General features: G+C 60.3%; 57 protein-coding genes (1 of these 57 cut by a window edge). 36 read left to right on the forward strand and 21 right to left on the reverse strand.

Annotated features, from left to right (window positions below):
* Window positions 1–657: NADH-quinone oxidoreductase subunit N (locus ACJO2E_RS14600; RefSeq protein WP_406964791.1), on the forward strand; the 657-nt coding region annotated here is incomplete at its 5' end.
* Window positions 658–731: 74 nt separating this feature from the next.
* On the opposite strand, the gene ACJO2E_RS14605 is transcribed toward ACJO2E_RS14600, so the two are convergent.
* The 5 genes from ACJO2E_RS14605 to ACJO2E_RS14625 all read right to left on the reverse strand — a co-directional run bounded on the left by ACJO2E_RS14605 (window position 732) and on the right by ACJO2E_RS14625 (window position 3,708).
* Window positions 732–1,307: a hypothetical protein gene (locus tag ACJO2E_RS14605; RefSeq protein WP_406964792.1), complete on the reverse strand. Its 576-nt coding sequence runs from the start codon at window positions 1,305–1,307 to the stop codon at window positions 732–734.
* Entirely contained in the window at window positions 1,304–1,795 is a 492-nt protein-coding gene (locus ACJO2E_RS14610) for a hypothetical protein (protein WP_406964793.1), read from the reverse strand. Before ACJO2E_RS14610 ends, ACJO2E_RS14605 begins: the two co-directional genes overlap by 4 nt.
* A gap of 355 nt (window positions 1,796–2,150) precedes the next feature.
* The gene (locus ACJO2E_RS14615) at window positions 2,151–2,567 is read right to left on the reverse strand and encodes a PaaI family thioesterase (RefSeq protein WP_406964794.1); all 417 of its coding nucleotides are present in this window, start codon (window positions 2,565–2,567) and stop codon (window positions 2,151–2,153) included.
* On the reverse strand, window positions 2,564–3,004 hold the full coding sequence (locus tag ACJO2E_RS14620) for a PaaI family thioesterase (RefSeq protein WP_406964795.1): 441 nt from the start codon (window positions 3,002–3,004) through the stop codon (window positions 2,564–2,566). Before ACJO2E_RS14620 ends, ACJO2E_RS14615 begins: the two co-directional genes overlap by 4 nt.
* 119 nt (window positions 3,005–3,123) lie before the next feature.
* On the reverse strand, window positions 3,124–3,708 hold the full coding sequence (locus ACJO2E_RS14625; RefSeq protein WP_406964796.1) for a TetR/AcrR family transcriptional regulator: 585 nt from the start codon (window positions 3,706–3,708) through the stop codon (window positions 3,124–3,126).
* Window positions 3,709–4,112: 404 nt separating this feature from the next.
* Between ACJO2E_RS14625 and ACJO2E_RS14630 the strand changes: the two genes are divergently transcribed.
* The gene (locus tag ACJO2E_RS14630) at window positions 4,113–4,616 is read left to right on the forward strand and encodes a 6,7-dimethyl-8-ribityllumazine synthase (protein ID WP_406964797.1); all 504 of its coding nucleotides are present in this window, start codon (window positions 4,113–4,115) and stop codon (window positions 4,614–4,616) included.
* Window positions 4,617–4,725: 109 nt separating this feature from the next.
* On the opposite strand, the gene ACJO2E_RS14635 is transcribed toward ACJO2E_RS14630, so the two are convergent.
* Together ACJO2E_RS14635 and ACJO2E_RS14640 are read right to left on the reverse strand one after the other, a co-directional pair.
* Window positions 4,726–5,727, reverse strand: coding sequence for a fatty acid desaturase family protein (locus ACJO2E_RS14635; protein WP_406964798.1), 1,002 nt, complete (start codon window positions 5,725–5,727; stop codon window positions 4,726–4,728).
* 149 nt (window positions 5,728–5,876) lie between these two features.
* Window positions 5,877–6,800 carry a LysR family transcriptional regulator gene (locus tag ACJO2E_RS14640; protein WP_406964799.1) on the reverse strand — a complete coding sequence of 308 codons (924 nt, stop codon included), beginning with the start codon at window positions 6,798–6,800 and terminating at the stop codon, window positions 5,877–5,879.
* 109 nt (window positions 6,801–6,909) lie between these two features.
* Here ACJO2E_RS14640 and ACJO2E_RS14645 point away from each other — a divergent pair, with 109 nt between their 5' ends.
* The 5 genes from ACJO2E_RS14645 (at window position 6,910) to ACJO2E_RS14665 (ending at window position 13,473) form a co-directional block, all read left to right on the forward strand.
* On the forward strand, window positions 6,910–8,130 hold the full coding sequence (locus ACJO2E_RS14645; RefSeq protein WP_406964801.1) for an MFS transporter: 1,221 nt from the start codon (window positions 6,910–6,912) through the stop codon (window positions 8,128–8,130).
* A complete protein-coding gene (locus ACJO2E_RS14650; RefSeq protein ID WP_406964803.1) occupies window positions 8,130–9,161 on the forward strand; it encodes an aldo/keto reductase in 1,032 nt (343 codons plus the stop codon). Before ACJO2E_RS14645 ends, ACJO2E_RS14650 begins: the two co-directional genes overlap by 1 nt.
* 133 nt (window positions 9,162–9,294) lie before the next feature.
* Entirely contained in the window at window positions 9,295–9,969 is a 675-nt protein-coding gene (locus ACJO2E_RS14655) for a dihydrofolate reductase family protein (protein WP_406964804.1), read from the forward strand.
* Window positions 9,970–10,136: 167 nt separating this feature from the next.
* Complete coding sequence (locus ACJO2E_RS14660; RefSeq protein ID WP_406964805.1) at window positions 10,137–11,117, forward strand: helix-turn-helix domain-containing protein; 981 nt, start codon at window positions 10,137–10,139, stop codon at window positions 11,115–11,117.
* A gap of 154 nt (window positions 11,118–11,271) precedes the next feature.
* Complete coding sequence (locus ACJO2E_RS14665) at window positions 11,272–13,473, forward strand: lactonase family protein (RefSeq protein ID WP_406964806.1); 2,202 nt, start codon at window positions 11,272–11,274, stop codon at window positions 13,471–13,473.
* Between the two features lie 44 nt (window positions 13,474–13,517).
* On the opposite strand, the gene ACJO2E_RS14670 is transcribed toward ACJO2E_RS14665, so the two are convergent.
* Window positions 13,518–15,563, reverse strand: a complete 2,046-nt coding sequence (locus ACJO2E_RS14670; RefSeq protein WP_406964807.1) for a tetratricopeptide repeat protein — start codon at window positions 15,561–15,563, stop codon at window positions 13,518–13,520.
* Window positions 15,564–15,664: 101 nt separating this feature from the next.
* On the opposite strand from ACJO2E_RS14670, the gene ACJO2E_RS14675 reads away from it, so the two are divergent.
* Complete coding sequence (locus ACJO2E_RS14675; RefSeq protein ID WP_406964808.1) at window positions 15,665–16,033, forward strand: truncated hemoglobin; 369 nt, start codon at window positions 15,665–15,667, stop codon at window positions 16,031–16,033.
* Window positions 16,034–16,281: 248 nt separating this feature from the next.
* Here ACJO2E_RS14675 and ACJO2E_RS14680 read toward each other — a convergent pair whose 3' ends face one another.
* On the reverse strand, window positions 16,282–16,890 hold the full coding sequence (locus tag ACJO2E_RS14680) for a TetR/AcrR family transcriptional regulator (protein ID WP_406964809.1): 609 nt from the start codon (window positions 16,888–16,890) through the stop codon (window positions 16,282–16,284).
* Window positions 16,891–16,973: 83 nt separating this feature from the next.
* On the opposite strand from ACJO2E_RS14680, the gene ACJO2E_RS14685 reads away from it, so the two are divergent.
* Both ACJO2E_RS14685 and ACJO2E_RS14690 read left to right on the forward strand, forming a co-directional pair.
* Complete coding sequence (locus tag ACJO2E_RS14685; RefSeq protein ID WP_406964810.1) at window positions 16,974–18,449, forward strand: flavin-containing monooxygenase; 1,476 nt, start codon at window positions 16,974–16,976, stop codon at window positions 18,447–18,449.
* Between the two features lie 42 nt (window positions 18,450–18,491).
* A complete protein-coding gene (locus ACJO2E_RS14690; RefSeq protein WP_406964811.1) occupies window positions 18,492–19,415 on the forward strand; it encodes an alpha/beta fold hydrolase in 924 nt (307 codons plus the stop codon).
* 101 nt (window positions 19,416–19,516) lie between these two features.
* On the opposite strand, the gene ACJO2E_RS14695 is transcribed toward ACJO2E_RS14690, so the two are convergent.
* The gene (locus tag ACJO2E_RS14695; protein WP_406964812.1) at window positions 19,517–20,524 is read right to left on the reverse strand and encodes an alpha/beta hydrolase; all 1,008 of its coding nucleotides are present in this window, start codon (window positions 20,522–20,524) and stop codon (window positions 19,517–19,519) included.
* Window positions 20,525–20,935: 411 nt separating this feature from the next.
* On the opposite strand from ACJO2E_RS14695, the gene ACJO2E_RS14700 reads away from it, so the two are divergent.
* From ACJO2E_RS14700 to ACJO2E_RS14780, 17 genes are all read left to right on the forward strand, one after another.
* Window positions 20,936–21,505: a hypothetical protein gene (locus tag ACJO2E_RS14700; RefSeq protein ID WP_406964813.1), complete on the forward strand. Its 570-nt coding sequence runs from the start codon at window positions 20,936–20,938 to the stop codon at window positions 21,503–21,505.
* A 245-nt stretch (window positions 21,506–21,750) separates the two neighbouring features.
* Complete coding sequence (gene osmF / locus ACJO2E_RS14705; RefSeq protein WP_406964814.1) at window positions 21,751–22,674, forward strand: glycine betaine ABC transporter substrate-binding protein OsmF; 924 nt, start codon at window positions 21,751–21,753, stop codon at window positions 22,672–22,674.
* 3 nt (window positions 22,675–22,677) lie between these two features.
* Complete coding sequence (locus ACJO2E_RS14710; RefSeq protein ID WP_406964815.1) at window positions 22,678–23,865, forward strand: ABC transporter permease; 1,188 nt, start codon at window positions 22,678–22,680, stop codon at window positions 23,863–23,865.
* A gap of 21 nt (window positions 23,866–23,886) precedes the next feature.
* Complete coding sequence (locus ACJO2E_RS14715) at window positions 23,887–24,834, forward strand: ABC transporter ATP-binding protein (RefSeq protein WP_406964816.1); 948 nt, start codon at window positions 23,887–23,889, stop codon at window positions 24,832–24,834.
* Window positions 24,834–25,580, forward strand: coding sequence for an ABC transporter permease (locus ACJO2E_RS14720; RefSeq protein ID WP_406964818.1), 747 nt, complete (start codon window positions 24,834–24,836; stop codon window positions 25,578–25,580). Before ACJO2E_RS14715 ends, ACJO2E_RS14720 begins: the two co-directional genes overlap by 1 nt.
* 108 nt (window positions 25,581–25,688) lie before the next feature.
* Window positions 25,689–25,979 (forward strand): YkgJ family cysteine cluster protein, encoded by a 291-nt coding sequence (locus ACJO2E_RS14725; RefSeq protein WP_406964819.1) that lies wholly within the window; start codon window positions 25,689–25,691, stop codon window positions 25,977–25,979.
* 18 nt (window positions 25,980–25,997) lie between these two features.
* The gene (locus ACJO2E_RS14730; RefSeq protein WP_406964820.1) at window positions 25,998–26,246 is read left to right on the forward strand and encodes a DUF1272 domain-containing protein; all 249 of its coding nucleotides are present in this window, start codon (window positions 25,998–26,000) and stop codon (window positions 26,244–26,246) included.
* A gap of 48 nt (window positions 26,247–26,294) precedes the next feature.
* Window positions 26,295–26,576 (forward strand): putative quinol monooxygenase, encoded by a 282-nt coding sequence (locus ACJO2E_RS14735; RefSeq protein ID WP_406964821.1) that lies wholly within the window; start codon window positions 26,295–26,297, stop codon window positions 26,574–26,576.
* 59 nt (window positions 26,577–26,635) lie between these two features.
* Window positions 26,636–27,271, forward strand: a complete 636-nt coding sequence (locus ACJO2E_RS14740) for a LysE family translocator (RefSeq protein WP_406964823.1) — start codon at window positions 26,636–26,638, stop codon at window positions 27,269–27,271.
* 54 nt (window positions 27,272–27,325) lie between these two features.
* Window positions 27,326–27,790 (forward strand): GNAT family N-acetyltransferase, encoded by a 465-nt coding sequence (locus ACJO2E_RS14745; protein WP_406964824.1) that lies wholly within the window; start codon window positions 27,326–27,328, stop codon window positions 27,788–27,790.
* 52 nt (window positions 27,791–27,842) lie between these two features.
* On the forward strand, window positions 27,843–28,469 hold the full coding sequence (locus ACJO2E_RS14750; protein ID WP_406964825.1) for an FMN-binding negative transcriptional regulator: 627 nt from the start codon (window positions 27,843–27,845) through the stop codon (window positions 28,467–28,469).
* A gap of 90 nt (window positions 28,470–28,559) precedes the next feature.
* Window positions 28,560–29,192 (forward strand): SagB/ThcOx family dehydrogenase, encoded by a 633-nt coding sequence (locus ACJO2E_RS14755; RefSeq protein WP_406964827.1) that lies wholly within the window; start codon window positions 28,560–28,562, stop codon window positions 29,190–29,192.
* A gap of 57 nt (window positions 29,193–29,249) precedes the next feature.
* Entirely contained in the window at window positions 29,250–29,789 is a 540-nt protein-coding gene (locus ACJO2E_RS14760) for a pyridoxamine 5'-phosphate oxidase family protein (protein WP_406964828.1), read from the forward strand.
* Window positions 29,790–29,832: 43 nt separating this feature from the next.
* A complete protein-coding gene (locus ACJO2E_RS14765; RefSeq protein ID WP_406964829.1) occupies window positions 29,833–30,141 on the forward strand; it encodes a hypothetical protein in 309 nt (102 codons plus the stop codon).
* A 39-nt stretch (window positions 30,142–30,180) separates the two neighbouring features.
* Complete coding sequence (locus tag ACJO2E_RS14770; RefSeq protein WP_406964830.1) at window positions 30,181–30,684, forward strand: hypothetical protein; 504 nt, start codon at window positions 30,181–30,183, stop codon at window positions 30,682–30,684.
* Window positions 30,685–30,927: 243 nt separating this feature from the next.
* Entirely contained in the window at window positions 30,928–31,854 is a 927-nt protein-coding gene (locus tag ACJO2E_RS14775; protein ID WP_406964831.1) for a hypothetical protein, read from the forward strand.
* Window positions 31,851–33,047 carry a WD40 repeat domain-containing protein gene (locus tag ACJO2E_RS14780; RefSeq protein ID WP_406964832.1) on the forward strand — a complete coding sequence of 399 codons (1,197 nt, stop codon included), beginning with the start codon at window positions 31,851–31,853 and terminating at the stop codon, window positions 33,045–33,047. Before ACJO2E_RS14775 ends, ACJO2E_RS14780 begins: the two co-directional genes overlap by 4 nt.
* A gap of 9 nt (window positions 33,048–33,056) precedes the next feature.
* On the opposite strand, the gene ACJO2E_RS14785 is transcribed toward ACJO2E_RS14780, so the two are convergent.
* From ACJO2E_RS14785 to ACJO2E_RS14815, 7 genes are read right to left on the reverse strand one after another with little or no spacing between them, the layout of a single operon-like run.
* Window positions 33,057–33,848 (reverse strand): sulfite exporter TauE/SafE family protein, encoded by a 792-nt coding sequence (locus tag ACJO2E_RS14785; RefSeq protein ID WP_406964833.1) that lies wholly within the window; start codon window positions 33,846–33,848, stop codon window positions 33,057–33,059.
* A gap of 42 nt (window positions 33,849–33,890) precedes the next feature.
* Window positions 33,891–35,462: a gamma-glutamyltransferase family protein gene (locus tag ACJO2E_RS14790; protein ID WP_406964834.1), complete on the reverse strand. Its 1,572-nt coding sequence runs from the start codon at window positions 35,460–35,462 to the stop codon at window positions 33,891–33,893.
* Window positions 35,459–36,169: a GntR family transcriptional regulator gene (locus ACJO2E_RS14795; protein ID WP_406964835.1), complete on the reverse strand. Its 711-nt coding sequence runs from the start codon at window positions 36,167–36,169 to the stop codon at window positions 35,459–35,461. The genes ACJO2E_RS14790 and ACJO2E_RS14795 overlap by 4 nt, the downstream gene beginning before the upstream one ends.
* Window positions 36,166–37,854 carry a dipeptide ABC transporter ATP-binding protein gene (locus ACJO2E_RS14800; protein ID WP_406964837.1) on the reverse strand — a complete coding sequence of 563 codons (1,689 nt, stop codon included), beginning with the start codon at window positions 37,852–37,854 and terminating at the stop codon, window positions 36,166–36,168. Before ACJO2E_RS14800 ends, ACJO2E_RS14795 begins: the two co-directional genes overlap by 4 nt.
* A gap of 11 nt (window positions 37,855–37,865) precedes the next feature.
* Window positions 37,866–38,759 carry an ABC transporter permease gene (locus ACJO2E_RS14805; RefSeq protein WP_406964839.1) on the reverse strand — a complete coding sequence of 298 codons (894 nt, stop codon included), beginning with the start codon at window positions 38,757–38,759 and terminating at the stop codon, window positions 37,866–37,868.
* Between the two features lie 2 nt (window positions 38,760–38,761).
* On the reverse strand, window positions 38,762–39,793 hold the full coding sequence (locus ACJO2E_RS14810; protein ID WP_406964841.1) for an ABC transporter permease: 1,032 nt from the start codon (window positions 39,791–39,793) through the stop codon (window positions 38,762–38,764).
* 22 nt (window positions 39,794–39,815) lie between these two features.
* Entirely contained in the window at window positions 39,816–41,429 is a 1,614-nt protein-coding gene (locus ACJO2E_RS14815; protein WP_406964842.1) for an ABC transporter substrate-binding protein, read from the reverse strand.
* Window positions 41,430–41,755: 326 nt separating this feature from the next.
* On the opposite strand from ACJO2E_RS14815, the gene ACJO2E_RS14820 reads away from it, so the two are divergent.
* Complete coding sequence (locus ACJO2E_RS14820; protein ID WP_406964843.1) at window positions 41,756–42,451, forward strand: GntR family transcriptional regulator; 696 nt, start codon at window positions 41,756–41,758, stop codon at window positions 42,449–42,451.
* A gap of 30 nt (window positions 42,452–42,481) precedes the next feature.
* Here the strand turns inward: ACJO2E_RS14820 and ACJO2E_RS14825 are convergent, their stop codons facing one another.
* The 4 genes from ACJO2E_RS14825 to ACJO2E_RS14840 form a co-directional block, all read right to left on the reverse strand.
* Window positions 42,482–43,705, reverse strand: coding sequence for an amidohydrolase family protein (locus ACJO2E_RS14825; RefSeq protein ID WP_406964844.1), 1,224 nt, complete (start codon window positions 43,703–43,705; stop codon window positions 42,482–42,484).
* Window positions 43,702–46,194, reverse strand: coding sequence for a branched-chain amino acid ABC transporter ATP-binding protein/permease (locus ACJO2E_RS14830; protein WP_406964845.1), 2,493 nt, complete (start codon window positions 46,192–46,194; stop codon window positions 43,702–43,704). The genes ACJO2E_RS14825 and ACJO2E_RS14830 overlap by 4 nt, the downstream gene beginning before the upstream one ends.
* On the reverse strand, window positions 46,191–47,060 hold the full coding sequence (locus ACJO2E_RS14835) for a branched-chain amino acid ABC transporter permease (protein ID WP_406964846.1): 870 nt from the start codon (window positions 47,058–47,060) through the stop codon (window positions 46,191–46,193). The genes ACJO2E_RS14830 and ACJO2E_RS14835 overlap by 4 nt, the downstream gene beginning before the upstream one ends.
* Window positions 47,061–47,132: 72 nt before the next feature.
* The gene (locus ACJO2E_RS14840) at window positions 47,133–48,311 is read right to left on the reverse strand and encodes an ABC transporter substrate-binding protein (RefSeq protein ID WP_406964847.1); all 1,179 of its coding nucleotides are present in this window, start codon (window positions 48,309–48,311) and stop codon (window positions 47,133–47,135) included.
* Window positions 48,312–48,493: 182 nt separating this feature from the next.
* Between ACJO2E_RS14840 and ACJO2E_RS14845 the strand changes: the two genes are divergently transcribed.
* The 8 genes from ACJO2E_RS14845 to ACJO2E_RS14880 all read left to right on the forward strand — a co-directional run.
* On the forward strand, window positions 48,494–48,895 hold the full coding sequence (locus ACJO2E_RS14845) for a nuclear transport factor 2 family protein (protein WP_406964848.1): 402 nt from the start codon (window positions 48,494–48,496) through the stop codon (window positions 48,893–48,895).
* A gap of 134 nt (window positions 48,896–49,029) precedes the next feature.
* On the forward strand, window positions 49,030–49,764 hold the full coding sequence (locus ACJO2E_RS14850; RefSeq protein WP_406964850.1) for a VC0807 family protein: 735 nt from the start codon (window positions 49,030–49,032) through the stop codon (window positions 49,762–49,764).
* A gap of 306 nt (window positions 49,765–50,070) precedes the next feature.
* Window positions 50,071–51,684, forward strand: coding sequence for a long-chain-fatty-acid--CoA ligase (locus ACJO2E_RS14855; RefSeq protein WP_406964851.1), 1,614 nt, complete (start codon window positions 50,071–50,073; stop codon window positions 51,682–51,684).
* Window positions 51,685–51,805: 121 nt separating this feature from the next.
* Window positions 51,806–53,032, forward strand: a complete 1,227-nt coding sequence (locus ACJO2E_RS14860) for an ABC transporter substrate-binding protein (RefSeq protein WP_406964852.1) — start codon at window positions 51,806–51,808, stop codon at window positions 53,030–53,032.
* A gap of 75 nt (window positions 53,033–53,107) precedes the next feature.
* Complete coding sequence (locus ACJO2E_RS14865) at window positions 53,108–53,977, forward strand: branched-chain amino acid ABC transporter permease (RefSeq protein ID WP_406964853.1); 870 nt, start codon at window positions 53,108–53,110, stop codon at window positions 53,975–53,977.
* A complete protein-coding gene (locus ACJO2E_RS14870; RefSeq protein WP_406964854.1) occupies window positions 53,974–54,921 on the forward strand; it encodes a branched-chain amino acid ABC transporter permease in 948 nt (315 codons plus the stop codon). Before ACJO2E_RS14865 ends, ACJO2E_RS14870 begins: the two co-directional genes overlap by 4 nt.
* Window positions 54,914–55,687, forward strand: coding sequence for an ABC transporter ATP-binding protein (locus ACJO2E_RS14875; RefSeq protein WP_406964855.1), 774 nt, complete (start codon window positions 54,914–54,916; stop codon window positions 55,685–55,687). The genes ACJO2E_RS14870 and ACJO2E_RS14875 overlap by 8 nt, the downstream gene beginning before the upstream one ends.
* Window positions 55,684–56,266, forward strand: the 5' portion of a protein-coding gene (locus tag ACJO2E_RS14880; protein ID WP_406964856.1) for an ABC transporter ATP-binding protein. 122 nt of this gene lie beyond the right edge of the window; only the first 583 of its 705 coding nucleotides appear in the window; it begins with the start codon at window positions 55,684–55,686; the stop codon falls past the right edge of the window. The genes ACJO2E_RS14875 and ACJO2E_RS14880 overlap by 4 nt, the downstream gene beginning before the upstream one ends.

Consider the following 56,266-nt stretch of genomic DNA (forward strand, 5'->3'; position numbering starts at 1 on the left):
CTGGTGATGACCGCGCCCATCTTCGAAAGTGAGTGGTTACACACCCTGATCACCCTTCTGGCACTGATTACCATGCTCGGCGGTAACCTGCTGGCCCTGTTCCAGCCCAACCTGAAACGCCTGCTGGGCTACTCCTCCATCGCCCACTTCGGCTACCTGATGGTGGCGATCGTGGTGGGCGGCACCATGGCAATGGAAACCACCGGCGTCTACCTGATCACCTACCTGGTCACCACCCTAGCCGCTTTCGGCGTCGTCACCCAGGTTTCCAGCCCCTTCGGCGGCGAAGACGCCGCCGGCCTGCACCACTACCGCGGCCTGTTCTGGCGCCGCCCCTGGCTGGCAGCGGTGATGACCGTCAGCTTCCTGTCCCTGGCCGGCATTCCCCTGACCGCCGGCTTTATCGGCAAGTTCTACGTGATTGCACTGGGTGTGGCGGACAGCCAGTGGTGGCTGGTGGGCGGCATCGTCGCCGGTAGCGCCATCGGGCTGTTCTATTACCTGCGGGTGATGGTGACCCTGTACCTGCCGGAGCCTGGGATGCGTCGTCGGGATGCAACCAATGACTGGGGGAGTAGGGTTGGGGGGCTGACTCTGCTGGTTGTGGCGGTGCTGATTCTGGTGATTGGGGTTTATCCGGCGCCGGTTATTGATTGAGTTGTGGGGTTGTCCGGGGTTTAAGTTAGCGCCCTTAATGGGCGCACGGCGATGCCGAACACTCGACAACAAACTTACAGTGAGAAATAGGAATGGAGCACTTCCTCCCGGCTACTTTCGATAAACAGGTACTCTGCCACCTGTCTGGCAGACTCTGACTCCTGCTTTTCGATGTACTGCCAGACATGGGACTCGAAGTCCGGGTGATTGGCCAGCTTCATGGCCATCAGGTAGTTGGCATCGGCGTCAGCGGAACGCCCGTTCTCTTCCATTAGATCGATAACCCCTGAATAACAGGACTGTTGCCCCGGATAGCCTGCATTCGCAACTTCACGAGCCATGCAGACATACAACTGGTTCCCGGGAGTGTTATTGATCGAAGCAATGGCCTCAGCTTCCTGGACCACACGGTCCATATCGCCCAATTGCAGCAACGCGTTCACCCGAGTATTCCGCGCTGGCAGGAAATCCTTGTCTTTCTCGATGGCCTGACTGGTGAGTTCCAGAACCTGCTGTAACTCGCCCTGATCGGCCCCCGCCTGCATGATCTCCAGGGCTTCTGAGTTCAGTTCCGCTGGAGTCTGGTTCGCATGGGACCCGCAACTGGCAATAGCTAGCAGCATGGTCACAAACAAAAGCTGCTTTCTCATCGTTCCACCCCCATCAATTGGATGACAGTACGGGCGAACTGAGGCATGGGAACGGCTGAACCACTTGAGGAAGAGAAGGTGTAGCTGGCCTCAATCCTTACAGAGTAGGCTGAAGGATCATGGCTTGGCGGGATCATGAAAGAGGCGGATCCGATGGGCGAGTATTCGTCGTCGGCCCAAAGTTCGTTTGCCCCCATCTCGAGGGATCTCTTGATCAGAGTCTCGCCATCGCGAAGCAGCGTAACGTTGCCGTAAAAATTGAAGGCACCACTGTTCGCCGCCAGCTCCATGGGCGCGGAATAACCGGAAGCGCTTACGAAGAGATTGTTTCCCCGAACAGCAACCCATCCCCTGATAAAGAAAGTACCGTTGACCCCAATTCCCTCAACGGGCAGGTAGGAAGCTCGACGGATGGTGAATTCGTTCTTTTCTGGTCGAAACGAATGGAATTTCTGCAGATCGTTTGAGGCAATAATCCATGCTGTCATGGCTACATTCCTTGTCGCTGAGGTGTTGGTTCATTCCTTTTTTACCTGATTTACCGATAGTAGCATACGGATACTGGTCGAAAAGTGACGTCAGGCACGGCGTTACTGGCCGCCAATCGTCGTCGGTCCAGATGGGCTCTACGGTTGTCCTGATATCGGACTTCGAATTCCGTGGCATCCGCCAGCCACATCACATGGACAGACACTCCCGAAAGAAGCCTGAAATTTCTCGCATCGGACAAGGTACCAGAGCCTCGAAATGGGTCTATTGAAGCAACAACTGGATGCGCGGGGCTTTGCGGTGATGTTCGTGCAACACAAGTAAGTCCCCGGGCGTTCCGGAAGAGCCTTTGACTCAGGCCTGTACGGGCACCAGTAGCGTATCGCCTGTAGCAACGAGTTTTTCCACACCGTCGTTGGTCGCATAAAGCTCCGCTGTGCTGAATACCTGCTGGCGCCCCGGTTTGACCACGCGTGCGACCACCCTGAAGCTCTGCCCTTCCGCCGGGCGCAGGCAGCGCACGGTAAACTGGGACGCCAGGACATTCCCGCTGAGTGTGACGGCGGCAAAGCCGCACGCGGTATCGATCAATGCTCCCTGGATACCGGCATGCAGAAAGCCGTTGTATTGTCCGAGCTCTTTTTTCCACTGCAGTTGGAGCTCTACTTCCCCCGGAGTAGCCGAGGTTACTTCAAGAGCCAGCCATTGATTGAATTCTGCGAGACGGGATATGTTCCGGATCCTGCCAAGCAGGTCATCTGTATCGTTCATACCTGTTTCTCCTTGTTGCTATTGAGTAGCGAAACCTTGAATACCGCTTTTGCCGTCGCGCAGAGTGTGCCGTGAGACAGAATCCTTGCCTCGGCGAAACAGAGCGATTGTCCGATGCGTGAAGGCTCAGCTCTTATTTCCAGCCATTCGCCTTTGCGCGCGGTTCCCAGGTAATCGATACTCAGATTGACCGTTACCAGCCCGCCAACATTGTCTATCTGCCGGGCGCAGCTCAGCCCCATCGCGTTGTCCGCCAGTGCGGAGAGAAGACCTCCATGCACGAAGCCCCGGCTATTCACATGGGGTGTGTCGGCGTAGAGCCCCAGATTGAAGGTCCGGTCCGTGGTCGCTGCAAACAGCGGCTCCCAGGGATCGGTCAGGCCACTACGGCGGTCATGACGGGAAAATCCGGCAGGCACTGTCTTGTTGCTGTCCATGGAGTCACCTTCTGTCACTTGAAGTCGTCATTGCGTCTTATGTAGACCAGTCATTATAATTATCAAGATTCAGGGCTACACGCAATGGTGACGAAACCGGGCAGGCGGTTTTCCAGGTGTCAGGGGCGGTTCGAGCGAAGGCTCATCAGGGCAGCGATTTCTTCGGCGGACTCGATAATGGGACTGCAATCTTGCGCTACCCTGGCCTGGATCAGGGAGCCCTCCAGTACAGCTATTGCCAGATTGGCCAGGCGAAACGCGTCGTCTGGTTTTGCGCCGTCGCTGCGCAACATGTCTTCGAATATCCCTCGCCAGGCCGCGAACCCTTCCCGTGCCGCGAGGCTTAGCGCTGCGGACTGCGGCACGGTTTCCAGTATGGTCGTCGCCATCGGGCAGCCATCACGGAATGCAGACCGCTCCATCCATTCTGCCAGAAGCGCTGCGAAGGCCCGTAGCAGAGACGCTGCGGTGGGGTTTTCCCGGCGAAGTTGTTCCAGAGTGTCGACCGCCATCCGGGCAGAAAGCCGCAAGGCTTCCTCGCCCAACTGTTCCTTGCCCTGCGGGAAGTAGTAGTAAAGGGAACCCTTTGGCGCCTTGCTTTCAGCAAGGATCTCGTTCAGACCGGTTTTCGAATAACCATTCTTGCGAAACAGCTTTGCAGCTGCGCGCACGATGTTGAGGCGGTGAACGGAGCTTGCGGGCATACGTCTAATCCTGGGCCGAAAGGAATCGAAGGCTGCAACAGTCTATACGCAAACAGGAGTTCTGGTCGCGAAATGGGCCAAACAATCCGAAGCTGGACTAACCAAACCGGGATTGGGCTAAGCTTGCGACAGAGTAACTGGAACAGGCATTGGGGCGCGAGGATCGACACTCTCAAATGCTGTGTCTCGATGGTTACCGGGTCAGTAGTTGCTATGTCTATCTGTTTATAACAGAAGCCCACGAGCGCCCAAGTAATACTTGGGGTCAGCAGATCTGGTCAAAATCCAGAGCCGACGGTCATAGTCCGGATGAAAGAGATCGTGCATACACAACCCTTATCCTAGATAGAGTTGTTGCATACGCGTTCGCTCTGATTCACTAACTCTTCTTTCATGAGGAAATTATGAATCAGCCTGCTGCAACATTAAGTTATCAAAATCCAAGAGCTACAAAAATTTTGAGAATCGCGATCGTGTCCTCAAGCTGGCACAAGGCGATTGTTGATAATTCCGTGCAAGCAATAAAATCTCATTTTGCTCAAGAAGAAATTTCAGATACTGAAGTCGATACATTTGAAGTTCCTGGTGCATTTGAACTCCCGTTCCACGCTAAAATTCTGGCTCAATCAGGAAAATACAGGGCTATTATTGCTTGTGGCCTTATCACCAATGGTGGCATTTATCGTCATGACTTTGTTTCTTCGGCCGTTATAGATGGTCTTATGCAAGTACAGTTGACATCAGATATCCCAGTTTTTTCTTCTGCGCTTACGCACCATAATTTTCATGAACACGAAGACCATGTTGATTTTTTTGCTCAACACTTCATAGGAAAGGGGAAAGAAGTGGCTCGCGCTTGCCTGGAAACTGTTGCGAGCCTGGAAAAGGTTGCAGATAGCTGCGTTTAAGAAGTGACTGTAGAGGTTGCGAGATGTATTGATTTCCACAACTCCCCCGAGGGGCCTGAAATTTCCGTTAAATATGTCCCTGATTAACCAGCAGGTCCCAGGCGGAGACTCAACCGAGGGCCTCCCGATAGGACACCATTCGCTGTTTGTCTTCATCCCAGAGGGCGTACCGGAAGCAGTCGGCAATGTCCCCGGGTGCAAGGGTGGTCGTCAGCGGTGATTGCAGTTCAGGAATGGCCGCCATCGCTTCGGGAAGGCGGTAGAAGGGAATTCGAACGTTGAGATGGTGAATATGGTGGTAGCCGATATTGCCGGTAAACCACTGCATAACCCGGTTCATACGCATGTAGCTTGATGATTCCAGAGCCCCCCGGTAGTAGCTCCAGGCTTCGGGCGAGGCAATCTGCATGCGCCGGAAACTGTGCTGGGCAAAAAACAGGTAAGACCCCATTGCGGAGGCGAGGGCCATGGGGAGCAGAACGACAAAGAAAGCCAGGCTGAACCCGCCAACTCCCAAAAGCACGGCGATCAAACCGAAATGACTGAGCAGCGCAGTCAGCGAGTCGAGATGTTTGCGTGGGTTCTTCAGGAGGGGCAGCAGCGTGATGTTAATACCGAAAACAACCGGGTAACTGAACACCACCACCAGTGGATTGCGCTGCGCGCGATAAGTGAAACGCTGCCACCACGTTGCGTCCCGCCACATGCGGGCGGTGATCAGAGGAAAAGCCCCCACGGTGGCATCCGTAATCTGTCCCACATGGCCGTGGTGATAATTGTGACTGGCGCGCCAGGAGCGTGTTGGCGCCAGGGCCAGGGCGCCGTAGGCATGGAAGAGCCAGTAGGCAATCCGCGAATCCTTGAGAATCGCGCCGTGCAGGTAGTCGTGAAAGGTGATGAAGGCGCGAACCATCAGCAGGGCGCCCAGCACCGAGAACACCGCTCTGAGGGGCCACCACGGAATCATTCCGGCCAATGTCAGGGCGGCGATCATCAATGCAAAGGTAGAGCAGACATGCCACCAGCTTGTGGCAGCAGACTCCTCAACATAGGGTCTTGTAGCCTCAAGCAGTTCCCGGCCTACCCGGATACCTTCACTGTGCTCAGGCAAGCTGTTATCCGATAACGGAACATTATCCTGGTGCATGGCCTGTCCCTCCCTGTTTCCTATAATGAGATCTTTTGGCAGGTAATTCCAACGACCGAGGGCGGACGTGCCCGGGAGTAGCCAAGTGTCGTCTGGTGACTATCCGGTACTACTTACTGGTTTCCCACCTGCAACGCCCAGACCGGATGCTCAGCGAGCCGCTCTTCCAGAAACGCCACGAACGCCCGCACCCGAGGCGGCACCAGCCGCCGCTGGGGCATCACCGCGTGGATGCCGGTTTCCATTAGCCGGTAGTCCGGCAGCACCACGCTCAGTCGACCGCTGCTCAGGTGCTCGTGGATATGCCACACCGAGTGCTGGGCGATACCCAGACCACCGAGCACCGCCTCGGTGAGCATTTCGCCCTGATTGCTGCGTATGCGACCGCCTACCTGTACCGCCTCGCTTTGCCCCTGGTCGTCGGTGAGGTGCCAGACGTCCTGCCGCCGTCGGCTGCTGGAGAGCACCAGGCATTGGTGGTCAGCGAGGTTGGCGGGACGTTGCGGGGTGCCGTGGCGTTCCAGGTAGCCGGGGGCGGCGCACAACACCCGCCGGTCGTCGGCCAGGCGCCGGGCCACCAGGCTGGAATCCTCCAGAACACCGATACGAATGCCCAGGTCATAGCCTTCACCAACCAGATCCACTACCTGGTCGGTGAGGCTAACGTGTACATCGAGCCGGGGATAGCGGTTCAGGAAGTCCGGCAGCAATGGCGAGATGTACTGCCGCCCAAAGGAGTGGGGCATGGTGACACGCAGGGTGCCGGTGACGTTTTCGGCGCTGCCGCGCAGGTCCTGGGTGAGCGCTTCCAGGCCCTCTACAAGGTCGCGGCCCTGTTCCGCCAGTGCCAGGCCTTCCGGGGTCGGGTGCAGGCGCCGGGTGGTACGGTGCAGCAGCCGTACGTTGAGGCCCTTTTCAAGGCGCTGCAGGCGCTGGCTGGCAACCGCCACCGACAGATCAAGGCTGCGGGCGGCGGCGCTGATGGATCCCAGATCCACCACGCGCAGAAACAGGGCGATATCGCTCAGACGGTCCATGGCGGGCACATTATCAATGAAACCTTGAAAGTGATTGAAGATACTAAAGGTATCATGGAGACCACGCCGGGCCTAGTATGCGGGTCATCAATCTCTGATGGACGTTACGATGACTGCTTCAACCTCTTCGCGCCCCGTGCCTTGGGCGCTGTATGCGCTGACCGTCGGTGCCTTCGGCATCGGCACCACCGAATTCGTGATCATGGGTGTGCTGGAACAAGTGGCCGCTGACCTGAACGTGAGCATCGGCCGCGCCGGCCTGCTGATCTCCGGCTACGCCCTGGGCGTGTTCGTGGGCGCGCCGCTGCTCACCATCGCCAGCGCCCGCTGGCCGCGTAAGACGGTGCTGGTGGCGCTGATGGTTATTTTTACGCTGGGTAATCTGGCCTGCGCGTTGGCGCTGAACTATCCCATGCTGATGGCCGCCCGGGTAGCGACCTCCCTGGCGCACGGCACCTTTTTCGGTGTTGGCTCGGTGGTCGCCACCGGCCTGGTGGCGCCGGACAAGCGGGCCGGCGCCATTGCCATCATGTTCACCGGCATGACCGTGGCGACGCTGCTGGGTGTGCCCGCCGGCGCCTGGCTGGGGCACGAATACGGCTGGCGTGCCACTTTCTGGGCGGTCACTGGCGTGGGTGTGCTGGCGACCCTGGTGATCGCTCTCATGGTGCCCCGCGATAGTGGCGGCGGCGAAGAAACGGGCTGGCGCGACAGTCTGGCGGTGATCGGCCGACCGACAGTGCTGTTGGGGCTGCTGATGACGGTGCTCGGCTTCGCCGGGGTGTTCACCGTGTTCACCTATATCCAGCCGATCCTGACCAGCATCGCCGGCTTCTCCCAGGATGCAGTGTCGCTGATCCTGCTGGTGTTCGGGGTCGGCATGATCACAGGGAACCTGCTCGGCGGCCGTCTTGCCGACCGGGGGCTGGCGCCGGCTCTGCTGATCACCCTCGCGGGTCTGGCCGCGGTCCTCGGACTGTTCGCTTTCGCGCTCGGCCATCAATGGGCGACGGTAGCCTTCGTGGGTCTGTTGGGTGTAGCCAGCTTTGCCACGGTGGCGCCTTTGCAGCTGTGGGTACTGAACCGGGCAACGGGCGCAGCCAGCCTGGCGTCGAGCTTCAATATCGGGGCGTTCAACCTGGGCAACGCCCTGGGCGCCGGATTGGGCGGTGTGGTGATCGAGCAGGGTGGCGGCTTTACCGCAGTGCCCGGCGCCGCCGCCCTGGTGACTCTGACCGGGCTGGCAGTGGCCGCCTGGGCCATCAAGCGAGAGCGGGGCGAGGCCATGCGGCCCCTCCCGCCACTTGTCTGCGACCAGGAGCAAGTGTGATGGAATATCGTTATCTGGGACGGTCCGGTTTCAAAGTGCCGGCACTGGGCTTCGGGGCCGGCACCTTTGGTGGTAAGGGGCCGCTGTTCAGCGCCTGGGGCAATACCGACGTGGCGCAAGCGAAGCGGCTTATCGACATCTGCCTGGACGCTGGCGTCAATCTGTTCGATTCTGCGGATGTCTATTCCGACGGCGCCTCGGAGACGATTCTTGGCGAGGCGATCAAAGGCCGCCGCGACCGGGTGATTGTGTCCACCAAAATGTCGCTGCGCAGCGGAGAGGACGTCAACGACGCCGGCAGTTCCCGCCATCACCTGATCCGCGCCACCGAGCGGGCGCTGAAGCGGTTGGGAACAGACTATATCGATGTGCTGCAGCTGCATCATTTCGACGCCATGACGCCGGTGGAAGACGTCATGTCGGCCCTGGATGATCTGGTGCGGGCCGGCAAGGTACGCTACCTGGGGGCTTCCAATTTCTCTGGCTGGCAGCTGATGAAGTCCCAGAGCGTCGCGGAGCGTTATGGCTATGCGCGCTTCGTGGCGAACCAGACGTACTACTCCCTGGTGGGCAGGGATTACGAGTGGGAACTGATGCCGCTGGGGCAGGATCAGGGCCTGGGCGCCCTGGTGTGGAGCCCACTGGGCTGGGGCCGCCTGACCGGCAGGATCCGTCGTGACCAGCCGCTACCCGCCGGCAGCCGTCTTCACGAGACCGAAGGATTCGCGCCGCCGGTACCGAACGAACGACTCTATCGGGTGCTGGACGTACTTTTCGAGATCGCCGAAGAAGTCGGCAAGACCGTGCCACAGGTGGCGATTAACTGGTTGCTGCGACGTCCGACCGTGTCGTCGGTTCTGATTGGTGCACGGGATGAAACCCAGTTAAAGCAGAATCTCGGCGCGGTCGGCTGGTCGCTTGACGAATCCCAGGTCGCACGTCTGGACGTGGCGAGTGCAGTAACCCCGCCCTATCCCTACTATCCCTACTGGAACGGCCAGTTCGCCGAACGCAATCCGCCACCGGTATGACTCTTCGAATTCCATGGCTTCCGTCAGGTCCAGGATAGGGACAATCACATTCAACTGACACCTGGCACCCTGTCGATCAGGCAGCGCTCCATGCGACTACAGGGTGTAAGCAATGATTCAGGAGGATAAGCCCATGAGAAAAGTGATTGTCGGTGCCATGGTTTCACTGGATGGCGTTATGCAGGCACCCGGCGGCCCCCAGGAAGACCCGACAGGCGGTTTCAGCTACGGCGGCTGGGTGGCGCCGATGGTGGATGAGGTGTTCGGCGAGGAGATCGACAGGCTGTTCAGTCCGCCATTCGACCTGCTGCTCGGACGGAAGACGTATGAGATCTTTGCGGCGCACTGGCCATATGCCGAGGGTGGGCCGGATGATTCCATCGCCAGAGCCTTCAATTCCATCAACAAGTACGTTGCAACCCGGAAGGGGCGGGAGCTGACCTGGAAGGGCTCGGTGGCCCTCCGGGATGCGGCATCGGACGTTGCCAGGCTGAAGCAGGAGGATGGGCCGGCACTGGTCACACAGGGCAGCACTGACCTGATCCATACGCTGCTTGCGAGTGGTCTTGTCGACGAGATCAACCTGTTCATGTTTCCGGTGGTGCTCGGAGCGGGCAAGAAACTGTTTGATGATGGCGCGAAGGCGACGGAGTTCAGGCTTACCACCAGTCGGGTGTCGCCCAACGGTGTTGTGATCGCGCATTATGTGCGGGACGGCGCGGTGGCAACCGGCGACTTTGCCATGGATCCTCCCACGCCGGCGGAACTGGCTCGGCGTGAGAAGATGCAGCGGGAGGACGGAGAATAGGGGCAGTCACCCTCAGGAAAAGCATGAGCTCGCTCACGTCGTCCACTCTAACCGGGGGCGAGGCTCAAGGTACCGTGATAAAATGCACCATCTGCCCCTGACACAATAGTAGTCCGGCAATCAGCCGAGCCAGATATTATTCCATATGCCTGAATGGAGGAGGGTTTATGGTCCTGAGGTTTTCGGCAAAAGGCAAGCCCGCATCGGCTTTCAAGGAAGAGGTCCAGGCTTTTTACGAGGCCACTTCTACCCGAGTGGACTATGCGCCCCTTGGCGAGACGCTGCCGTTCGTGGATTTGCATATTCGCCCGCTATCGGGCGGCCTTTGTGTGCTTGAGGCAAAGTCATCACCTTATGTGAACCGTCTGCTCGGCGCTTCTGAGCGGGATGCCGATATGCTGAAGCTGGGCCTCACGCTCAAAGGCAGGGTGTGCTCCGGGCAGGCCGGTATCCGCTCTTATACCGATGCCAATGTCGGTAACGCTGTCATGCTTGCCGCTGATAAAACCGCTTTCATTAGCGCGGCAAAAAACAGCCATACCTTGGAGATTGCCGTTCCACGCGAGAGACTGGCCCCCCGGCTCGGCAAGCTTGACCGGGCATTGCGGTATGGCCTCGAAAACTCGCCCGAACTCCGATTGCTCCGGACTTACGTGGCCTCCTTGCTGCATGAGGAGGCTGACTATGAAGCCAGTACGGAAGCGAGCATCAGTTCACACCTGTACGACCTGCTGAACCTGCTGCTCAGTGGAGCAAAAGAAGAAACGGAACTTGCCCAACAGCGGGGCGGTCGTGCTGCCCGGCTTACCGCCATCAAATCCGATATCGCCACCAACCTGGGAAACCCCGCATTATCCATTGACTGGATTGCCAGACGACATGGTATTGGCAAGCGCTTTGTTCGTAATCTTTTCTATGGGGAAAACACCAACTTCACAGACTATGTCCTGGGTATGAGGCTCGACCTGGCATGCTCCCTGTTGACCTCTCCCTGCCACGACAGACGCTCCATCACCGCCATTGCACTGGAAGCAGGCTTTGGCGATATTTCCTGGTTCAACCGGACATTTCGCCGCCGTTTCTCCATAACGCCGAAAGAAATGCGTGAAAAGGCGAAATCGGACATGGGCCATTCGCAGGCTTTCTGACTCTCTTCTTCCAGGCGCCTTTTCCAGGGGCTTATAGTCCCACCCCATCCTCCAAGCCATGCGGCTGTGGCTTTCTTTACCCTGATCAGCGGTACGTACCAAACCAGGACAGCGGGACTCGCCCGCCTTTTACGATGGATTTATGGAGAGCGGTATGAATAACAGGACAACAATACTCTCACGCATTCTTCTGTTGGGCAGCGCCTTGCTATTGGCGCTGCAACTGACCGCGTGTGGGGGCAGCAGTAGCGGCGGATCAACCACATCGGGTACTGACACCGATAACAACGGTGATAACGGCGGCAGTGGCGGCAACACCAGCGATAGCAGTGATGAAAACGATAGCAGTGACGACACCCCTGCATCCCTTGGCAATGTGGAACGTTACGCGCTGGTGACTTCCTACAATAACCAATCCCTGTCGAGCTACGCGGTGCACGCCGACAGCGGCATGATGCGGCTGGCCGACAAGATCCCCAACAACTCGAGTGCCGTTTCCGTTGCCCTGCGCCCAGGCCATGACGAAACCCTGGTACTGTCGAGCGGTGCCGCCTACCATTACACGCTAGACGCACGCGGACAACTGACAAGCAAGAACAGCCTGCCACTGGGAAACGACCTGAGGGATGTGGTGATACATCCTTCCGGCCAGTCACTGTATATCGCCGACCATAATGATATGGGCCTTTACCAGCTCACCTTCGATGACGATGGTGAGCTGGAAGAAATGCCGAACAATTTTGTTGGTCCGGATTATCTGGGGGCCGGTTATGTGGATCTGGCCATGGGCAGCAATGGCCAACAGGTTTACGCAGCCGACAATGCCCAGGACAGCATCAGCCGCTTTGATGTGGCGTCCGATGGCTCACTCACCTATGTAGACAGCATTGCCGCCGGTGATGGCCCCTGGCGAATGGCGCTTCATGCCGATACACAAACCCTCTACGCCATCAATCGTCTTGACGGCACCCTGTCCCAATACCGCATTCAGGAGGGCGGCAGCCTCGAATTCCTGGGGCTGGCCGACGATGGCGGGGAGAATATTTTTGAAGTCGGGCAGCTTGAAGGAGTATCGCTGGATAACAGCGGTCAGTTTCTTTATGTCTCAGACAATACCAACGACAAAGTCTGGCAGTTCGGCATCACCGACGATGGCACTCTGGAACCGCTGCCCGGCTATGCCATTGACGTGGATAGCGCCGTATCTCCTGGTAATCTGATGGCCAGCCCAACCAGCGACCGAATGTATCTGGCAGACCATAACGCCGGTGCCATACTCACCTTTGACATCGGCGAAGATGGCACCCTGTCGCCTGCCACCCCGAACCGTCTGCCAGTGGATGGCTTCCCGACCGATATGGTGTTCACCACGGGCGAGGCGCTGACAGCCCACAACACCGCCGCCTATGTGGTCAATAGCGGTAACGACAATATCAGCCAGTTCCTGATGGACGACGACGGCACGATGACTGCGCTGGGAGACACCAACCCTCTGACCGGTGACAACCCCAGCGCCATCGCCACCCATCCCACCGGCAAGTATCTTTATGTGGCCAACACCAACGACAACACGGTATCCCAGTTCCGTCGCGCTACTGCCATCCATGTGGACAAGGAGGAGGATGAACTGGTGGCCATTGATGTTCCTGTCGCAACCGATCTTGAACCCGTAGCGCTGGCGGTACACCCCTCCGGTAACTTTCTCTATGTGATCAGCAAACACAACAACACCGTCAGTCTCCACAACATCAATAGTTATGGAGCCTTGAGTGAATACCAGCAGTATCCCGTGGGGCACATTGATCCGGTTGACCTGAGCATTGACCCCACCGGTCGTTACCTCTGGGCCGTCAATAACGATGACCCAGCCCTGATTGTGCCATTTGCAATTGACACTCTGGACGGCTCCCTGACCAAACTGGATGTCAAGCCGACAATAGCCAACGCCAGAGCCATTGCGGTCAGCGCCGATGGTCAGACGCTGTATACCGCAGGCAATGGGCTGGAAAAATTTCTGGTGGATGATGACGGCTCACTCGCTTCGGAGGGCACCATGGCCGGAAACGGCGGTATTCATCTTCTGATGTCCCCCGCCCATACTCTTTACGCCGTGAATGAAGTGGCACAGTCCATTGCCTGGCTCAGTGAGGAAGCAGGCTTTGACGGCCTTATAACCGATTCGGTACCTGCCGGGCCGGGTCTCGCCCCCAACGGCCAGCAGTTGTTGCTCGCCTTGAAGGGCAATCAGATGGTGTCTCGTTTCAACGTTGCCGGAGATGGCTCGCTCACTGCGGTGGAATCGATCGCCGTTGGCAACCTGCCTGTTGATGTATCCATCGTCGGCTACACCGAGTAGGACAGTGATTACCGGGTCCGGGCAACCCTGTTGCCCGGACCCGCTCACGTCGTCCACTTCAACGGAGCGCGGGGATCCGGCTCGTACGCGAAGTAGGTGCCGGTCCGTATGGTCCGTGTCAGGTGTTCGCCCAGACGGGGGTGGTGCCGGGCGATTCGGTCAAGGGCGTAGCGCAGCGAGCGGGTCGCGCCGGTGCGGGCCCGCTCCACGCCGTCGCCGACGGTCCGGGCCCGGTGGTTCAGGCCGACGCCGCGGCGCAGTTCGTCCACCAGAAACTCGCGATCGGCACGGGCGAGTTCAGCGCGGCGGAAATCGTTCTGGCTCTCGGCGTCCTCGATGTCCTCTTCCACCTCCGCCAGCCGCTGCCGGTAGGCCTCGCGGGCCTTTGAGTCGAACACTTCCAGGCCACACTGCGCCGCCATACGGGGCGCGTCCGATGTCGTATTGGAAGGAAGGGCGCCGCGTTCCACCGCCACCAGGTCCAGCACGTGGAACTCCCGCCCCGGCTCCGCCAGCAGCCGTTCCAGGTAACGCATGCCCTTGAGGTCTTTCAGGCGCACGGTGCCGCCGCCGAAAGTCACCGTCCGCATCTCTCCCTCGCAACGGAAGACGCCATGCTTGGTGTCGGTGGACGCTTGTTTCGATATCGATGGTTCCTGTTGGCGGGCCAGTTCCGCCCAGGGTTTTGCGTTGAGATCCTCAAGCGTCCGGCAGGCGGCCTCCAGCTCCATGTCCGCTGTCTGCTCGTCGCCCGCGAGCCGGTGCGCCGCAGCCAGCACAAAACGCAGGCTTGCGGCATCGTAGGGCATTCGCAGTTCGGCCCACTCCATGACGGCTTCGGTGAGCAGCCGGATGGCGTCGTTCGCCCGACCGTCGCTGAGCGCCAGTCGACCCAATGCGGCCAGCGAGGAGTTCTGAAATGTGCGGCTTTGGTATTTCCCGGCGATGTCGGCCAGCTCGGTGGCGGCGGCGCGAGCGTCGTCATCCTTGCCGGCCGCCAGCGCGATAACCACCTGGGCTTCAAGCAGGGGGGCCCGCTGGAGGCTGCCCGAGGGGGGGCGTTCCTTGGAGGGGATATCGAAGGGGTGCTCAAGCGCCGTGTCGATCATCGAGGCGGCTTCGTCGACCCGTCCCTGTGCCAACCGGAGTAGGGCGAGCCCGGGCTGCGGCAGCCAGGCGTTCTGGTGGGCTGCCAGGAAAGCTTCTTCGGCGCCAGCGAAATCGCCCTTGCGCAGCCGTGCATTGCCCAGCTCGGTCAGCGGCCAACCGAATTCCCGCCGCATCCAGGGGCGCAGCTCCTCACAGGCCTGCAGCGCCTCTTCCTCCGCGGCGTCGCAAGGCCCCCGCAACCGCATGATTTCCGCCCGGTGTACCCGGCAGCGGCCATTGAGCCCCCCGAATGCGGCCCCCTGGCGCCAGCGCTCCATGGCTTCGGTCCATTCCTCGGCGCGGTCATGGTGACCGATCCACTGCATCGCGCAGATCACCTCGCACCACATCTGCCCGGCGGTCAGGGGATCGAGATGACCAGCGCTCAGTTCCACAGCGACATCATCGAGCGAGCTCAGGCCTTCATCGACGTCGCCGTTGTAGATGCTAACCCTTGCCAGGGCCACCTGGCCGATAATGGCAGGCGGTGCCACACCGTGCCGGTGCCCTTCATCCATGGCCCGCCGGGCCCACTGTCCAGTGCCTGGCATATCGCCACACATCAGGCGTTCGTAGGTCCGCACGGCGGCGAGCCATGCCCACACCGGGCTGTCAGGCGCATCATCCACCAGGCGTTCCGCCCGCGACAGCCAGGCACGTACGGTGGCCATCAACCCGGTATCCATCATCAGGTACATGCCCACCATAACCGCGGCAAACGCCGCCGCGTGGGTGTCGCCCCCATCCAGGTGAAAGCGGTAGAGCTCACCATACGCGGTCAGCGTGCCTTCCAGGTCGCCGCTCCCGTAGGCCGCCTGGGCCCGCAGCTCCAACAGCTCGGCGGATGGCGCAACGGACAGAGCGGCGAGCCTGTCCCTTGCCCCGGCGAAGTCGCCGGCGTCAAGCGCGGCCTGTATCGGAGAAAGGTCCGCATCCTCCATCACTCAACCCTCCCTGTTCCAATGTAACAAGGATTGTTACGCCCATAAGGGTAGGTGCCCGGAGCACCTGTCCAACCCCCCAAGGAAAAGGAGCAACTGCCATGAGCGAAACCCTTTATGACAGACTCGGCGGCCAAGCCGGTATCGACAAGCTTGTAAACCGCATTGTCGACCTGCACCTCCAGAATAACGTTGCCGGCCCCAGGTACCGGGCCCTGACCGAGGAGGCAACGGACCATGCCCGCGAAAAGGTCAAGGAGTTTCTCGCGGCCGGTTCCGGCGGCCCCGTGGAGTACACGGGCCGGTCAATGCTGGAGACGCATACCGGAATGAACGTCAGTGCGGCCGAATTTGTGGCCGTGGTCGACGATATCATGCAGGCCATGAACGAGATGGACTACCCGGGCCCGGTCTGCGATGAAGTCCTGGGTATTGCCTATTCCCTGAAGGACGAAATCATTCACAAGTAGGGAACGGCGCTTGTCCGTTTGCAGCACAGGCGGGAGTGGGCACGGGGTGTTGCGTTGTCCCCCGGAGTCCCATTCCCGTTTCCAACACTCATCCCGGCACAATCATCATAGTCGACATTCCGTAGGGGCAAAAGGTATGGGGGAGGCGAGCCAGTTCCCACGTGCTCGCCCGACGTCCGATAGACAGATAATGACTGTCTTAAACGTCACTTGCGGTTTTTACGTTCTCCGCTCCTGTCCCAGGTCTATCACTCCAGCAACGACACCCCAAGCTTCATCGCCGTTTCCGTCACCACCTCCACCGGCTGTGCATAGCCGCTCTCCATCCAGTACAGGGCAATGTGGATAACGCCTCCGAGTATGCCGGCCTGCAGCATTTCGTCGAAGTGCTGGCCGGGCTGGGCGAGGGCCCTGGTCATGTCTTTGCTGCTGGCGTGGAGGGCGCGCTCGATGGCCCGGTCGACTTCGGGGCTGATGCCGCGGATGTCGATCAGCATCAGGCGCGCCAGGTTGGGTTCGTCCTTCAGGAACTGGAAGTAGGCGCGCAGCATTGCCCGGCTGCGTTCCAGCGGGTCACTGCCGGCGGCTTCCGCAGCCGCCATGTTGAGGTCACGCACCCGTTGGGCGGCCTGCTCGTAGCAGGCGATCAGCAGCTCGTCGCTGTGGTTGAAGGATTCGTAGAAGTACCGCTGGGTCAGCCCCGCCGCGTCACATACCTGCTTGACCCCGGAATGCCGGTAGCCGTTGCAGCCATATACCCTGGTGGCGGCATCAATCAGCAGGCGACGGCGCTCTGCGCGGCGCTCCTCCACATCGGCACCACGATATCGTCTTCTGGTACTGGTCGGCGTAGTCATGGGCACCATTCTGACAACAGGGATTGCCAAATCCTACCTGACAATCTAGATTGTCACCATTGCCCCATTCACGGGATAACAACATGAACAGCACACAAGAACAATTCCAACCCTCACCGCTGGACGTCCTGATCATTGGTGCCGGCCTGTCCGGAATTGGCGCCGCCCATGCCCTGACAGACCAGTGCCCCGACAAGCGCTACCTCATCCTTGAGCGCCGCCGGGCCATTGGCGGTACCTGGGACCTGTTCCGTTACCCGGGCATCCGCTCCGACTCGGACATGTACACCCTGAGCTACAGCTACAAACCCTGGACGGGACGCAAGGCCATTGCCGACGGCCCGGACATCAAGCGCTATATCGAGGAGCTGGCCGAAGAGTCCGGCGCCATCCACAATATCCGTTTCCAGCGCCGCGTGGTGTCTGCCAGCTGGTCCAGCGAGGACGCGTTGTGGACCGTCACCGCCATGGCCACCGACGAGGCCGGCCACGAGCACGAGGAGCAGTACAAGGCCCGCTTCCTGTCCTCCTGCTCCGGTTACTACAGCTATGACGAAGGTCATCGGCCTGCTTTCCCGGAAGAAGATGCGTTCGAGGGGCAGATCATCCACCCGCAGTTCTGGCCGGAAGATCTCGATTACACCGGCAAGCGTGTGGTGGTCATCGGCAGCGGCGCCACCGCCGTCACCCTGGTGCCGGCCATGACAGAGAAAGCGGCCCATGTGACCATGCTGCAGCGTTCACCCAGCTACGTGGTGTCCCGCCCGCAGACCGATGGCATTGCCCAGTCCCTGCAGACCGTGCTGCCCCTGCCACTCGCCCACCGGGCCACTCGCTGGAAAAACGTGCTGTTAGGCTCGTTCTTCTATGGCATTGCCCGCAAAAAGCCGGAAATGTTCAAACAACGGCTGATCCACATGGCGCAGACCCAGGTGGGCAATGACGTCGACATGAAGCACTTCTCCCCCAGCTACAAGCCCTGGGATCAGCGCCTGTGCGCGGTGCCGGACGGAGACCTGTTCCACAACCTGCGGGCCAGGCGGGCGTCCATGGTGACCGATACCATCGAGCGCTTTACCCCCAAGGGCATCCTGCTCAGCTCCGGGGAGGAGCTGGAAGCCGACATCATCGTGACTGCCACTGGCCTGAAGCTCAATGCCCTGGGCGACGTGACGCTGACGGTGGATGGTGAACCAATCGCCTTTGGCGACTGCATGTCCTACAAGGGCATGATGCTCAGCGACATTCCCAACATGATCGTAACCTTCGGGTATACCAACGCCTCCTGGACCCTCAAAGCAGAACTGACCTCCGACTATACCTGTCGGCTGCTGCGTTACATGGACCGCAAGGGCCACCGCGTGGCCGTGCCGCGACGGGATCCAACGGTGGGCGACCGGCCGTTCCTGGATTTCACGTCGGGCTATGTGATGAGGGCCGCTGATATCCTGCCAAGGCAGGGCGACCGTGCACCCTGGCAGGTACATCAGAATTACCTGAAGGACAAGCTCACCATCCAGTACAGCCGTATCGACGACGGCGTCCTGCAGTTCAAATAAGGCCCCATCGTGAGTTATCTGTTCAGTATTGTACTGATCGTCATGTTAACCCTTGTGATCGGTCTGTCTCTCTACACGTTATTCATCGCCAAGCGTGTGGAACTCGGTATGCCGCCGGAGGGTCGGTTCGTCACCATCATGGGCAATCGCATCCACTACATCGAACAGGGCAGCGGGGAGCAGACCATCCTGCTCATCCACGGCCTCAGTGGCGTGGCCCAGCACTTCGGCTACAGCGTTATGGGCCAGCTGGCCCGCCGTTATCGGGTAGTGGCCATTGACCGGCCGGGCAGCGGTTACTCGGTACGCCCCGATCGCTCATCCGCCTCGCTGGCGGTGCAGGCGGATGTGGTCGCCGGCGTCATTGACTCACTTGACCTCGACAGACCGATGTTGGTGGGGCATTCACTGGGGGGTGCCGTCTCCCTGGCCACTGCCCTGCGCCACCCGGACAAGGTCAGCCGCCTGGCCCTGATTGCGCCACTGACGCATCTGCCGGAGAGCCCATCCGAGGCCTTTGCCGCGCTGAACATCCGCCTACCCTGGCTGCGCAAGCTGGCCGGCTGGACACTGGCAACCCCGCTGTCCGTCCGGCGCAGCGACCAGGTGCTGGATATCGTGTTCGGGCCGGAAGACGTGCCCGACGACTTTGCCGTGCGCGGTGGAGGCTACCTGAGTGTGCGCCCCAGCCACTTCATTGCGGCATCATCGGACATGCACGCGCTGGAAGACATCCTGCCTGCCATGCAGCAGCGTTATGGCGATCTGGAGCTGCCCATCGGCATCCTTTATGGCTGTGATGACCGCATCCTGGATCCAAAGGAACAGGGGCAGGCGATGGCCGACCGGGTGCCGGGTGTTGAGCTGGAGATGATTGAGGGTGGCCACATGCTGCCGATTACCCAGCCGGATATCACTGCCGCGTTCATTGAGCGGCAGATGCAGAGGGGAGGCCGTCCGGATTAGCCCACTGCGTACTGCACCAAGAAACAAGCAGAGTCTTTCGTGCAGTACCCAGCGCCCGTGTCAGGCAACCGTCCCTACCAACTTCTGCCCCCCTGGTCAGGTCAGCGAGTCAGTTCATTGAGCCAGGTCAGGACATCCTCCTGCACCTGCTCACGGTTGGTTTCGTTGAGCAGCTCATGGCGGGCATCGTCATAGAAGTGGTGTTCCATCCGGGTCAGTCCCAGCGCTTTGTATCGCTCCAGCAGGGCGTTGGTGGCCTCCAGGTTGGCGCCAACCGGGTCCAGCTCCCCCTGGATAACCAGAACAGGCAGGTCCTCGGGAATCTCCTGTTCCCGGGCGGGATCCCGCAGATCCGCCATACCGTGGAAGAAATCCTTTACCAGATCGTTGCTGAACGCAAACCCGGACTGGGGATCGTCCACGTATTTCTGGACTTCGGCCTCATCACGACTCAGCCATTGAAAGCCGGGCTCATCACTGAACGGTTTGTTGAAGTCCATAAAAATGCCGGCCCAGATCTGCGAGTCCGCCAGGGGGGCCTCTTCGGCTGCCGCATCAACGGCGACCAGCAGGTCCTGGGGCGGGGGCGGGCCATAGGCGGTGCCGGATAGCACCAGACCGTCGATCAACCCCGGCTGCCGGGTGGTGTAATCCTGCGCGATGAACGATCCCATGCTGTGACCGAACAGCACCAGGTCCGCATCGGGATGTTCCCCCTGGATCATGGTGCTCAGTTGCATCTCGTCCTTCACAAAATGATTCCAGGCATCGGGGCCCGCATCCCCCAGTTCCCCGGAGCGCACCCGGGTGCGGCCGTGCCCACGGTGGTCCGTGGCATACACCGCATAACCATGCTGATTCAGGAATTGGGCAAAACGATCATAGCGCCCGCTATGCTCCGCTGCCCCATGAATCACCTGCACCACGGCATGGGGGTCGGAATCTGCCGCCCAGTACCGGTAGTGAACCTCCGCACCATCAGAGGCTTCCATCACACGCCATTCACTGGCATCCGCCATTACCATCCCTCCCGACAGCACTACGCCGATGACCGCCATGAAACCCTTGCCAGCGAGGCTGTTGCCCCTGGGAAATTCTGTACCTTGCATCTTCGTTCTCCGGTTATTGTTGTTAGCGTTACCGAGCCGAATGCTTTCGATTATTTTCGTTTTTCTTTATTAATATTCGATATCGAATATAGCAGGGGGTGCCATGAAATCAACAAGCATTAGGTACAGGACTCCAAACCCGGAGGTTGGCCAGTGCCATGGCCACAGGGAAAACAACGGGTGGCAGGGCTTGCCCACAGATTTATTGAGCGGCATCTCTGTGGCGAATGATGGTCAACAACGAGCCTTCCTGAGTTCTGCCACTAACGTCGATTTTCTTTACAGCTTGATCTGAAAGAGCAGAAGGTCACCCTGCATCATCCTCACCAAAAAGACTTTTGAATTGTTGGTCTCAATGTTGCTGACACCAGGATTCAAATTCTTTTTGAAATCGATCAAGGAATTATTGTCATGGATTTCATGAACCGGGCTTTCGCGGTAACCGCGTTTCTGGTGCTGGTACTGGTCTCTCAGCCGTCAAATGCGATCATTATCGACAACTACACCGCTTTTTTCGATGACGGTTCAAAGTTGGTGGTTGACCTCAAAGGCTATGATTATGGCAAAGGTTCGTACTGGGCCTCGCCAATCGCCTGGGACGAGAGTGGTCACCCCCCTGTCGAACGATTTGACACCTTTTTCTATCCGTCCCTGGCCTTGCAGGAGGCCAGCAGGGGCATCGCCAGGTCAGGAGTCGTGGAAAGCGCTATCATCAGTGGCCTGTACTTCGCTGTCGACGACTATTACGGCGTTTCAATGACCGAGTTTGGGTATACCTTTTCAGCGCCTGACTGGTCCATTTCAGATGGTGGCGTACACATATCGTATTTTGATCATTATGTAGGCTTTTCGGGCGGTTTCTTTGAAACCCATATTTCCCCCTATCCGGTCAGCGGGCCCGGTAGTCTGGCTCTGCTGGCAGCAGGACTTGCCGGCCTCGTCTGGGCGCGACGTTTCTCTGTGAGAAAGAAAAGCGGTTAACGATAAAACCCACCACCGGTTCTGACCTGATTGCTTGATCCAGCGTCCCGGGCATCATGCCAGGCGACGATTTCCTTCAGGTCCGCGCACTTCAATCGTCGGCAGAACGGGCAATCTCGCGAAGGCAAGCCAATTCCTCCTTGCCTTCGTACAGACGTCCAATAGACTGAGAATAACTGTCGTCAAAGTCACTTACGGTTTTGCGACAACACAAAAACCGCGAAATTCCCCAACGACCAAGAGGAATGGCCGTGTCCCCACTCTCCCGCATACGCCGCACTGCGGCTGTTATCCTTATGCTGATTACCGCACCGGCCATGGCCGCGGATCCGGTGGTAGTGTCGTCCAAGATAGATACAGAAGGTGCCGTGCTGGGCCAGATGATCCTTCAGAGCCTGGAAGAGGCCGGCATTCCGGTGGAGAACCGCCTGCAATTGGGCGGTACCAGCATTGTGCGAAATGCCATCAAGGCCGGGGAGATCGACCTCTACCCGGAATACACCGGCAACGCGGCCTTCTTCCATGACCAGGCCGACCGGGATATCTGGAAGGACGCCGACAAGGCCTACCAGCAGGCCGCCAGCCTGGATAAGGAAGCGCACAACATCATCTGGCTGACGCCCGCCGAGGCCAACAATACCTGGGCCATGAGTGTGCGTGGGGATCTGGCGCGGGATAACGACCTGAAGACCCTGGAAGACCTGGCGACCTATATCAATGACGGTGGCGCCTTCAGGTTTGCGGCCAGTGCCGAGTTTGTCGAATCCGAGAGTGCCTTGCCCGCCTTCCAGGAGGCCTACGGCTTCACGCTGGGGTCCGACCAGTTGCTGATCCTCTCCGGTGGCAATACCGCCGCGACACTGCGGGCCGCGGCGCTGAATGATAACGACGTTAACGGCGCCATGACCTACGGCACCGATGGCGGCCTTGATGCCCTGGATCTGAAAGTGATGGAGGACACCCTGGGGGTACAACCGGTCTACCAGCCGGCACCCATTGTGCGCGCCGAGGTGCTGGAGACCTACCCGGAGATTCGTGAGGTCCTGGCACCTATCTTTGAATCCCTGGACCTGGAAACCCTCCAGCGCCTGAACGGGCAGGTAGCAGTGAACGGAGTGCCCGCCAAAACCGTGGCCCGCGATTATCTGGATTCCCTGGCTCAGGACTGAGGTTTGTCCTTTACCCGGCCTGATTCAATCCGGACGTTGCCCAACCGGGTCATTCCGGCACTCGGCCTACTGGCGCTGGCACTCGTGTGGCTTCTGGACTTCGGCACCATCCAGCCGAACCGTATTGTCCCGGGCACCGGTCATGGGCTGCTGTCGGCGGTGGGCTGGAACGGTGCGGGGCTGGTGACCCTGGTCCTGACCGCCTGCATTGCGCTCTCCGTCCTGCCGTTACGGCGACGTTACGAAGTCCTTCTTGCCCTGGTGACCCTGTCACTGGCGATGATGCCGTTGCTGCTGGACGTCTTCGCTGCCCGCCATCTGCCCGAAGACAGCCCCTATGCACGCTCCTCTGTCGGGGCGGGATTCTGGTGCCTGCTATTCCTGCTGTCCCTGACGCTGATCGAGATCCTGGGCCGCCTGAGCGCAAGGCGGTGGCGGCAACTCCTGCTGCTGTTGGTGATCGTGGGTAGCTGGCTGGTGCTTTTCAGTGGCGATGGTCTGGAGAGCCTGTCTCTGGTGCGGGAATACAACGCCCGGCCCGATGCGTTTGCGCAGGCCCTCTGGGCGCACCTGGCGCTGGCGTTCGGTGCCGTGGGCATCGGTGCGGGGCTGGCCTTCGTGCTGGCCCTGAAGATGATCCGCAGCCCGGCCTGGCAACGCCCCATCCTCGGGGCCGTGAGCTTTCTGCAGACCATTCCCAGTCTGGCGGTATTCGGGCTACTCATTGCTCCGCTGAGCGCGCTGTCCTCGGCGTTCCCACTGCTGCAATCGCTGGGTATCCGTGGCATCGGCTGGGCACCGGCCCTTCTGGCACTGATCGCCTACAGCCTGCTGCCCATGGTGCGCAACACCTTCGTGGCGATTACCGACGTGCCGGAGCACCTGGTGGATGCTGGCCGGGGCATGGGCATGACGGAACGCCAGCTGTTCTTCCAGGTCAAGCTGCCTCTGGCGCTGCCGGTGATGATTGAGGGTGTGCGTATCACCACCATCCAGGCCATCGGCCTGACGGCGGTTGCAGCCCTGATCGGTGCCGGCGGGTTCGGGAGCTTTATCTTCCAGGGGCTGGGGCAGGCGGCAATGGATCTGGTGTTGCTCGGCGCCCTGCCCACCATTGCCCTCGCGCTGCTGGTCGATGCCTTGCTGACGATGCTGGCGGCGAGCTTCAGACCGACTGCGGCAACGGCCTGATATGGAAAAGGAAACATCCGGATGATCGAACTGAAGAATGTCACTCGACGCTTTGGCGATGCCGTCGCGGTGGATAGCATCGACCTGACCATCGAGACGGGTGAGGTCTGCGTGCTGGTGGGCAGCTCCGGCTGTGGCAAGTCCACCACACTGCGCATGATCAACCGCCTGTTGCCCCGCACCTCCGGTGAGATCCTGGTGGACGGTGAGGACATCGCCACCATGAATCCACAGCAGTTACGCCTGAACATGGGGTACGTTATCCAGGGTACCGGGCTGTTCCCCCACTGGACCGTGGCCCGCAACATCGCCATGGTACCCCGGTTGCTGAAGTGGCCGAAGGAACGGATCGATGCACGGGTTGATGAGCTAATGACCCTGCTGGACCTGGATCCGGCCACCCACGCCCACAAATATCCCCAGCAACTGTCCGGCGGCCAGGCCCAGCGGGTGGGCGTTGCCCGGGCCCTGGCGGCAGACCCCAACATCCTGCTGATGGACGAACCCTTTGGCGCGCTGGATGCGATTACCCGGGAGAACCTCCAGCAGGAGATGCTGCGCATCCAGAGACAGGTCCGCAAGACCACCGTGTTCGTCACCCACGATATCGATGAAGCCCTGAAACTGGCCACCCGGATTGCGGTGATGGATCAGGGGCGCATTATCCAGCACGACACCCCGGAGAATATCCTCCGCCGACCCGCGTCCGGGTTCGTGGAAAACCTCGTCGGCAAGCAGGATCGCGGCCTGAAGCTGATGAGCCTGCGGCCAGTACGCGACCTGATGACCCGCCATGGCTCACCAAAGTCGTCGGAAACCGGAGCCGAGGGGGTCAAGGAGGACGACAACCTGCGACTGGCCCTGTCCATCATGCTCTGGCAGGACCTGCCGCAGGTGGCGGTGTTCAACGCACAGGGTCAGGAGACCGGTGTGATCAGCCGCGAACGCATTATTCAGGAAGGCGCCTGATGCGCGCCTGGTTGCCTCCCATACTGTTCGCCCTCGTGCTGTGCGGGCTTAGCGCCGCCATGCCGGTTCTGGAACCGCTGTTTCATTGGGTGGAGCCGGGCAAACAGCGGGTGATCTACGACCGGGAGAGCTTCCTGTTCCTGCTGCAGAACCACCTGATGCTGGTCGCCATCTCGGCAGCCGTTGGCACTGTCGCTGCCGTCGCCGGCGGCATCTTCGTCACCCGCCACTCAGGTCGGGACTTCCTGCCCCTGGTCAGCCAGGTGGCGTCCATCGGTCAGACCTTCCCGCCGGTGGCCGTGCTGGCACTGGCGGTACCCGTGCTCGGCTTTGGCGAGGCACCGATCCTGGTCGCGCTGATCCTCTATGGCCTGCTGCCCATCCTGCGCAATACCCTGGCGGGCCTGGAAGGCATCAATCCGGCGGTACGGGAGGCGGCAAAAGGTATGGGCATGTCGCCGATGCAGGTCCTGGTCCGGGTGGAACTGCCACTGGCCGGCCGGGTGATCCTGGCGGGCATCCGCACCTCGGTGACCATCAATATAGCCACCGCCGCCATCGGCTCCACCATCGGTGCACGCACACTGGGCGATCCGGTCATTGCCGGGCTGGTGAATGACAATACCGCCTACGTACTTCAGGGCGCGATCCTGATCGGGTTGCTGGCGCTGACCACCGACAGCCTGTTCGAGGCACTGGAGCGGACCTGGGACCGTCGGTTTTCGCCACAACCCGCCATGACTTGAGTCCCCGCCGAGGTTCAACTGTTACAGTGTCCAATCAAAGGCCCAGGCACTTCGCTAGACTGGCCAGATGGATACTCGTAAGCTGAAGGCACGCACGGCGGTAGATTCATGACGATTCCCCTTAACGATGTAAGCATGCCGGAAATCTCCTGCTCCAATTGCCGGGCCTGTTGCTGCCGCCTGGAAGTCATGCTGATTACCGACACTGGCGTTCCCGAGCGGCATATCGCCCGGGATGAATGGGGCGGTGAGACCATGCGGCGCCTGTCGGATGGCTGGTGCTCCGCCCTGGATAGGGACACGTTCCTGTGCACCATCTATGAGAATCGCCCCTGGATCTGTCGGGAGTTCGAGATGGGCTCCGATGAATGCCTGGATGAAAGGGCGGAGATGATGTGAGTCAGCAAGGAGAGCCAAATGCTTGAACTAAGACCCAACTGTGAGTGCTGCGACAAGGATTTGCCGCCCGAGTCCACAGAGGCCGTCATCTGCACCTTCGAGTGCACCTTTTGCCGGTCCTGTGCATCCGGTGTTCTGAACGATCAGTGCCCGAATTGCGGTGGTAACTTTGTCCCTAGACCTATTCGCCCCGCCGGGCTGATGGAAAAGTTTCCGGCTTCAACGAAACGTGTTCTCAAGGCCGGCGGTTGTGAAGCGAATTCCTGAACAGTGGCAGCAGAAAGATAGTCATGGCAGCGGACTGTGGTTCTGGTAATGCCCAGGGTCATTCTGAGCGGACACATTGTTGTTCCAGGTCGAGATCTGGATCTTGTTCTCCAGGAACTGCCAAACCACATTGAGCAGACTCGGAAAGAGTCAGGTTGCCTGATCTTTAACGTAAATCAGGACCCTGAGAATCCGAATGTATTCCATGTTTACGAGGAATTTCTTGACCAAGGCGCTTTTGAAGCTCACCAACTACGGGTAACGAACTCGAACTGGGGGCGAATTGCGGCTGGTGTTCAGAGACACTACGAAATCAGTCATCGCAGCTGAGCAGTATAAAATCCGGGACACAGAAGGGCGCCTTCGTACCGACCGACGGGAACACCAACATGTTTGATTACACAGTCGTTCACTGGATCACTTTTTTGTCTGCAGCGGTTCTCCTCAACCTTTCCCCGGGGCCGGATATCGCTTTCATTCTGGGCCAAACGCTGCGTAGCGGACGTCGAGGCGGATTTGCGGCGATGTTTGGCATCTGGTCCGGCGCAGCTCTGCATGTCGTTATGGCGGCGGTCGGTCTTTCGGCGATCCTTGCGACGTCTGCGCTGGCGTTCTCGCTGGTGAAGTGGATAGGCGCTGCGTATCTGATATGGCTTGGTATCAAAATGCTGCTGTCGAATGGTGACTCTTTTATCTCCAGTAAAGGAGATGGTGAGCTTCCGATCACATCGATCTACTGGCAGGGCGTGCTGGTGTCAGCCCTTAACCCGAAAGTCGCCATGTTTTTCCTGGCGTTCTTGCCCCAGTTCGTGGTGGCGGGGGCCGGCCCCGTTGGCGCTCAGTTGCTGTTGCACGGAAGCCTGATAATCGTTGTGGCGGCGTTCATAGAGCCACCCCTGGTTCTGGCAGGCTCGAAGCTGGGGGCGATCTTGAGGAATAATCGACGAATGGGCCTATGGATGGATCGAAGTCTCGGTGCGTTATTCGTAGCCTTGGGAGCACGGCTTGCGGCCAGTACCAGATAAAGCTTTGCTTGCTGACCTGTAGACCAATCCGGCGTAATCATGGACCATCACCCTATGGCTGTTTCCATTCATGCGGCGGTCGAGGCAGATGCTGAGGCCATTAAAAACTGCGTAACGAGCGCCTATGGGCACTACGAGGAACGCATTGGCCGTCCGCCGGGACCAATGATGCAGGATTATGACAAGGTCATCCGGGACTTCGACGTCTTTGTCGCCCTGGTAGACCAGGAGATCCAGGGTGTTCTGGTTCTGGCCCAGACCCGGGAAGGGTTCTTGCTGGATAACATTGCCGTGAATCCAGGGATGCAAGGCAAGGGTGTCGGTCGGACGCTTCTGGAACTCGCCGAGCAGCGTGCCCGGTCCGCAGGCTACGATTCCATCTACCTGTACACAAACACAATGATGTCAGAGAACCGGGAGTTGTACACACGGATTGGTTATGAGGAATACGACCGCCGCACCGAACAGGGGCTGGATCGGGTGTACATGCGAAAGGCCTTACCTAGTGGAGTCGGTTGATGAAACCGCAACAGATAAATGCCCTCTGACGGCCAGGAAGGAGCCATAACCAATGTACGTGCCTGAACATTTCAGAGAAGACAGCAACCAGCAGCTTCACCAGTATATCCGCGACTATGGTTTTGGCCTGCTGATTGTCGCAGACGGGGAAGGCATCGAGGCAAACCACGTTCCTTTCCACCTGAGTGGTACAGAAGATGGCTCTCCTGGGCTTTTGCAGTGCCATGTAGCACGGAAGAATCCGGTATGGCAGCGCCTGCAACACGGCGCCCGAGTCCTTGCGATATTCCAGGGGCCTGATGCATATGTGTCACCGTCGTGGTACCGAACCAAGGAAGAGACCGGCCGGGTGGTACCAACCTGGAACTATCTGGCTGTCCATGCGGAAGGGTATGCCCGGAGTGTCGAAGACCCAGCATGGCTGCATCAGCACCTTCGACAGCTGACAAAGCAACACGAGTCGAAGAGGGATGAGCCCTGGGCAGTGGATGACGCCCCTTCGGATTTCACCGAACGTCTGGTTCAGGCGATTGTAGGCATCGAAATCGAGATTGAGACGTTGACCGGCAAGTTGAAGGCGAGCCAGAACCAGCCGGAGCGAAACAGAAAGGGAGTGAAAGCCGGTCTTGAAACGGAGGACCAAGCCCATAGCCGCGCGATGTCCGAGTTCATAAGCTGATCACGACGGAGTGTGGCTCTGGGTTCACGAAGAAAAGGGCAGATCCATCCGACCTGATATCGATTCTTCGTCCACGCAAACACCAGATACATGGAGGTTAGAAGGGTGATATTGGATTTACCGGCACCGGATACACAGGGCATCCATTCACTGGTCGAGTGCACCAGAACCCGCCGGAGCATTCGCGAATACTCCGATTCACCCATCCCCATTCAACACCTGTCGCGGTTACTCTGGGCCGCACAGGGAGTGACACGACCGGACGGCAAACGGACAACGCCGTCCGCCGGTGGTCTGTATCCCCTGCAACTCCGTGTACTGGTCCGTCGCGTTGAGGGGTTGGAACCCGGAATCTATGATTACCTTGGCGACAGCCATTCATTAAAGATTGCTGGCGGCCTGCCATCCGATGAAATCATTAACGCGGTGGGTATTGGCGATCAGCCATGGCTGGCGGAGTCCGCTGCCGTACTGGGTGTCGTCGCCGATCTGGCCGGTACGGTTCGGCACTTCGAATCCCAACCACCCGTGGGTGAACGGGGTAAGCGATACGTCTATATGGAAACCGGCGCATTGACCCAGAATGTTCACCTCCATGCCACCGACCTTGAGCTAGGCTGTGTTCTGGTTGCGGGGTTCGATGACACCAGGGCCAGGGAGGCACTCAAGCTGTCCCCGGAACGGGAGCCCATGGCCCTTCTTTGCCTTGGGAAGCTGCAATGACATTTAAATCCGCAGTGAAGGCCATCCAGATGCCAAGGATAGTAAGGAGGTAACACCATGGCAAAACAGTTCGAGGAACTGCTCCCGGAGCATACGGATTTCATCAATGCCCAGCATCTGTTCTTTGTCGGGTCCGCTGGCGCTGAGGGGTTTGTGAACGTCTCGCCAAAAGGCATGGACAGCCTGAGGGTTCTGGGCTCCAACCGGCTTGTCTGGCTGAACCTGACCGGCAGCGGCAACGAAACCGCCGCCCATGTGCTGGAGAACGGTCGCATGACGATCATGTTCTGCTCCTTTGACAAGCAGCCTCTGATTCTCAGGGTCTATGGCAGGGCTGATGTGATTCACCCCAGGGACGATGGCTGGGACGATCTTGTCGACCACTTTCCGGACTATCTCGGGACGCGCCAGGTTTTTGATCTGGGTATTGAACTTGTGCAGACCTCCTGCGGATTCGGCGTCCCCTACTATGACTTCCGGGGCGAGCGGGACACGCTGACCAACTGGGCCAGCAAAAAGGGAGAGGATGGCCTGCAGGCATACTGGACAGAGAAGAACCAGTTGAGTCTGGATGGGAAAACCACGGGCATCCGCTAGACTGGAACTATCGCTCCCTCACAGATATCCGAAGGATCCGCCAATGAAATACACAACCAAGGGAACCCTGTTGTGGGCCGGATTGTTCCTCGCCTCTGCCACCGGTTGTGCGGTGGGCAATGGTGAAGACCGTTCCGCGTCGGACTCGCCCGCACTGTGCAGCGAGGCCTGGTATGAAGCTGTCGAGTCGCAAGTACCCACCGGCGACGGTCATGGACATGGTCCGGATGTCGGCTCGGAGGAATGGAAGTCGGTGGTCGAGTTCAGACTCGGTATTCGTGGACAGCCGGATGTGCCGGCACGGGATACTGACGCCTGGTGCCGTCATATCGATCAGGTAATGTCGGAATGACCCTCTAAGACCCGACCAGCACTGAGACAGAGGCTTGCCATGGAAGAATGCCCGCACTTTTCAGTCGCCCCACTATCAGAGACGCATTCCGCATTGCTGGACTCTCATGGTAGTTGCGTCGCTCAACTCCCGGGCATCGTTCTTGAAAAGGCCTTCCGCCTGAACGATGGTCGGTTGCTCGTCGTGACAACCGACAACTGTCCGTTCGAGGAAGGATTTCATCTCTCGCTGATCGATAGCGACGGCTCACTCCTGGAGTCCGCCCATCGGGTCATTCCCTACCATCCTGGAATCCTGGCCAAACTGTTTTCCGTGGGCGAAGAGACCATCAAGATCGTGTTCCATGATGGCGAGGCCATCAAGGTGACCGTGGTTTCGGTCGCGTCCAGACGCCCGGCCGGCTATCTCCAGGAGCAATTCCGCTCTGGTAATGGCCTCCTCGGAAAGCATTACCTGAAAATTACGTCCGTTCCCGGAGAAGGGAGCAGTGATAGCAAGACCGCCTCCAATGAGACAAAGGGAGAAACCTCACAACCTTGCTGAATAGGGAAGCTGGCTCAGCGTGTTGGAAACAGACTCCTCGCCCCGTAAGAAAAGGGGGAGCATACTCCACGGTCAAGCTTGCATCTCGTTGTTAGCCCATTCCACAGCAAAGCCGCCAAAGCACTTTGTGCATCGAATTGTACAGTGAGGTTATTGCGTTACCTTTCGAACTGCCGTACTTTCTGTGTCACTGAGCAGTCAGAATCAAGGACGTTATAACCCCTCTATCACAAGGAACCGTGAATGGGCTCACCTTCCGTTGCTACCAGACCAAGTACGCTGACGAATCTGGAACTCCGACGAAAAGTTGCACGTCTTCCAGCTCGCGATTTCGCATTCTCTTGCATCTCTTCAGGAAGAAGTTATCTCCGTACATTGGACGCACGCCTGCAAAACCCGGAAACCGTTCGACAGGGCAATGCACCTCTCTGTGGCCCCGCAGCTTTTATGTACTGTGTGGCAAAATCGTTTCCCAGGGTATACGAGAGATACGCGCTCGAACTGGCTCTTGAAGGCAACTCAAAGATTGGACAACTCCTCGTTACCCCGAGTTCGGCCTGCCGAAATGCCACGGATAGCATCGGCCTCGGGGGAATATCGATACCAGCCTTGGATTGGGTCACTCTCGCCGGATTAAGGGACTCTACAAACGCCTGGTTTCGCATGCGCAATCCCGGATCCAACGTGTCAGGCATTACTTTCCCTGGCGCCATGATGGATTGGTTTCAGGGGTCAGGTCTGTTTACCAACTGTGAAGATCATTCGTCGCTTGTAACCAACCCCTCGTTAAACAACCTGCTTAATGCAAACCAGAAGTTCCTCAAAGATCATTATGTGTGCCTGTTTATTCGGGCGGCAATCCTGACCCGGGTAGGGGGAGAGCTGGCAATCAACAAGTTTGACAAGGGCACACCCAAAACCATCGCTCCAACACCGGACCATTGGATCGTACAGCGTACAAAAATGGATCTGGACAACTGCACGGCACCATTCTCGGAAAACGTACATCCGTCTGATCCGATGGATTGCAGACTGGACTTCAGCGTTGCTTCCTGGGGGGCACCCCAGGGCATACCGATCAATGACCGTATCCACAACCTGACGCCTACGCATTTTCTACGGTACTACTACGGTTTTATCAGCGCATTTCCCGAAAGGCAGCAGCAATGAAGGTCGCCAGTATTGCTTCAGGAATAGTTTTCCTGCTCACAGCCTGCTCCTACCAGACTGAAGGCGTCGTCAGTGCTGAAACATCAGCATCCACCGATAGGGAAATGCTCCAACCGGTACGAGCTATTGAACTGAACGTTCCCGAGACGTTGGAAGATGATGGCCTCGGTCCTGGCCTGCATGCGTTTGATATATCTGATAACGGTCATTATCTACTTAGCATCCTTGGAACACGGCAGCCACAGGGCGAGTCCTATAGCTTTGTAAACTGGCTTGAGCTGTACGATGTAACGACTGGTGAACTCATTCATCGTGACATTCCCGCCGGAAATACCGGTGAAATGATAAGCACAGGTGGGTTCCTTGGTTCGGGGCTGTATTTCGTTGAGTCAGCAGGATCTGAATCGCAACGACCATCCGATATCGCCGCTAGCTATGTGCAAGTGTTCAGCGTTGACCCTCAAAAGGAACTGGCTCGCCTGTCGATCGGTGGGGTTACCCATGGCCGTGGGCAGTACCTGTTCACCTCGGCGTCCAGATCTGTTGTCAACTGGAAAACGCAGGAAAGCTATTCGGCTCAGTTCTACCCCCGTTTCGGTATCAACCTGATGACTGACGAGGGCGCCGTTCTTTCCACAAGCATGGACGGGGCCATAGCCCTGCATAACCCGGTTCTGGACGAACTTCTGCAATGGGAGTCTGATCTTGAAGCACCCAGGCTTCTACTGACTGCCGATGACGGCTACGTTGTTGCACAGGGTGACGACTTTCGGTGCAAAGTCTGGAAACTTCCGGGTATTGAGGAGGTTGATCAATGCCCCCGCTCATTTGGTTCAGAAGGCCAGAAGCGCGCCACGGCAATGCATCCGGAAAAGCCCTTGTTCGCCCTCGCCTGGGACGAGAAAGTGCGTCTTTATAATCTCGACCCGTTTGAAATGGTGCAGGAGATTGTCATACCGGATCCAGTACTGGGGCTTTTTCTGACGGACAACCGGTTAGTTATTGCATCCCGTCAGGGGCTGCAAGTATGGGGCATCGAGAAAGCTATGCTACATGCTGAAGCAGAGGTGCCCATCCATCACCGGGACAGTGTTCGTGTCAGCCACAACGGCTTCGTTGCCATAGTCCTGGACCAGGATCCCGATAATCCGGAGAGCGCCGTTCGACCTGTCTGGATCTACGAATTACCGTAAGGCCCGGCCTCACAGCGCATTAACCAACATCCGCCCCGCCACCAGCAACAGCAATCCGCCAAAGCACCGCTTCAGCGTCGGCGCCGGGATCTTGTGGCTCAGGGCCACGCCCACCGGGGCGAGCAGGACCGTGAACAGGGCAATCAGTGCCACCGCCGGCAGGTAGACATAGCCCAGGGACCAGTCCGCCGGGGACTGGCCCCAGCCGGAGATGACGTAACCCAGGGTACCCACCACCGCCAGCGGGAAGCCCAGGGTGCTGGAGGTGGCCACCGCGCGTTGCATGGGCACATTGAAGAACACCATCAGTGGCACCATGACATTGCCGCCGCCGATGCCGGCGAGGCCGGAGAGCACGCCGCTGAACAGACCCAGGCCGGTGGTGCCGGCCTTGCCGGGCATGGTGCGGGCGGGGTCTGGTACCCAGCGACTGAGCATGATCACTGAGATCACCAGCAGGAACACCGCAATCCCGATCTCCAGCACCGCCGCTGGCAGGCGAGCGGCGATAAAGCCGCTGAGGAAGCTGCCCACCACCACCGTGGGCGCCCACAGCCGGAAGATGGTCCAGTCCACCGCTTTGCGCTTGATCTGGGCCCGGGCAGCCGAGACCGAAGTAAAGATGATGGTGCACAGGGACGTGGCCACTGCGGTGATCACGATGAATTCTGACGGGAAGCCCTGGGCGGAGAGTATCAGCACCAGGGCTGGTACGATGACGACGCCGCCGCCGATCCCCAGCATGCCGGCCAGTATGCCGGCGACGATTCCCAGGGTGGAGCAGGCGATGATCATGTCCATGGTGTGTCCTTGTATTGGTTGTGATTGGTACAGAGTGAGTATTTACTGACCCAGGGCGGTGCCTTCGCCCCGGGGGTCGTGCATGGCTTCCCGGCAACCGTCCAAGTGTACCGCAATGGCGCCGGCCAGGCCGGTGAAGGGGCTGAGTTCGGGAATCCATTCAATATCGTGGCCCTTTTGCACGAGCGCCTCGCCGACAGCGGGTGGGATATTCCGCTCCAGCTTCAGGTTCTCGCTGCTGCCGAAGAAACTGCGCCCCTGCAGGAATCGGGGCGCCTTCAGTGCGCGGTCGATGGACTGCCGGTAGTCCACCAGTTGGGTGGCCAGCACCATCTGGGTCTGGGGCTGGCCGTCGCCACCCTGGGTGCCGAAATAGAATTGCCGGCCATCATCGGCGAGGTAAGCCGAAGGATTCATGGTGTGGGCCGGTCGCTTCCCCGGAGCCCAGGCGTTGGCGTGGGCCGGGGCCGGGTTGAAGCCGGCGGCCCGGTTAAGCCAGAGAATGCCGGTGTCGCCGACCATGCAGCCAGAGCCGAAATCGTGGAACAGGCTCTGCATCAAACAGGCGGTGCGGCCATTGGCATCGCTGGCCGCCAGCCAGACGGTATCGGCGGGTCTGCCTTGTTCCTGCCAGGGCACGGCCACCTCAGGATCAATAGCCGCATAGTTGGCTGCTGCCCGCTCGCGGCTGAGCAGGCGCCAGGTATCCAGTGTGCCGCCGGCAGGGTCGCACAGCTTGCGGTTGCGTTCCTTGAGCTGTGCCTTGATGGCTTCCACCAGGTAATGGAAATAGTCGGCGCCACCATTTTCCAGTGCCGCCATGTCCACATGATTCAGGGCATTGAGTGCGCTGAGGGTATACAGGCCCTGGCTCGGCGGCGGGAAATTGAACAGCGTTCCCTGCCGATAGCGGATGCTCAGGGGCTCGCTATGCCAGGACTGGGTGGCCACCAGATCATCCCTTGTAAGGCCGTTACCGAGTCGGGCAAAACCCTCTGCCAGCGCGGTGGCCAGCTCACCCTCATAGAAGTCCGTCAGTCCGACCCGGGCCAGATGTTCCAGGGTGGTAGCCAGTTCAGGACGGGTGACGTTGGTGCCTTCGGACAGCAGCTCGCCGTCTGCACCACAACACAGCGCCGTCAGGTCCGGCAGGTCTCGGATCAGATCCCGGCGCTGGTCCTGCCAGAACACCTGGGACGCCGACACCCCGTAACCGTCCCGGGCCAGGGCGATAGCCGGTTCCAGCAGATCCGGCCAGGTCAGGGCCGAGCCCCAGCGGTGAACACTCCATTCATGAGCCATGGACCAGCCGCGGAGGGCGCCAGCGGTGGTGGCTGCCGAGGCGGGACCGCGCATGGCGATCGCGCCGGCATCCGGCAGGCGACGTCCGGCCTGCCCCAGCCCCAGCAAGGTATCCACCTGCCTGCCGTCACTCAGCAACCACAGGGCATCACCACCCAGTCCGGTCATATGGGGACATACCACGGACAGCACCGCTCCGGCTGCGGTGGCGGCGTCGATGGCGGTGCCACCGGCCTTGAGGACTTCCATACCGGCCTCGGTGGCGCGGGCATCCGGGGTGCAGATGACTCCTTTGTGGGATTCGGCCTTCATGAGGTAGACGTTCTCCCCTGTTCGTGAGGCGGCTGGTGCTCGGCAACGAACTCCGCGGACATGGCACTAACGGTCTGCACATGCAGGCGCATCAGGCGTGCCACGCCGTCGGCGTCACCGGCCAGGATGGCGCGGACAATGGCGTCGTGTTCCTCCCAGGATTTACTGACCCGGTTGGTGAGGCGGAACTGGGCCCGGCGGAATGGAGCCAGCCGGTGCCGGGTGGCTTCCGCCAACTGCTGGAGCTGACTGCTCTGGGCGCCTTCAAAAATCAGGGCGTGGAAACGCTGATTGTAACGGGCATAGTCGTCGGCAGTGCCGTCCCGTACCAGGTGTACGGACTCCTGGTGCAGTTCGAGCAGGGCCTGGCGTTGATCGCTGTTCATGCGCAGAGCCGCCAGCCGGGCCAGCGCCGCCTCCAGTTCCGCCATGGCTTCATAGAGATCGCTGAGGGCACCGGGTGACAGGGTGGCGACAATCACACCCCGGTTGGGGCGGTGGGTGACCAGGCCCATGGCCGCCAGGTGGCCGAAGGTTTCCCGGATGGGGGTGCGGGACACGCCGAACCGCTGGGCCATGGCCTGGGCATCCAGTTTGGTGCCTGGGGTCAGGCGACCACTGATGATGTCGTCCGCCAGGGTCTGGACAATGCTGTCCACCACGGTGCCCTTGCCGGCACGCTCCGGTTGCAGGGGAAGCCGGGTCATAGCATGCCTTCCTCAGCTACCGGGGTGGTTTCCGGTGGGTGGGGAATCGCCGCCAGCAGGGTACGGGTGTAATCGGTGGCGGGGGCGTCCAGCAGTTGGCCGGCTTCGCCTTCCTCTACCACCACACCGTTCTGCATCACCATGATACGGTCACACAGCAGGCGCACCACGTTGAGATCGTGGCTGATAAACAGGTAGCTCATACCCAGGCGGTGTTTCAGATCCTCCAGCAGGTTGAGCACCACTGCCTGCACGGAAACATCCAGGGCGGCAGTGGGCTCATCCAGGATCAGCAGCTTGGGTTCCAGGGCAATGGCCCGGGCAATGCCGACGCGGGCTTTCTGGCCGCCGGAGAGCTGGTGGGGAAATCGGTCAAGCAGGTGCAATGGCAGGCCAACCAGCCCGGCGATCTCAAACACCCGCTGTTCCCGGTCCTTACGACTGACCTCCGGCGTGAGCCGACGGATGGGGTCGCCAATGGACTGGGCCGCGCTCCAACGGGGATTCAAGCTGTCGGTGGGGTCCTGGAACACCATCTGCAGCTTGCCCCGCAGGCGGTGTGAGGCGAATTTCGAGGCCCGTACCGGCGCGATATCCTCACCCAGGAATTCAATGGTTCCGCCGCTGGTATCCAGCAGTCGCATGATCATGGCGGAGGTGGTGGACTTGCCACAGCCACTCTCCCCCACCAGGCCCAGGCTCTCGCCTTCACGAATCTGGAACGACAGATCCTCTACCGCCAGGTGGCTGCCTTCGGCACCGGACTTGCCAAACTGTTTGCGCAGATTGCTAACGGTGAGTATCGGCTCAACCGTGGCGCGCTCCTCTGGTAAGGGCATGGCCTGGGCCTTCATCGCCGGCGGCAACAGGTCGCGCACGAGGGAATCCCGGTGGGGCGTCGCCTGCAGCAACTGCCGGGTGTAGTCCTGGCGGGGACTGTGGAACAGTTCCGCCGAGCCGTTGGCCTCGATCACCTTGCCCGTCTGCATCACCACCAGTCGGTCGCAATAGGCCGCCGCCAGCCCCAGGTCATGGGTGATCAGGATGGTGGACATGTCGTACTCACGGGTGAGCTCGACAATCAGGTCCATCACCGCCTTCTGAGTGGTCACATCCAGGCCGGTGGTGGGCTCGTCGGCGATCAGCAACCGGGGCCGGCAGGCCAGGGCGATGGCGATCACCACCCGCTGGCACATGCCGCCGGACAGCTCGAAGGGGTAGGCGTTGTAGCGCTGCTCCGGATCACGGATTTTCACCGCCTGGAGCATCTCGATAGCCTTTTGCCGGGCATTACCCCGGGAGGCCTGGTTGTGCTCCATCAGCACATCCGCCACCTGCTGGCCGATACGGCGGATCGGGTTCAGGGCGGCGCGGGGGTTCTGGAAAATCATCGATATCTCGCGGCCACGGATGTCCCGCATGTCCTTTTCCCGGGCCTTGTGCAGCGGAATACCGCCATAGGTGATGCTGCCGCCGGCGATGCGTCCGGCCCGGTCGAGGATCCGCATCACGGCATAGGAAGTGACGGACTTGCCTGAACCGGACTCGCCGACGATGCCCAGGGTCTCGCCCTTGTCCACCGCCACGGAGATGTCGTCGATGGCGCGGACCGTGCCCTTGCGGGTCACGAAGTCCACACTCAGGTGCCGGATATCCAGCAGCGGTATGGTTGAAGTATGTCTCATAGCCGGGATCCTCAGGTGCGGCGCTGGGGATCCACCAGATCCCGCAGGCCATCGCCGATCAGGTTGAAGGTAAACACCGCCAGCATCAGGGCCATGCCCGGGAAGATCACCAGCCACCACTCGCCAGAGATAATGAAGTTGGCACCCTCGGCCACCATGATGCCCCACTCCGGGGCCGGCGGTTGCACGCCCAGACCGATGAAGGACAGGCCGGCAGCATTGAGGATGGCCCACCCCATATTCAGGGAGATCTGCACCATCATCGGCGGCAGCGTGTTGGGGAAGATATGGCCGAACAACACCCGCAACTCGGAGTTACCGGACAGCCGCGCTGCCTGCACAAACCCTGCGTTACGGCGGATGCTCACCTCCGCCCTGGCCATGCGGGCGTAGAAGGGCAGGTTGATGATGGCGGTAGCGTAGACAATGTTCTCCACGGTGTTGCCCGCCGCCGCCACAATGCCCATGGCCAGCACGAACAGCGGGAACGCCATGATGGTGTCCACCACCCGGCCGGTAATACGATCGGTCCAGCCACCGAAGTAGCCGGCGAACGAGCCCATGATGGAGCCCAGCACAAAGGAGATGGCCACCGCCGATACCGAAATCAGCAGATCCAGTCGGGTGGCGACCACCACCCGGGAGAAGACATCGCGCCCAAGCTGGTCGGTACCGAACCAGTGCGTGGTGCTTGGCGCCTGCAGCGCCGGGCCGACACCAGTATTCAACGGATCGTAGGGCACCAGGTAGGGCCCGAACAGGGCCATGCCGATGAACAACGCGAACAGGCCGAAGGCCAGCCCGGTGACCGGATTTTCCGACATCACATGGCGCAGGTGCTGCCAGTAGCTGATGCGGGGCGAACCTTCCAGTTTCGGGGAGGCGGGAGTGGTCATACTGGTCATGCTCAGCCTTCCTCACCCACACGGGGGTCAATCAGGGTGTAGATCACATCGATCAGCAGGTTCAGGGCGACAAACAACAGCGCCATGGACAGCACAAAGCCCTGCACCGCCGCGTAGTCCGACACCACCAACGCCTCCACTGCAAAGGAGCCGATGCCGGGCCAGGCAAAGACCTTTTCCACCAGCACATTGGCACCGAGCACGAAGGAGAACACCATGCCCAGGGTAGTCACCACCGGCAGCAGCGCATTGCGGAAGGCGTAGGTCACCAGTACCCGGCGGCCACTGAGGCCAGCGGCGCGGGCGGTCCGCACGAAGTCACTGGACAGGGTCTGCAGCATGGCGGCCCGGGTCATGCGGGCGATGGGCGCCAGGGTGAACAGGGCCAGGGTGATCAGCGGCAGCGCCAGTTGCGCCAGGGCCGCACCCAGTATCTCCCACTCACCGGCGATGATGGCGTCGACGGTGAGGAACCCGGTCACCGGCTCAGGTGGCAGGTACATCATATCCAGCCGGCCCATGGGCGCCGGCGCCCACCCCAGCAGGTAATAGAACACGTACATCAGTGCCAGGCCGGTAAAGAAGGTGGGTAGGGAAACCCCGGCGGTTACCAGAAATCGGCATATATGATCGACCCAGGTATTGGGCCGGGTCGCGGCCAGTACGCCCAGTGGCACCGCGATCATGAACGACAGCAGCAACGCCCCCAGGGTCAGTTCCAGGGAGGCGGGCAGTCGGCTGGCCAACTCCGACATCACCGGCTGGCCGGTAGAGATCGCCATGCCCAGATCCCCCTGGACCAGGTCCCTGATGTAGGTGACGAACTGCACCGGAAGGGGCTTGTCCAGCCCCATGTTCTGGCGAACCTCCTCAATAGACTCGGCATCTGCCATATCACCGGCGAAGTAGGCCGCCGGATCCCCGGGCAACGCCCGGGTCAGCAGGAAGCACACCACCAGGATGCCAAACACAGTGGGTACGGCCTGTAACAGGCGCAGGGCAACGCTGCGCACTTTCAGCCATATTGATGACAAGGGAGCTCTCCTGTGGATCCGGTCAGACGGGCTTCAGGGCACGAATGTCCATCTGGCGGTGGAACCAGTACTCGTAGCCACCCACCGACTCGTTGAGCGCCACGTTCAGGGTCGGCTGCCACAAGGGGATCCGCGGGATCTCATCGAACGCCAACTCGATCATGCGCTTCACATTGGGGGCGTAATCCGGGTGGTCCATGGCCATATCGAGGGTGTCGTCCACCAGCCTGGCCATTTCCGGGTTGTCGTAGTTGTAGGAGTTGAACAGGTTGCCCTTGATATAGGCCCAGTAGAAGTAATAGTCAGGGGTGTTCAGCCAGCCGCCGAAGTTCTCCAGGTGCAGAGGCAGTTTCTTCTCCACGAGGGCGATGGTACGCCAGTTGGCACCGGGGATTTTCTCGATGGTAGCGTTAATGCCAACGTCCGCCAGCCCCTGCTGGATCAGCAGTGCCGCCGGTTCCGCCCAGTCCGCGTGGGACAGGTTGAAGGACAGCGGTACATCAAAGCCATCCTCGTAGCCCGCTTCCGCCAGCAGGGCCTTGGCTTTCTCCAGATCCTGGCTGTACGGGGATTTCTGCGGCCAGCTGATTTCGTCCACAGTCGGGGTACCGCCCCACATGGGCACACCCTGCTCATAGGCGGCCTGTTCGAAGATCTTCTCGTAGGGGATTGACCAGGCCACGGCCTGACGCACCCGCTTGTCCTTGAAAGGCTCGAAATCGACGTTGGTGCACAGGGAGAAAATGCAGTTCTCGATTGGCGTGCTGACCACCTTCACGCCCGGCTTGCTGGCCAGTTCCTTGGCATCCTTGTTGGGAATGTTCTGGGACACACTGACGCTGCCCCGCTCGATCAGCGCGCGGCGGGTGGACTGGGCGGGCACTTCCCGCAGGATGACCCGCGCATACCCCGGTACCGGACCACCGGCCCAGTTGTCGTTGCGCTCGTAAACCAGCTGCTGGCCGGCATCCCAGCGGGCCACTTTGTAGGCGCCGGAACCGGCCGGGTTGCGGTGCAGGTATTCGGTGGCCCAGGGATCGTCCTCGGTGGCGTTGGCCTTCGCTACTTGCGAGTTGATGATGATGGGGATCGGTGTGGCCAGGTCCGGCAGCGCCAACTTGGAGGAGAACGGCAGGGTGATGCGGAAGGTGCGGTCGTCCACTGCTTCGAACTGCTCCGGTTTTTCCAGACGCCCGGCCTTCATCTGCACCGTGGGGAAGCCACCCAGTGACACCGCCCGGTCCAGTGACCACTTCACATCGTGGGCGGTGACCGGCTTGCCGTCCCAGAAGGTAGCGCCCTCACGGATGGTGAAGGTCATCACCGTGCCGTCGTCGCTGATTTCCCAGGATTCCGCCAGTTCCGGGACCACGTTGTCATAGTCGTAGCTCAATGAACCGTCCGGCATCTGCTTGGTGCCGAAGGATACCAGCCGGTCGTAGCAGTTGATGGCCACCTGGTAGCTGTCCCGGTTGGTACCGCTGCGATGGATGTCCAGGCTGTTGATGGTTCCACCGATGACCACCACGGCGGTCTCCTGACTGGCGGCGGAGGCCGGCAGTACCTTGAACAGTGGCAGGATGCTGGCCCCGACGGAAAGCGATGTGGCGCCCTTGAGGAAGTCCCGACGATTCATTTTGCATGCTCCATGGTGTGAATGGTTACCGAAGTGCATGCAATCGATAAGCCAAGGATATGTCGCCTTCCTAAAATCCCAAGAAATCCTATTTAAATCCGCAATGTACAGAGGCCATGCATTGCCATGCCCGGTCTATCGCTAGCGTTTCGGCCAGGTCTTTCAGTTATGCATGCACTATCAGGAAGCAGCCATGCCCCAGGGAGGGCCAGGGTTTGCTCTTGGGCCCTCGGGGGAAGATAATACGAAGCAGATAGATTGCTAGCGATAATGCGGCACGCGCGCCGATCCTCTTTCCTGCCAACGGACCAGTGAACCAACGACCCATGGGTACCCCGCTACGCACCAGTAAACAGAAGGAAGTCGAACGGATCATCGAATCCCTCTCCCGGGCCATTGCCCAACACCTGCTGCCCCCCGGCACCCGGCTGGTGGAGGCCCAGATCGTCGATTCCCTCAAGGCCAACCGCAACCACGTTCAGGCCGCCCTCCAGCGCCTGGCCCTGCAGAAGATCGTCACCATCGAGCCCAACCGTGGCGCCCATGTGTCCCAGCCCACGGCAGAGGAGGCACGGGAAATCTTCGTGGCCCGTCGTGCCATCGAAGGGGCGGTGGTGAAGTCCATCACTCCGGAACGGATGCGCAAGTTTTCACGCCAGGTGGACGCCCATATGAGGGCTGAAGGAAAGGCCACCCGGGACAGCGACCGTCGGGCCATCATTGGGGAACTGAGTGCCTTTCATAAGTTGCTGGGGAAAATCAGCGGCAACAGCGTGCTGGCCGACATACTGGACAATCTGATGGTACGCAGCTCACTGATCGTCGCCCTGTATCAGCGCAACGACGAACCCTCCTGCCAGCACGACGAGCATCGCGGCATCCTGCAAGCCCTGTCAGAGGGCGACAGGGCCCGGGCCGTAAGGCTGATGGAGCACCATCTGGATCATCTGGAAGCGGAACTGGCGCTGGAGGACAACCGGGAGCCGGAAGTGGATCTCAAGGCCGTACTCTCCAATGCCTGATCCGCCAGCGAGTCGGCATTCACAATAGGTTCAGGGCCGCAACAGGGTCGCCGGAGACCGCTCGAAGGTTTGCCGGCCGGCCTTGAATCCCATCAGCGGCTGACCCAGCTCACCGATCACATCCGCCGGCGTGGGGGCATCCACCACCAGGAAATCGGCATGGCAGCCCGGCGTCAGGCCATAATCCGGCAGGCGGATCATCCTCGCGGATTCTTCCGACACCCAGGTCAGGCACCGGGCCAGTTCCGCCGGGGTGCCCAGGTGACAGACGTTGGCCAGCAGGTTGGCCTGGCGGATCAAAGAGACATCGCCAAAGGGCGTGAACGGATTGCCAACATTGTTGGTGGACAGGGAACAGGTCACGCCACAATCGTGCAGTTTCGGTAGCGGCGCCACGCCCCGGGGGACGTTATGGCTGGCATCGCGACCGGTCAGGAACAGGTCGGTGGAGGGCAAGGCCGTTACCTGCACTCCGGCTTCGGCCAGGGCCAGGGCGGTTTCCCGGAAGGTCTCCGGGGGTAACGCCGACAGCTTGGTGACATGGCCGATGGTCACCCGGTGCTGCCAGCCATGTTCCCGGGTGCAGCGGATCACTTCCGGAATCGTCATGCCCTCCGGGTTCAGGTCGAAATCCAGGTGCAGGTCCAGGTCACAGTCATAGTGGCGGGCCAGTTCGAACAGCCGGCGGATCTGGCCCGGAGGATCACTGTCCATGTAGGGGCAGCCCCCCAGCACCGTGGCACCACTCTCCAGGGCCTCGCACAGCAGCGCCTCGGTACCCGGGTTGCTAAGCAGCCCTTCCTGGGGAAACACACAGATTTCCAGGCCGATGGCCCAGGCGTAGTCCCGCTGCAGGCGCTGAATCGCCCGGAACCCGGTCAGGCCGATGCCGGGGTCCAGCTCCACATGGGTGCGCATATGGGTAGTGCCCTGGGTGATGGCCTGTTCAAGGATTCCTGCGCCCCGCTGGTAGACGTCGGCTTCGGTGAATCCGGCCTTGGCCTTGCTGGTGCTGGAGACGGCCTCGTCCAGGGTGCCCTCACTGAGCTGACAGCGGTCCATGATACAGGCCTTGTCCAGGTGGATATGGGTTTCGATCAGACCCGGCAGCACCAGGTGTCCGCCCAGGTCCATGGTCCGGGGTGAAGCTGCGTCGCTGAACCGGCTGACAAAGCGCCCGTCCTCCACTCGCAGTTCCGCAACATGTTGCGGGCGCTCGGGCAGACGCAGGTTGGTAAAGTGGATCACGCTCATGCGACGTTCTCTCCCAGATAAGCGGCTTCCAGTTCGGGATCGTTACGCAAATCCTCAGCGCTGCCGGAATGCACCACGCGACCGGTTTCAAGCACGTAGGCCCGGTCGGCCACCTGCAGCGCCAGGTTGGCCATCTGGTCCACCAGCAGCAGGGTGACGCCCTCATCCCGCAGTGCGGCCAGGGCATCATATAGCTCCGCCACCATGGCCGGTGCCAGCCCCAGCGAGGGTTCGTCCAGCAACAGGATCGACGGCTTCGCCATCAAACCGCGGCCGATGGCCACCATCTGCTGCTCGCCACCGGACAACAGTCCGGCAGGACTGTCGATACGGTCCCTCAGGCGTGGGAAGCGCTCCAGGATACGTTCGATGTCCTGATTCAGGTTGCCCTGATCGGTTCGGGTATAGGCCCCCATCCGCAGGTTGTCCCTCACGCTCAGCTCCGGGAATACCTGGCGGCCTTCCGGTACCAGGGCCAGGCCCTTGCCGGCGATACGGGCCGCATCGAGGCTTTCGATACTCACGTTGTTGAGCACCACCGAACCACCGGAGGCCGGATGCAGGCCGGCGATGGTCTGCAGGATGCTGGACTTGCCGGCGCCATTCGCCCCAAGGATGGCGATCAGCTCCCCGGGATTCACCACCAGGCTGACACCCTCCACCACCGGCGCGGCACCGTAGTCGATCACCAGGTCCTTGACGAACAGGGTGGCGTCGCGGCTGCCGTTCCAGGGCTCCGGTCGGGGTGGAGCCTGGTAATCGGTACTGCCCAGGTAGGCCCGTACCACATCCGGATTGTCGCGCACCTCCTCCGGTTCACCCCAGGCAATGGGACGGCCGGAGTCCAGCACCAGGATGCGATCGGAGACCGACATCACCATGGTCATGTCGTGCTCCACCAGGATCACGGCGATGCCGTAGCCCGCGATGGTCCGCAGCAGTTCGGACACCCGGTCCGTGTCGGCCCGGCTCAGGCCCGCCGCCGGCTCGTCCAGCAACAGCACCTTGGGTGCCAGGGCCAGGGCGCGGGCAATCTCCACCAGACGGCGGTCCACGTGGGGCAGGGCCTCGGCCGGTGTATGCACCGAGCCCCGGTACCCCACCAGGGCCAGCAGATCCATGGCCAGGGTCACCTGGTCCGGATCCGGCCGGTGCCAGCAATCCTCCAGTCTTCCCTGCTGCATACCGGCCAGCAGGTTCTCCAGCACGGTCATTCCGGCAAACAGCTGGGTGGTCTGGTAGGTCCGGCCAATGCCCGCCCGGGCGATTTTCCAGGCCGGCAGGCCAGCAAGATCCGAGTCCAGGGTAATCCGGCCACTGTCCGGGGCATAGAAGCCACTGACCATGTTCAGTACGGTGGTCTTGCCAGCGCCATTGGGCCCGATAATGCTGGTGACCGACCCCGGCGTGGCACTGAAACTCACCTTGTCCGCGGCCTTCACTCCGCCAAAACGGATGCCGATATTCTCCACCACCAGGCCGGTATCCGTCCCCTGACGGGTGAGGAAATCCGCAAGGCGTTGTTGATCGGGCTGCTCAGCCGGGGTGAGTTTGGCGGGTCGGGCAAACCTTGCCTGTAGTACACCCAGCACGCCAGTCGGCGCAATCCACAGCACCGCCAGCAACACACCGGAGAACAGTAACAGCCGCATCTCCGCCATGCCGGAAAGCAGTTCCGGCACCAGCACGATCAGGATGGCCCCCAGCAGCGGTCCGAATACCGTACCGGCGCCACCAACGATGACCGCCAGCACAAACAGGATCGACTGGGTGAAGGGGAAGGACTCCGGGTTAATGAACATCATCAGCGGCGACAGCAAGGACCCCGCCACGCCGGCGAACAGAGCCGACAGGGCAAAAGCCAGGGTCTTGGTCTGCAAAGGACTGAAGCCCAGGGAACGGGCCGCGATCTCCGTGGCCTTTACCGAACGGATCGCGCGCCCCCAGCCACTGCCCACCAGGCGATGAAAGAACACCAGCGACGCCACCATCAATGCGCAGGCCATCAGCGCCAGGCCGGTATCTGCCGGTAACGGACCAGTTTCCGGCATGGGCACACCGGCCAGACCATTGGCACCGCCGGTCACGGAACGCCATTCGATGAGACCATGGTGAATGATAAAGCCAAAGGCGATAGTCACCATCGCCAGGTAGGGCCCGCTGACCCTCACCGCGGGCAATGCCAGCAACGCGCCAACCACTGCGGTTGCCACGGCGGCGGTGACCATGGCGAGGGGAAGAGGCAGGCCTGCCATGGTCATCAGAGCCGAGATGTAGGCGCCAATGGCGTAGAACGCCACATGGCCAAACGAAATCTGGCCACTGAGACCAATCAGGATATTGAGGCCGCTGCACACGGTGGTGGTCAGGGCAATCAGGGTCAGCACCAGCAGTCCGTATCCACCGAGAGTGAACGACAGAATGGTGGCCCCCAGCGCCAGCAAGACCAACAGTCCCGGCGCCAGCCAGGGTCTTGTCGAAGCAGTCATACTTTCACCAGCGTTCTGGTTCCGAACAGACCGTTGGGCCGGATGGCCAAGGCAACGATCACCAGGGAAAAGGTCACGATCTGGGCCACCGTCGAGCCCAGGTAGACAATGATCAGCGCCTCCGCCAGACCGAACAGCAGTCCCGCCATCACCACACCGTTGGCACTGGCAATCCCCCCGAGGATCGCCACTGCAAAGGCCTTGAGACCAAACAATGTGCCCATTTCGGAATGCACGCTCACCAGAGGCGCGATCAGCAGACCGGCGATACCGGCAAACACCGTGGAGATGGCAAAGGACACCGCCACCACCCGGTTCACATGAATACCCATCATTCGCGCCGCCGACGGGTTCTGGACCGTGGCGCCCAACACCTTGCCCAGTCGCGTGTAGCGGCGGATCAGGATCAGCGCTATCACGATCACCGCCACCACTGCCGGAATGATCAGTTGCATCAGGTCGACCCCGGTGCCGAACAGTTCCAGGCGGATATCCACCGGCTCCAGCAGGAAGCGGCGCGGTTCCTTGCCGAAGGTGAACATCACCAGGTTGTCCACCAGCAGACCACCCGCCACGGTAGCCATCAGCCAGGCTTCGGAGCCCCGGCTATGGAAAGGACGTACGAGGAAACGCTCGATAGCCAGGCCGTAGATCGCACACAGGCCCAGGGCGAGGGCAGCCGCGACAATCCAGGGCAACCCAAGCGTGATGCAGAAGGTATAGCCCAGCACGGCACCCACCATCATCGCGCTGCCCTGGGCGAAGTTGACGGTGCGGGACACGATAAAGGTGATATGGAAACCCAGGGCCAGCAGGGCATACATGCTGCCCATGCCCAGGCCACTGATGATGCTTGCGGTAATCATGTGGTTCCTCCGCCGGCCGGGATTCGGCCCGACCGGCTATGGCCCCGTGCAGGGGCTTATCGGTCAAGGGTGTTACAGGTCGAGGGGTACGATCTGGCCATCCACAAAATGGGTGAACACATAGTCTTCCGGACCCACGGCGTCGTGCTGATCCGGCGAGAAGGGCGACTGGTAGGTCTTGATCAGACCCTCATAGGCGTCGATATCGTAGTAGCCCTGGCGAATCGCCGGTCCCTCGGTGTTGCCGGCATTCTCGATAGCCAGCGCGGTCAGGTGCATGGCGTCATAGGCGTTGGCGATACCCACCGCCGGGGTGACGTCCGCCAGGCCCTGGATCTCGGGATACTTTTCCTTCAGCGCCGCCAGGACGTCGGCGCCCTTGCCCTGCTGATTTTCCACAAAGGTGAAAGTCTGGATGAAGTGAACCCTGTCAGCGTTCTCGCCGGCCAGTTCACTGAAACGGCCGCCTGCCGGGCCCCAGTGGGAGACGATGGGTACCTCCCAACCCATACGGTCCAGGGACTTCACCACCTGGGCGGACGGAGACACATTGGCCACCATCAGCAGGGCATCGGCACCGGAGTCTTTCAGACGGCTGAGCTGCGGCACGACATCGGTATCGCCACTCTCAAAACGTTCGATACCGGCCCATTCCATACCCCGGGATTCCAGCGCCTTGCGGAAACCCTTTTCATTGGACTCGCCCCAGGGATTGTTGATCAGGATCATCCCTGGCTTCTTCATGTCGTACTGGTCAATACCGTATTGCACCAGGGCTTCATCCACCAGCTCATCCACGGCGGATACCCGGAACACGTAGTTCTCCCCGGCACCGTTGTGGGTAATGGGGGTGCCTGCGGCCCAGACGCCCATGAACGGGAACTGCATGCGGTTGGCGAGCGGCACGATGGCCAGGGACACGGGAGTGTCCAGGCCACCGAACAGTACCGCCACCTCTTCTTTCTGAACCAGTTCCCGGGCAGCGAGCAGGCCCTTGTTGGGGTTGCTTTCGTCATCCCGACGCAGCAGTTCCACCTGCTGGCCGAGAATACCGCCGTTGGCGTTGATCTCGTCGATGGCAATGGTCAGTCCGCGGGTAATGGCTTCACCAGACTTGGCCGACTGGCCTGAGAGGGCGGCCACCAGGCCGACCTTGAGGGTTTCCTCCGCCTGTGCCAGACCGGCCAGGGAAACCAGACTGGCGGTGGCCAGGGTCAGGATCCCGTGTTTAATACGTGTTTTGACACCCATTGTCTTTCTCCAGTTTGCTAGCGTTTGTATGAATGTTGCTAGCAACATGGATGCCAGTAAAATGAAGTCTATATCGAAAGAAAAGCTAAAAACTGGCACCTTAAAGGCGCTTTATGTGGTTTTCTGCACCGAAATAGAGCAATTTACAACCAATCCGTGATCATTACCCTGGAGAAAAGCGTATGTCTAATAAAGACGAAGCCATAACAATTGTTAGCAATTTTCTGGAAGCCTCCATGGCACCGGCCCCGGAGCTTGCCGCCACCTATATGGCGGCGGACGTGCGTATTACCTTTACCGGTGGGCGTGCAATGGCCAGCCCCCAGGCAATCACCGATTTCAACAGTGGTCGCTACGCGTGGGTGAAGAAGGCCCTCGGGCCTTTTGACTGGACCGAACATGAGGACCATACCGTGGTTTACTCCAACGGCACCCTCTACGGGGAATGGCCCGATGGTCGCCCCTTCGCCGGCAACCGCTACCTCGACCGCTTCGAGGTACGCAATGGCAGGATCACCCGTATGGATGTCTGGAATGACAGTGCCGAATGGTTGCTGACACCTGAGCTGAACCAGGAATCATAAGCCGACATGCCCACCAGGCCCGGAGACTGGTACCCGCCGTGACCGGTCCCCGGTTTCCATCTCCGGACACCAACTTTGCACCGACCCCGTGTTATCATCAGATGCAATTCTGAACACGCCACAGGGTCCGCTCCATGACCGAACAGACATCCTCCATCCCCGACCATAAACCCCGCCCCTGGATCGACCTGCTGGTCAGCATCGTTATCCCGTCCCTGATCCTGATGAAGCTCAGTGGCGACGACTATCTGGGCAGCACCTGGGCCCTGCTGATCGGCCTGGCGTTTCCCCTGGGGTGGGGGCTGTTCGAGCTGATCCGCTATCGCAAGAAGAACTTTATCGCGGTACTGGGTGTCATCAGCGTGGGGCTCACCGGCGGTATCGGCCTGATGGAGATCGACGCTCGCTGGCTTGCCATCAAGGAAGCCGCCGTGCCACTGGTCATTGGTCTGGCGGTACTGATTTCCACCCGTACAAAATATCCACTGGTGCGGACCCTGCTGTATAACCCCGCGGTGCTGGATGTACACAAGATCCAGCAATCCCTGAAGGAAAGGAACTGCGAGGATGAGTTCGAAAGCCGGCTGATGAAGGCCAGTTATTTCTTCGCCGGCACCTTCCTGTTTTCCGCCATCATGAACTACATCCTGGCCCGCTGGATTGTCACCAGCCCCTCCGGCACCCAGGCATTCAATGAGGAGCTGGGGCGCATGACCCTGGTGAGTTACCCGATGATTGCCATTCCCTCCATGGTGATGATGATCGCCATCTTCTTCTATCTGTGGCGTACCATCCGCCGCCTGACCGGGCACACCCTGGAAGAAGTGATAGCGCCCGGCGCCGCCGGGCAAGGCAAGGGCGATAGCTGAAGACGCTGTCGCCTGGCGTTACCGCTCTTGGACCAATGTCTAAAAGCGAGCACTCACTGACCCCGCATTACTTACAGATACTGCCTTCCGATACCTTTCTGGTTTTTCCAAAGACCTTCATAGCGAAATTCAATGGCGTAGTTATTTGAATATGTCGAACGCTCGCTCTACGTTCTTTTAAGCCCAAACAACAAAACAGGTGGTCTCGAAAGGCACACCCCGGCACCCGTCGATGGCTGTGATCCCGTCCACACCACAGAAACCACAACGGATGCCCACGGGGCCCGGACAATAACGGTTACACCCATGAATAAATACAATGAACTGGGTAAAACCGTGGCCAACTACGCGACCCTGAGCCCGGTAAGCTTCCTCAGGCGTTCGGCCACTGTCTATCCCGACAAGACAGCTGTCATCGACGAGGATATGACCCTCAGCTATCGCCAGTTCCTGAAGCGGAGCTGCCGTCTGGCCAATGCCCTGACCGACGCCGGCATTGGTCGGGACGACACCGTGGCGATGCTGTGCCCCAACAGTCATGAGATGCTGGAAGCCCACTACGGCGTGCCCATGGCCGGCGCCGTGCTCAATACCCTCAATATCCGCCTGGACGCCGCCGCCCTGGGGTTTATCCTCAATCATGGTGAGGCCCGGGTTCTGGTCTATGACACCGGGTTCGAATCCCTGGTGCGGGAAACTCTGGAGTCGGTGGACGAGCGACCGATGCTGATCGCCGTGGAGCGGGACGCCGGCGCCAGCGACGGCCTTGCCGACCAGGGTTATGAAGTCTGGCTGGCCGCTGCCGATACCGGGGATAACGGGCCGGGGCCCGGGGATGAATGGGACGCCATCAGCCTCAACTACACCTCCGGCACCACCGGCAACCCCAAGGGCGTGGTCTACCACCACCGGGGCGCCTACCTGGCGGCCATGAGCGATGCCATGGCCTTCAACATGAATGACAGCACCGTCTACCTCTGGACCCTGCCCATGTTCCACTGCAACGGCTGGGGCTATACCTGGGCCATTACTGCCGTGGGCGGCACCCATGTCTGCCTGCGGCAGGTGGACGCGGACGAGATCTACCAGCGCATCGAGCGATACGGCGTCACCCACCTGTGTGGCGCACCCATTGTACTGAACATGGTGCTGACCGAACTGGGCCGGCAGGGCAGACGGCTGTCCTCGCCGGCACAGTTTGCCCTCGGCGGTGCGGCGCCACCCAGCGCGGTGATCCGCAAGGCCGGGGAAATCGGTTTCCAGATCACCCACCTCTACGGACTCACTGAATCCTACGGCCCCGCCAGCCTGTGCGTGCCACAGCCGGAATGGGCGGACCTGCCGCTGGAGAAGAAGGCCCTGAAGATGGCCCGCCAGGGCGTACAGACCCTGTCAGTGGAGGACATTACCGTGCTCGACCGGAGCACCGGCGAGCCCGTGTCCCACGACGGCCAGACCCTCGGCGAGATCTGCATTCGCGGCAACACCATCATGAAGGGTTACCTGAAAAACCCGGATGCCACCGCCCGGGCGTTCCACCGGGGCTGGTTCAATTCCGGTGACCTGGCCGTGGTGCACCCGGACCACTACATCGAGATCCGCGACCGGGCCAAGGACATCATCATCTCCGGGGGCGAGAACATCTCCAGCCTGGAGGTGGAGGAAGCCCTCTACCAGCACCCGGCGGTCTCCGAAGCTGCGGTGGTGGCCATGGCTGATGATATCTGGGGTGAGGTGCCCTGCGCCTTCGTGGCCCCGGCTCATGACGACGGCTCACTTACCGAGGCGATGATCATCGACCACTGCCGTGAGCGACTGGCCCGGTTCAAGGTACCCAGGCGGGTAGTAGTAGGCGATCTGCCGAAGACCGCCACCGGCAAGATCCGCAAGAACATCCTGCGGGACCAGTTGGCCCCGTAGTAACCAGTGGGGAATCTCCCGCTGCAGGACCACAGGGAAGGCCATAACAAGCCCAAAGGGACGGTATCCGGAAAGCTGCTTTCAGTAACAACAAAGACAAAAACGTCAGGAGCGATCGAACATGAAACAGTTCAGTGCCAAGAACCTGCTGGTTTCCGCGGCCACTGCGACCACCCTTGCCCTCGGTGCCGGCAATGCCACTGCGGAGGATCCGATCCGCCTCGGCGGCATCTATATCCTGTCCGGCAGCGCCGCCACCTATGGTGAATTTGCCCAGCGGGGCATCAACCTCGCCGTGGAGGAGATTAACGCCTCCGGTGGCATTCTCGGGCGTCAGGTGGAAGTCATCTACGAAGACAGTCAGGGCAAGGCGGCCACCGCCATCCAGGCGGCCCGCAAGCTGGTCTACCAGGATGGCGTCGACGCCCTGGTCGGACTGGACAGCTCCGGGGTAGCCCAGGGGATGGTGCCCACCGTGCCGGAGCTGCAGAAACCGCTGATCATCACCCACGCCGCCACCCCGGATGTCACCGGCTCGCTGTGTAATGAATTCACCTACCGCATCAGCGTCAATGTGGCTCAGAACCAGAAGGCGGCAGCAATGATCGCCTCGGAGCTGGATGCCACCCGGTGGACCACCATCGGACCGGACTATGCCTTCGGTCACCAGACCTGGGAGTACTTCGGCAACTACCTCAAGGAAATGAAACCGGAGGTGGAGCTGATGGAGTACACCGCCTTTCCCCGCTTCGGTGCCGAGGACTTCACCCCATTTATCAACGGTGTCATGGACGCCGAGCCGGAAGGCATCATCATTTCCACCTGGGGTGGCGACCTGGTGAACTTTATCCGCCAGGCCAACAACCTGGGCTTCTTCGACCAGGGCTATGAGGTGATGTTCACCGTCGGGGCGGCCACCGAGGTGCTAGACGCCCTGGGCGACCAGATGCCGGAAGGCGTGTGGCTGTCCACCCGCTACTGGTATGACGCCTACGACAACGAGATCAACCGCGCTTTCGTCAAAGCCTACCTCGACAAGTACGGCAGTGCCCCGAGTTACAACGCCGAAGGCGCCTACGCCGCGGTCTACGCCTACAAGCAGGCCATGGAAGCCGCCGGCACCACCGATGGCCCGGCGGTGGCCAGCGCCCTGTCCGGCATGACCATGGACGCCCCCAATGGCCAGGTGACCTTCCGCAAGGGCGACAACCAGGCCATGGTCAGTCCCAACTGGGGTGTCTCCGGTCCCATGCACCCGGAACACGGCATCCGCACCCTGACCAATGTCAGGGTATTTGATGGCGAGCAGGTGGCCCGCACCGTGGCAGAAACCGGCTGCTCCCTGTAACCAGTCCCCGGACCAAAGGATCATCAGTAGGGCAGGGAAGCCGGCTGATCCGACAATCACTGAATCGAGGTGTCTATGTCTGGCCTGGGAGCGGCATTACTCAATAGCCTGGAGATGGGCCTGCTGCTGTTTGTGATTGCGGTGGGACTGAACATCGTCTTTGGCGTGCTCAATATCATCAACTTTGCCCACGGGGCCCTGTACATGCTGGGGGCGTATTTCGGGTACACCCTGATTGCCCTGGTCGGCCTGCCGTTCTGGATGGCATTGCTGATCGCGCCCCTGGGCGTCGCCGTGATCGCCGTGGTGATCGACCGCCTGATGCTGCGTTTCATCTATGGCCGGGATGTGGCGGACAGCCTGCTGCTGACCTTCGCCATCCTGCTGATCATCAGCGAGAGCGTACGCAGCATCTACGGCTCCAATATACAGACCGTCTACCCGCCGGCACTGCTGGAAGGCACAGTGTCGCTGCTGGGCAGCCCCTACCCGGTCTACAGCCTGTTTGTGATCGCCATGGGCCTGATCATCGTGGCGGGGCTGTGGTACCTGTTCAATCGTACCCGGGTTGGCAAGATCATGCGTGCCGCCGCCCTCGACCGGGACATGGCCGAAGCCCTGTGCATCAATACCCGGTTGGTGGTCACAGGCGTGTTCGCCTTTGGCGCCTGGCTCGCCGGAGTTGGCGGCGTTATTGCGGCCCCCATGCGCACCATCGATCCCGGCATGGGGGACAAGATCATTATCGAGTCGTTCATTGTGGTGGTCATCGGCGGCCTGGGCAGCTTCCCCGGTGCGCTGATCGGGGCCCTGATTCTCGGCGCCATCTACGGTTTCGGCGGACGCTACCTGCCCGACTTCAACCTGTTACTGCCTTTCCTCGGCATGGCCCTGGTGCTGCTGTTCAGACCCACGGGCATCATGGGCAGGGGGGCAAGCGCATGAAACAGACCATCGTGATGGGGGTATTACTGCTTGCCGTGGTACTGCTGATCGCCTTGCCCTGGTTCGCACCGTATTTTTACCTCTTTATTTTCACCGAGATCCTGATTCTCGGATTGTTCGCCGTCAGCTTCAACCTGGTGTTCGGCTTTACCGGCATGCTCAGTTTCGGCCACGCCGCCTATTTCGGCATGGGTGCCTACACCACCGCCATGCTTCTGTTGCACCTGGACTGGCCACTGGTCTACACCCTGGTGGCCGCCATGGCGCTCTCCGGGCTGCTTGCCCTGGTGATCGGGTTCTTCTGCGTGCGGCTCAGCGAGGTCTACTTCGCCATGCTGACCCTGGCCTTCGGCATGATGGTATTCACCATTGCCCATTCCTGGCGCGATGTAACCAACGGCAGTGACGGCATTGCCGGCTTCCGGATCAGCGAGTTCGGCCTCGGGCTGGACCTGACCCTGGGCAATCCAGCGGTTTACTACCACGTCACCCTCGCCGTGGTCGGTATCGCCTTGCTGGTGCTCTACCTTATCAGCCGCAGCTCCTTCGGGCTGATTCTCAGGGCGATCCGTCAGAACCCGGAGCGGGTGGCTTTCTGTGGCCTGAACGTACGCAGCTACCGGCTGGCCTCGTTCACCATTGCCGGCACCTTCGCCGGACTGGCCGGCGCCCTGATCGCACCGTTCCTGAGGGTGGCCAGTCCGGAGTTGATGCACTGGTCGATGTCGGCGGAACCGGTACTGATGTCCATCCTCGGTGGCACCGGGTATTTCCTGGGGCCCTTTGTGGGCGCCGCCATCTTCGTGTTACTGGAAACCTGGATCACCAGCTTTACCGAGGCCTGGATGCTGTTCCTGGGTATCGTGCTGGCGTTAATGGTGATGTTCTTCCGCCGGGGTGCCCTCGGAACCCTGCTGGACTGGTGGACCAACAAACATGACTGATCCCATACTTACTATAAGTAACCTTACGAAACGCTTTGGGGGTAATACCGCCGTCTCCGGGATAGATCTGGAGCTGCAACCCCGGGAAACCATTGCCATTATCGGGCCCAACGGGGCGGGCAAGACGACCTTCTACAACATGGTGTCAGGACGGATGATGCCCAGTGACGGCCGTATCCTGCTCGAAGGCCGGGACATCACCGGGCTGGCACCGCACCGGATCAGCCGTATGGGCGTTTCCCGGTCATTCCAGATCAATAATATCTTCCCGGAAATGACGGTACAGGAGAATGTTGAGGTGGCGTTGACCGCCTTCCACGGCCACAGCCGCAAACTGTTCAATCTGGCCAGCCGCAACCGCGCCGTCCAGGAGGAAGCCCGGGGCCTGTTGGAGCGCCTGCAAATCCTGGATCTGGCGGAACGGCGGGCGGAAGTGATCAGCTACGGCGATAAACGCCTGCTGGAAATTGCGGTGGTACTGGCCACCCGTCCCCATCTGGTACTGCTGGACGAACCCACCGCCGGCATGACCCCGGATGAGACCCGACGCACCACCACCCTGATCCGGCAACTGGCGGATTCCGGTGACTACACCTTCCTGATCACCGAGCATGACATGGACGTGGTCTTCGGTCTGGCTGACCGGATCCTGGTCATGCACCGGGGGGAAAAGCTGTTCTTCGGCACCCCGGAGGAGGTCAGGGCCCATCCCGAAGTGCGCCGGGCGTACCTGGGAGAGGAAGAGCAAGAGGAGGCCAGCGCATGATGCTCGAGGTTGATAATATCCATACCTATTATGGCGAAAGCCTGGCCCTGCAGGGGCTCAGCTTTTCGGTGAACGAAGGGGAGACCGTCTGCCTGCTTGGTCGCAACGGGGCCGGCAAGAGCACCACCCTCAAAAGCATCATGGGACTGACACCCCCAAGACACGGCCGTATCACCTTTGATGGCCATTCCATTGCCGGTATTCCCGCCCACCGCATTGCCCGACTGGGTATTGGCTATGTGCCTGAGGATCGGCGGATCTTTCCCGGTCTGACGGTACGGGAGAACCTGGAGGTGGCCGAGTACCGGCGTCCCGGGGAACCCCAGGCCTGGACCATAGAAAGGATCTTTGACGAGTACTCCATGCTGGCGGAACTGGCCGATCAGGATGGCGCCACCCTATCCGGTGGCCAGCAGCAGATGCTGACCGTGGCCAGGTCCCTGATGATCCAGCCAAGGCTGTTGTTGCTGGACGAGCCGAACGAAGGCCTGGCCCCGGTCATCGTGCAGCAAATTGGTCGTCTGATAGATGAGTTGGGCCGGAACACCACGATCGTGTTTACTGATCAGAGCGTGCATT

This window comes from Marinobacter shunpengi (genome assembly GCF_045449695.1).
Taxonomy (GTDB): domain Bacteria; phylum Pseudomonadota; class Gammaproteobacteria; order Pseudomonadales; family Oleiphilaceae; genus Marinobacter.

Coding starts and splice junctions, on each gene's coding strand:
- ACJO2E_RS14860 (WP_406964852.1), top strand. CDS start 51,806: ATGAAACAGTTCAGTGCCAAGAACCTGCTGGTTTCCGCGGCCACTGCG.
- ACJO2E_RS14720 (WP_406964818.1), top strand. CDS start 24,834: ATGCGCGCCTGGTTGCCTCCCATACTGTTCGCCCTCGTGCTGTGCGGG.
- ACJO2E_RS14660 (WP_406964805.1), top strand. CDS start 10,137: ATGGTCCTGAGGTTTTCGGCAAAAGGCAAGCCCGCATCGGCTTTCAAG.
- ACJO2E_RS14760 (WP_406964828.1), top strand. CDS start 29,250: ATGGCAAAACAGTTCGAGGAACTGCTCCCGGAGCATACGGATTTCATC.
- ACJO2E_RS14715 (WP_406964816.1), top strand. CDS start 23,887: ATGATCGAACTGAAGAATGTCACTCGACGCTTTGGCGATGCCGTCGCG.
- ACJO2E_RS14750 (WP_406964825.1), top strand. CDS start 27,843: ATGTACGTGCCTGAACATTTCAGAGAAGACAGCAACCAGCAGCTTCAC.
- ACJO2E_RS14685 (WP_406964810.1), top strand. CDS start 16,974: ATGAACAGCACACAAGAACAATTCCAACCCTCACCGCTGGACGTCCTG.
- ACJO2E_RS14690 (WP_406964811.1), top strand. CDS start 18,492: ATGTTAACCCTTGTGATCGGTCTGTCTCTCTACACGTTATTCATCGCC.
- ACJO2E_RS14865 (WP_406964853.1), top strand. CDS start 53,108: ATGTCTGGCCTGGGAGCGGCATTACTCAATAGCCTGGAGATGGGCCTG.
- ACJO2E_RS14820 (WP_406964843.1), top strand. CDS start 41,756: ATGGGTACCCCGCTACGCACCAGTAAACAGAAGGAAGTCGAACGGATC.
- ACJO2E_RS14640 (WP_406964799.1), bottom strand. CDS start 6,800: ATGGACCGTCTGAGCGATATCGCCCTGTTTCTGCGCGTGGTGGATCTG.
- ACJO2E_RS14835 (WP_406964846.1), bottom strand. CDS start 47,060: ATGATTACCGCAAGCATCATCAGTGGCCTGGGCATGGGCAGCATGTAT.
- ACJO2E_RS14620 (WP_406964795.1), bottom strand. CDS start 3,004: ATGGACAGCAACAAGACAGTGCCTGCCGGATTTTCCCGTCATGACCGC.
- ACJO2E_RS14615 (WP_406964794.1), bottom strand. CDS start 2,567: ATGAACGATACAGATGACCTGCTTGGCAGGATCCGGAACATATCCCGT.
- ACJO2E_RS14610 (WP_406964793.1), bottom strand. CDS start 1,795: ATGACAGCATGGATTATTGCCTCAAACGATCTGCAGAAATTCCATTCG.
- ACJO2E_RS14625 (WP_406964796.1), bottom strand. CDS start 3,708: ATGCCCGCAAGCTCCGTTCACCGCCTCAACATCGTGCGCGCAGCTGCA.
- ACJO2E_RS14695 (WP_406964812.1), bottom strand. CDS start 20,524: ATGCAAGGTACAGAATTTCCCAGGGGCAACAGCCTCGCTGGCAAGGGT.
- osmF (WP_406964814.1), top strand. CDS start 21,751: ATGGCCGTGTCCCCACTCTCCCGCATACGCCGCACTGCGGCTGTTATC.
- ACJO2E_RS14665 (WP_406964806.1), top strand. CDS start 11,272: ATGAATAACAGGACAACAATACTCTCACGCATTCTTCTGTTGGGCAGC.
- ACJO2E_RS14830 (WP_406964845.1), bottom strand. CDS start 46,194: ATGACTGCTTCGACAAGACCCTGGCTGGCGCCGGGACTGTTGGTCTTG.
- ACJO2E_RS14840 (WP_406964847.1), bottom strand. CDS start 48,311: ATGGGTGTCAAAACACGTATTAAACACGGGATCCTGACCCTGGCCACC.
- ACJO2E_RS14765 (WP_406964829.1), top strand. CDS start 29,833: ATGAAATACACAACCAAGGGAACCCTGTTGTGGGCCGGATTGTTCCTC.
- ACJO2E_RS14740 (WP_406964823.1), top strand. CDS start 26,636: ATGTTTGATTACACAGTCGTTCACTGGATCACTTTTTTGTCTGCAGCG.
- ACJO2E_RS14845 (WP_406964848.1), top strand. CDS start 48,494: ATGTCTAATAAAGACGAAGCCATAACAATTGTTAGCAATTTTCTGGAA.
- ACJO2E_RS14800 (WP_406964837.1), bottom strand. CDS start 37,854: ATGAGACATACTTCAACCATACCGCTGCTGGATATCCGGCACCTGAGT.
- ACJO2E_RS14775 (WP_406964831.1), top strand. CDS start 30,928: ATGGGCTCACCTTCCGTTGCTACCAGACCAAGTACGCTGACGAATCTG.
- ACJO2E_RS14725 (WP_406964819.1), top strand. CDS start 25,689: ATGACGATTCCCCTTAACGATGTAAGCATGCCGGAAATCTCCTGCTCC.
- ACJO2E_RS14785 (WP_406964833.1), bottom strand. CDS start 33,848: ATGGACATGATCATCGCCTGCTCCACCCTGGGAATCGTCGCCGGCATA.
- ACJO2E_RS14630 (WP_406964797.1), top strand. CDS start 4,113: ATGAATCAGCCTGCTGCAACATTAAGTTATCAAAATCCAAGAGCTACA.
- ACJO2E_RS14680 (WP_406964809.1), bottom strand. CDS start 16,890: ATGACTACGCCGACCAGTACCAGAAGACGATATCGTGGTGCCGATGTG.
- ACJO2E_RS14755 (WP_406964827.1), top strand. CDS start 28,560: ATGGAGGTTAGAAGGGTGATATTGGATTTACCGGCACCGGATACACAG.
- ACJO2E_RS14780 (WP_406964832.1), top strand. CDS start 31,851: ATGAAGGTCGCCAGTATTGCTTCAGGAATAGTTTTCCTGCTCACAGCC.
- ACJO2E_RS14795 (WP_406964835.1), bottom strand. CDS start 36,169: ATGACCCGGCTTCCCCTGCAACCGGAGCGTGCCGGCAAGGGCACCGTG.
- ACJO2E_RS14675 (WP_406964808.1), top strand. CDS start 15,665: ATGAGCGAAACCCTTTATGACAGACTCGGCGGCCAAGCCGGTATCGAC.
- ACJO2E_RS14825 (WP_406964844.1), bottom strand. CDS start 43,705: ATGAGCGTGATCCACTTTACCAACCTGCGTCTGCCCGAGCGCCCGCAA.
- ACJO2E_RS14850 (WP_406964850.1), top strand. CDS start 49,030: ATGACCGAACAGACATCCTCCATCCCCGACCATAAACCCCGCCCCTGG.
- ACJO2E_RS14735 (WP_406964821.1), top strand. CDS start 26,295: ATGCCCAGGGTCATTCTGAGCGGACACATTGTTGTTCCAGGTCGAGAT.
- ACJO2E_RS14815 (WP_406964842.1), bottom strand. CDS start 41,429: ATGAATCGTCGGGACTTCCTCAAGGGCGCCACATCGCTTTCCGTCGGG.
- ACJO2E_RS14770 (WP_406964830.1), top strand. CDS start 30,181: ATGGAAGAATGCCCGCACTTTTCAGTCGCCCCACTATCAGAGACGCAT.
- ACJO2E_RS14650 (WP_406964803.1), top strand. CDS start 8,130: ATGGAATATCGTTATCTGGGACGGTCCGGTTTCAAAGTGCCGGCACTG.
- ACJO2E_RS14670 (WP_406964807.1), bottom strand. CDS start 15,563: ATGGAGGATGCGGACCTTTCTCCGATACAGGCCGCGCTTGACGCCGGC.
- ACJO2E_RS14805 (WP_406964839.1), bottom strand. CDS start 38,759: ATGACCAGTATGACCACTCCCGCCTCCCCGAAACTGGAAGGTTCGCCC.
- ACJO2E_RS14645 (WP_406964801.1), top strand. CDS start 6,910: ATGACTGCTTCAACCTCTTCGCGCCCCGTGCCTTGGGCGCTGTATGCG.
- ACJO2E_RS14870 (WP_406964854.1), top strand. CDS start 53,974: ATGAAACAGACCATCGTGATGGGGGTATTACTGCTTGCCGTGGTACTG.
- ACJO2E_RS14655 (WP_406964804.1), top strand. CDS start 9,295: ATGAGAAAAGTGATTGTCGGTGCCATGGTTTCACTGGATGGCGTTATG.
- ACJO2E_RS14605 (WP_406964792.1), bottom strand. CDS start 1,307: ATGAGAAAGCAGCTTTTGTTTGTGACCATGCTGCTAGCTATTGCCAGT.
- ACJO2E_RS14730 (WP_406964820.1), top strand. CDS start 25,998: ATGCTTGAACTAAGACCCAACTGTGAGTGCTGCGACAAGGATTTGCCG.
- ACJO2E_RS14855 (WP_406964851.1), top strand. CDS start 50,071: ATGAATAAATACAATGAACTGGGTAAAACCGTGGCCAACTACGCGACC.
- ACJO2E_RS14745 (WP_406964824.1), top strand. CDS start 27,326: ATGGCTGTTTCCATTCATGCGGCGGTCGAGGCAGATGCTGAGGCCATT.
- ACJO2E_RS14875 (WP_406964855.1), top strand. CDS start 54,914: ATGACTGATCCCATACTTACTATAAGTAACCTTACGAAACGCTTTGGG.
- ACJO2E_RS14700 (WP_406964813.1), top strand. CDS start 20,936: ATGGATTTCATGAACCGGGCTTTCGCGGTAACCGCGTTTCTGGTGCTG.
- ACJO2E_RS14790 (WP_406964834.1), bottom strand. CDS start 35,462: ATGAAGGCCGAATCCCACAAAGGAGTCATCTGCACCCCGGATGCCCGC.